The organism is Nitratidesulfovibrio sp. 1201_IL3209, from assembly GCF_036763125.1.
GTDB lineage: Bacteria > Desulfobacterota > Desulfovibrionia > Desulfovibrionales > Desulfovibrionaceae > Cupidesulfovibrio.
Genome location: NZ_JBAIYT010000026.1, coordinates 1 through 55,773 on the forward strand (window position 1 = coordinate 1; position 55,773 = coordinate 55,773).

Annotated in this window: 49 protein-coding genes and 1 pseudogene; 18 read left to right on the top strand and 32 right to left on the bottom strand. The window is 66.8% G+C overall.

The genetic code is table 11. From position 1 onward, the window contains the following. Positions 1 to 57: 57 nt before the first annotated feature. The 10 genes from V6B97_RS12185 to nifH form a co-directional block, all read right to left on the bottom strand. Complete coding sequence (locus V6B97_RS12185; protein WP_333506792.1) at positions 58 to 1,341, bottom strand: radical SAM protein; 1,284 nt, start codon at positions 1,339 to 1,341, stop codon at positions 58 to 60. Between the two features lie 27 nt (positions 1,342 to 1,368). Then, positions 1,369 to 2,970: a nitrogenase component 1 gene (locus V6B97_RS12190; RefSeq protein WP_333506793.1), complete on the bottom strand. Its 1,602-nt coding sequence runs from the start codon at positions 2,968 to 2,970 to the stop codon at positions 1,369 to 1,371. Between the two features lie 10 nt (positions 2,971 to 2,980). After that, positions 2,981 to 4,405: a nitrogenase iron-molybdenum cofactor biosynthesis protein NifE gene (gene nifE / locus V6B97_RS12195; protein ID WP_333506794.1), complete on the bottom strand. Its 1,425-nt coding sequence runs from the start codon at positions 4,403 to 4,405 to the stop codon at positions 2,981 to 2,983. Between the two features lie 186 nt (positions 4,406 to 4,591). After that, the gene (locus V6B97_RS12200) at positions 4,592 to 4,894 is read right to left on the bottom strand and encodes a (2Fe-2S) ferredoxin domain-containing protein (RefSeq protein WP_333506795.1); all 303 of its coding nucleotides are present in this window, start codon (positions 4,892 to 4,894) and stop codon (positions 4,592 to 4,594) included. Positions 4,895 to 4,918: 24 nt separating this feature from the next. Next, positions 4,919 to 6,169 (bottom strand): radical SAM protein, encoded by a 1,251-nt coding sequence (locus V6B97_RS12205; protein ID WP_333506796.1) that lies wholly within the window; start codon positions 6,167 to 6,169, stop codon positions 4,919 to 4,921. 311 nt (positions 6,170 to 6,480) lie between these two features. Beyond that, positions 6,481 to 7,857, bottom strand: a complete 1,377-nt coding sequence (nifK, locus tag V6B97_RS12210; protein WP_333506797.1) for a nitrogenase molybdenum-iron protein subunit beta — start codon at positions 7,855 to 7,857, stop codon at positions 6,481 to 6,483. Positions 7,858 to 7,878: 21 nt separating this feature from the next. Next, positions 7,879 to 9,513, bottom strand: coding sequence for a nitrogenase molybdenum-iron protein alpha chain (gene nifD / locus V6B97_RS12215; RefSeq protein ID WP_333506798.1), 1,635 nt, complete (start codon positions 9,511 to 9,513; stop codon positions 7,879 to 7,881). A 19-nt stretch (positions 9,514 to 9,532) separates the two neighbouring features. Then, positions 9,533 to 9,907 carry a P-II family nitrogen regulator gene (locus V6B97_RS12220; protein ID WP_333506799.1) on the bottom strand — a complete coding sequence of 125 codons (375 nt, stop codon included), beginning with the start codon at positions 9,905 to 9,907 and terminating at the stop codon, positions 9,533 to 9,535. After that, a complete protein-coding gene (locus tag V6B97_RS12225) occupies positions 9,904 to 10,254 on the bottom strand; it encodes a P-II family nitrogen regulator (RefSeq protein ID WP_333506800.1) in 351 nt (116 codons plus the stop codon). Before V6B97_RS12225 ends, V6B97_RS12220 begins: the two co-directional genes overlap by 4 nt. A gap of 48 nt (positions 10,255 to 10,302) precedes the next feature. Next, positions 10,303 to 11,133, bottom strand: coding sequence for a nitrogenase iron protein (gene nifH, locus V6B97_RS12230; protein ID WP_333506801.1), 831 nt, complete (start codon positions 11,131 to 11,133; stop codon positions 10,303 to 10,305). Positions 11,134 to 11,793: 660 nt separating this feature from the next. Here nifH and V6B97_RS12235 point away from each other — a divergent pair. Next, positions 11,794 to 12,975: a LeuA family protein gene (locus tag V6B97_RS12235; RefSeq protein ID WP_333506802.1), complete on the top strand. Its 1,182-nt coding sequence runs from the start codon at positions 11,794 to 11,796 to the stop codon at positions 12,973 to 12,975. A 280-nt stretch (positions 12,976 to 13,255) separates the two neighbouring features. Here V6B97_RS12235 and V6B97_RS12240 read toward each other — a convergent pair whose 3' ends face one another. The 5 genes from V6B97_RS12240 to V6B97_RS12260 all read right to left on the bottom strand — a co-directional run bounded on the left by V6B97_RS12240 (position 13,256) and on the right by V6B97_RS12260 (position 18,330). Beyond that, complete coding sequence (locus V6B97_RS12240; protein WP_333506803.1) at positions 13,256 to 13,960, bottom strand: ABC transporter ATP-binding protein; 705 nt, start codon at positions 13,958 to 13,960, stop codon at positions 13,256 to 13,258. Beyond that, the gene (locus V6B97_RS12245; RefSeq protein WP_333506804.1) at positions 13,953 to 14,792 is read right to left on the bottom strand and encodes an ABC transporter ATP-binding protein; all 840 of its coding nucleotides are present in this window, start codon (positions 14,790 to 14,792) and stop codon (positions 13,953 to 13,955) included. The genes V6B97_RS12240 and V6B97_RS12245 overlap by 8 nt, the downstream gene beginning before the upstream one ends. Further along, positions 14,792 to 16,039 carry an ABC transporter permease subunit gene (locus V6B97_RS12250; protein WP_333506805.1) on the bottom strand — a complete coding sequence of 416 codons (1,248 nt, stop codon included), beginning with the start codon at positions 16,037 to 16,039 and terminating at the stop codon, positions 14,792 to 14,794. Before V6B97_RS12250 ends, V6B97_RS12245 begins: the two co-directional genes overlap by 1 nt. A gap of 159 nt (positions 16,040 to 16,198) precedes the next feature. Beyond that, positions 16,199 to 17,107, bottom strand: coding sequence for a branched-chain amino acid ABC transporter permease (locus V6B97_RS12255; RefSeq protein ID WP_333506807.1), 909 nt, complete (start codon positions 17,105 to 17,107; stop codon positions 16,199 to 16,201). A 104-nt stretch (positions 17,108 to 17,211) separates the two neighbouring features. Then, entirely contained in the window at positions 17,212 to 18,330 is a 1,119-nt protein-coding gene (locus tag V6B97_RS12260; RefSeq protein WP_333506808.1) for a branched-chain amino acid ABC transporter substrate-binding protein, read from the bottom strand. A gap of 772 nt (positions 18,331 to 19,102) precedes the next feature. Between V6B97_RS12260 and mscL the strand changes: the two genes are divergently transcribed. Beyond that, positions 19,103 to 19,555, top strand: coding sequence for a large conductance mechanosensitive channel protein MscL (gene mscL, locus V6B97_RS12265; protein ID WP_333506809.1), 453 nt, complete (start codon positions 19,103 to 19,105; stop codon positions 19,553 to 19,555). A gap of 240 nt (positions 19,556 to 19,795) precedes the next feature. On the opposite strand, the gene V6B97_RS12270 is transcribed toward mscL, so the two are convergent. The 3 genes from V6B97_RS12270 to V6B97_RS12280 all read right to left on the bottom strand — a co-directional run bounded on the left by V6B97_RS12270 (position 19,796) and on the right by V6B97_RS12280 (position 22,109). Then, positions 19,796 to 20,251, bottom strand: coding sequence for a universal stress protein (locus tag V6B97_RS12270; RefSeq protein ID WP_333506810.1), 456 nt, complete (start codon positions 20,249 to 20,251; stop codon positions 19,796 to 19,798). Between the two features lie 328 nt (positions 20,252 to 20,579). Then, positions 20,580 to 20,975, bottom strand: a complete 396-nt coding sequence (locus V6B97_RS12275; RefSeq protein WP_333506811.1) for a biotin/lipoyl-binding protein — start codon at positions 20,973 to 20,975, stop codon at positions 20,580 to 20,582. A 24-nt stretch (positions 20,976 to 20,999) separates the two neighbouring features. Further along, on the bottom strand, positions 21,000 to 22,109 hold the full coding sequence (locus tag V6B97_RS12280; protein WP_333506812.1) for a YeiH family protein: 1,110 nt from the start codon (positions 22,107 to 22,109) through the stop codon (positions 21,000 to 21,002). Between the two features lie 550 nt (positions 22,110 to 22,659). On the opposite strand from V6B97_RS12280, the gene V6B97_RS12285 reads away from it, so the two are divergent. The 3 genes from V6B97_RS12285 (at position 22,660) to V6B97_RS12295 (ending at position 28,290) form a co-directional block, all read left to right on the top strand. After that, the gene (locus tag V6B97_RS12285; protein WP_333506813.1) at positions 22,660 to 25,602 is read left to right on the top strand and encodes a c-type heme family protein; all 2,943 of its coding nucleotides are present in this window, start codon (positions 22,660 to 22,662) and stop codon (positions 25,600 to 25,602) included. Beyond that, positions 25,599 to 26,999 carry a sigma-54-dependent transcriptional regulator gene (locus V6B97_RS12290; protein WP_333506814.1) on the top strand — a complete coding sequence of 467 codons (1,401 nt, stop codon included), beginning with the start codon at positions 25,599 to 25,601 and terminating at the stop codon, positions 26,997 to 26,999. The genes V6B97_RS12285 and V6B97_RS12290 overlap by 4 nt, the downstream gene beginning before the upstream one ends. 247 nt (positions 27,000 to 27,246) lie before the next feature. Further along, complete coding sequence (locus V6B97_RS12295) at positions 27,247 to 28,290, top strand: MBL fold metallo-hydrolase (RefSeq protein WP_333506815.1); 1,044 nt, start codon at positions 27,247 to 27,249, stop codon at positions 28,288 to 28,290. Between the two features lie 150 nt (positions 28,291 to 28,440). Here V6B97_RS12295 and V6B97_RS12300 read toward each other — a convergent pair whose 3' ends face one another. Continuing rightward, on the bottom strand, positions 28,441 to 29,289 hold the full coding sequence (locus V6B97_RS12300; RefSeq protein ID WP_333506816.1) for a sugar phosphate isomerase/epimerase family protein: 849 nt from the start codon (positions 29,287 to 29,289) through the stop codon (positions 28,441 to 28,443). 819 nt (positions 29,290 to 30,108) lie between these two features. Here V6B97_RS12300 and hmcA point away from each other — a divergent pair. The 9 genes from hmcA to V6B97_RS12345 all read left to right on the top strand — a co-directional run bounded on the left by hmcA (position 30,109) and on the right by V6B97_RS12345 (position 38,277). Then, positions 30,109 to 31,782 carry a sulfate respiration complex hexadecaheme cytochrome HmcA gene (gene hmcA, locus V6B97_RS12305; RefSeq protein ID WP_333506817.1) on the top strand — a complete coding sequence of 558 codons (1,674 nt, stop codon included), beginning with the start codon at positions 30,109 to 30,111 and terminating at the stop codon, positions 31,780 to 31,782. A gap of 21 nt (positions 31,783 to 31,803) precedes the next feature. Further along, the gene (gene hmcB, locus V6B97_RS12310) at positions 31,804 to 32,922 is read left to right on the top strand and encodes a sulfate respiration complex iron-sulfur protein HmcB (protein WP_333506818.1); all 1,119 of its coding nucleotides are present in this window, start codon (positions 31,804 to 31,806) and stop codon (positions 32,920 to 32,922) included. A gap of 1 nt (position 32,923) precedes the next feature. Continuing rightward, positions 32,924 to 34,090 carry a sulfate respiration complex protein HmcC gene (gene hmcC / locus V6B97_RS12315; RefSeq protein WP_333506819.1) on the top strand — a complete coding sequence of 389 codons (1,167 nt, stop codon included), beginning with the start codon at positions 32,924 to 32,926 and terminating at the stop codon, positions 34,088 to 34,090. Positions 34,091 to 34,109: 19 nt separating this feature from the next. After that, the gene (hmcD, locus tag V6B97_RS12320; protein WP_015946222.1) at positions 34,110 to 34,247 is read left to right on the top strand and encodes a sulfate respiration complex protein HmcD; all 138 of its coding nucleotides are present in this window, start codon (positions 34,110 to 34,112) and stop codon (positions 34,245 to 34,247) included. Positions 34,248 to 34,418: 171 nt separating this feature from the next. Next, entirely contained in the window at positions 34,419 to 35,099 is a 681-nt protein-coding gene (gene hmcE, locus V6B97_RS12325; RefSeq protein ID WP_333506820.1) for a sulfate respiration complex protein HmcE, read from the top strand. Between the two features lie 51 nt (positions 35,100 to 35,150). Next, on the top strand, positions 35,151 to 36,542 hold the full coding sequence (hmcF, locus tag V6B97_RS12330; RefSeq protein WP_333506821.1) for a sulfate respiration complex iron-sulfur protein HmcF: 1,392 nt from the start codon (positions 35,151 to 35,153) through the stop codon (positions 36,540 to 36,542). A gap of 218 nt (positions 36,543 to 36,760) precedes the next feature. Continuing rightward, the gene (locus tag V6B97_RS12335; RefSeq protein WP_043609752.1) at positions 36,761 to 37,117 is read left to right on the top strand and encodes a response regulator; all 357 of its coding nucleotides are present in this window, start codon (positions 36,761 to 36,763) and stop codon (positions 37,115 to 37,117) included. A 100-nt stretch (positions 37,118 to 37,217) separates the two neighbouring features. After that, positions 37,218 to 37,670: an Rrf2 family transcriptional regulator gene (locus V6B97_RS12340; RefSeq protein ID WP_333506822.1), complete on the top strand. Its 453-nt coding sequence runs from the start codon at positions 37,218 to 37,220 to the stop codon at positions 37,668 to 37,670. A gap of 211 nt (positions 37,671 to 37,881) precedes the next feature. After that, positions 37,882 to 38,277: a response regulator gene (locus V6B97_RS12345; RefSeq protein ID WP_333506823.1), complete on the top strand. Its 396-nt coding sequence runs from the start codon at positions 37,882 to 37,884 to the stop codon at positions 38,275 to 38,277. 82 nt (positions 38,278 to 38,359) lie between these two features. Here V6B97_RS12345 and V6B97_RS12350 read toward each other — a convergent pair whose 3' ends face one another. The 7 genes from V6B97_RS12350 to V6B97_RS12380 all read right to left on the bottom strand — a co-directional run bounded on the left by V6B97_RS12350 (position 38,360) and on the right by V6B97_RS12380 (position 45,450). After that, the gene (locus V6B97_RS12350; RefSeq protein WP_333506824.1) at positions 38,360 to 38,629 is read right to left on the bottom strand and encodes a CBU_0592 family membrane protein; all 270 of its coding nucleotides are present in this window, start codon (positions 38,627 to 38,629) and stop codon (positions 38,360 to 38,362) included. A 196-nt stretch (positions 38,630 to 38,825) separates the two neighbouring features. After that, positions 38,826 to 39,842: an ABC transporter substrate-binding protein gene (locus tag V6B97_RS12355; protein WP_333506825.1), complete on the bottom strand. Its 1,017-nt coding sequence runs from the start codon at positions 39,840 to 39,842 to the stop codon at positions 38,826 to 38,828. Between the two features lie 63 nt (positions 39,843 to 39,905). Continuing rightward, entirely contained in the window at positions 39,906 to 40,760 is an 855-nt protein-coding gene (locus tag V6B97_RS12360; protein ID WP_333506826.1) for an ABC transporter permease, read from the bottom strand. 60 nt (positions 40,761 to 40,820) lie between these two features. After that, entirely contained in the window at positions 40,821 to 41,606 is a 786-nt protein-coding gene (locus V6B97_RS12365) for an ABC transporter ATP-binding protein (RefSeq protein WP_333506827.1), read from the bottom strand. Positions 41,607 to 41,635: 29 nt separating this feature from the next. Further along, complete coding sequence (locus V6B97_RS12370; RefSeq protein WP_333506828.1) at positions 41,636 to 42,463, bottom strand: ABC transporter ATP-binding protein; 828 nt, start codon at positions 42,461 to 42,463, stop codon at positions 41,636 to 41,638. 107 nt (positions 42,464 to 42,570) lie between these two features. Then, complete coding sequence (locus V6B97_RS12375; protein ID WP_333506829.1) at positions 42,571 to 43,365, bottom strand: hypothetical protein; 795 nt, start codon at positions 43,363 to 43,365, stop codon at positions 42,571 to 42,573. Positions 43,366 to 43,587: 222 nt separating this feature from the next. Next, entirely contained in the window at positions 43,588 to 45,450 is a 1,863-nt protein-coding gene (locus V6B97_RS12380; RefSeq protein ID WP_333506830.1) for a sigma 54-interacting transcriptional regulator, read from the bottom strand. A 582-nt stretch (positions 45,451 to 46,032) separates the two neighbouring features. On the opposite strand from V6B97_RS12380, the gene V6B97_RS12385 reads away from it, so the two are divergent. Then, positions 46,033 to 46,773 carry a LysE family translocator gene (locus V6B97_RS12385; protein ID WP_333506831.1) on the top strand — a complete coding sequence of 247 codons (741 nt, stop codon included), beginning with the start codon at positions 46,033 to 46,035 and terminating at the stop codon, positions 46,771 to 46,773. A 196-nt stretch (positions 46,774 to 46,969) separates the two neighbouring features. Here V6B97_RS12385 and V6B97_RS12390 read toward each other — a convergent pair whose 3' ends face one another. Together V6B97_RS12390 and V6B97_RS12395 are read right to left on the bottom strand one after the other, a co-directional pair. Beyond that, positions 46,970 to 47,494 carry a phosphatidylglycerophosphatase A family protein gene (locus V6B97_RS12390; RefSeq protein ID WP_442935488.1) on the bottom strand — a complete coding sequence of 175 codons (525 nt, stop codon included), beginning with the start codon at positions 47,492 to 47,494 and terminating at the stop codon, positions 46,970 to 46,972. A 20-nt stretch (positions 47,495 to 47,514) separates the two neighbouring features. Next, a complete protein-coding gene (locus tag V6B97_RS12395; RefSeq protein WP_333506839.1) occupies positions 47,515 to 48,195 on the bottom strand; it encodes a Maf family nucleotide pyrophosphatase in 681 nt (226 codons plus the stop codon). A gap of 400 nt (positions 48,196 to 48,595) precedes the next feature. On the opposite strand from V6B97_RS12395, the gene V6B97_RS12400 reads away from it, so the two are divergent. Beyond that, positions 48,596 to 49,012: a DVU0524 family FlgM-associated protein gene (locus V6B97_RS12400; protein ID WP_333506832.1), complete on the top strand. Its 417-nt coding sequence runs from the start codon at positions 48,596 to 48,598 to the stop codon at positions 49,010 to 49,012. Between the two features lie 46 nt (positions 49,013 to 49,058). Then, positions 49,059 to 49,370, top strand: coding sequence for a flagellar biosynthesis anti-sigma factor FlgM (gene flgM / locus V6B97_RS12405; protein WP_333506833.1), 312 nt, complete (start codon positions 49,059 to 49,061; stop codon positions 49,368 to 49,370). Positions 49,371 to 49,649: 279 nt separating this feature from the next. Here flgM and ptsP read toward each other — a convergent pair whose 3' ends face one another. The 3 genes from ptsP to dhaK all read right to left on the bottom strand — a co-directional run bounded on the left by ptsP (position 49,650) and on the right by dhaK (position 54,290). Then, positions 49,650 to 52,244 (bottom strand): phosphoenolpyruvate--protein phosphotransferase, encoded by a 2,595-nt coding sequence (gene ptsP / locus V6B97_RS12410; protein ID WP_333506834.1) that lies wholly within the window; start codon positions 52,242 to 52,244, stop codon positions 49,650 to 49,652. Between the two features lie 3 nt (positions 52,245 to 52,247). Then, positions 52,248 to 52,880, bottom strand: a complete 633-nt coding sequence (dhaL, locus tag V6B97_RS12415; protein WP_333506835.1) for a dihydroxyacetone kinase subunit DhaL — start codon at positions 52,878 to 52,880, stop codon at positions 52,248 to 52,250. 345 nt (positions 52,881 to 53,225) lie between these two features. Continuing rightward, positions 53,226 to 54,290 (bottom strand): dihydroxyacetone kinase subunit DhaK, encoded by a 1,065-nt coding sequence (dhaK, locus tag V6B97_RS12420; protein WP_333506836.1) that lies wholly within the window; start codon positions 54,288 to 54,290, stop codon positions 53,226 to 53,228. A gap of 220 nt (positions 54,291 to 54,510) precedes the next feature. Here dhaK and V6B97_RS12425 point away from each other — a divergent pair, with 220 nt between their 5' ends. Continuing rightward, a complete protein-coding gene (locus V6B97_RS12425) occupies positions 54,511 to 55,221 on the top strand; it encodes a Fic family protein (RefSeq protein WP_333506837.1) in 711 nt (236 codons plus the stop codon). A 431-nt stretch (positions 55,222 to 55,652) separates the two neighbouring features. Here V6B97_RS12425 and V6B97_RS12430 read toward each other — a convergent pair. After that, positions 55,653 to 55,773 (bottom strand): annotated as a pseudogene (locus V6B97_RS12430) (IS1595 family transposase); the annotation flags it as partial.

Genomic DNA, 55,773 nt, shown 5'->3' on the forward strand with positions numbered 1-55,773 from the left:
GGGGAGGGGAGGAAACTTTTCCAAAAGTTTCCTCCCCTCCCCCGATTCTCTTCTCTGTCAACAACCCTCGCCAGTCCCGCGACACCCGCCCCCGGCGCACGAGGTCTTGCCCACGCCGCCCTTGCGGCCGCGCAGGGCGGCGGTGTTGCCGTTGCCGAAGACCACGTCCAGCGCGTCGTCAATAAAGCCGGACGCCTCGACGGGCTTCACCCCGGCGGCCACCAGAATCCCCTCCGGATGCGCGCCGAAGGCGGCGCACAGCAGCGCCCGGCAGTCGCGCAGGGTGTGGGCCACCTGCTTCCAGCGTTCGGGACCGCAGCCGGGCTTGGGCGCAAGGCGCTCCTCCACCAAGTAGAAGCCGCTGGCCCCCTGCCCCCAGATCTGGAACCGGGCGGCCTCGCCCAGATGCTGGTTGACCAGCATACCCTCGCGCGTGGCCACGGCCACGTAAGGGCGCTCCGCCTCTTCGGTCCTGGCCGAAGCGCAGGCGCGCAGGGTTTCGGCCATCTCGGCGGACTTGTCCTCGTGCAGCAGGCCCACGGCGTCGGCGCGACAGCGCTTGCAGTGGGTCATCTGGGAAATGTGTTCCCCGGCTCCCTTGCGCGCCGCGTTGACAGCGGCCGCGTCCGGCTCGGGCAGGTGGGCCAGCGGGGTGTCCGCCGTGGGCTTCAGCGGGATGATGTTCTGGATGGTGGCCCCCAGTCCGCCCACCACGCGCGCCACCTCTTCCGCGTGGTGGTCGTTCACGCCGGGCACGAGGATGGTGTTCACCTTCACCACCATGCCGCGCTCCACAAGACCACGCACCGATTCCAACTGGCGCGCAAGCAGCAGTTCCGCCGCCGCGCGGCCGCGCCAGACCACCTTGTCGTCGCGCACCCAGGAATACAGCCTTTCGCCGATGGCCGGGTCCACCGCGTTGATGGTGACGGTGACGTGGGTGACGCCCAGTTCCTTCAGCCGGTCGAGGTGCGGCGGCAGGCCCAGCCCGTTGGACGAGAGACAGAACAGCAGTTCGGGGTGCCTTTCGTGCACCAGGCGCAGTGTTTCCAGCGTTTCCGCAGGGTTGGCCATGGGGTCGCCGGGACCGGCGATGCCGATGACGGTGATGCGCGGGTCGGCCTCCAGGACCTTGTCCACGTAGTCCAGCGCCTGGCGCGGCGAGAGCACCGCACTGGTCACGCCGGGGCGCGATTCGTTGACGCAGTCGTACTTGCGGTTGCAGTACCCGCACTGGATGTTGCACCGGGGGGCCACGGGAACATGGACGCGACCGCAGGACGAGGCGCTGTTGCGATCAAAGCACGGATGGCCGGGGGGAGTGGTGCGCAGCGGCTTCATGGCGGTCTCCTTCGCTCTTCCTGATTCCTACAGATAGCAGTAGCCCACGGGGCTGTCGCTCTGGGTCTTCTCGATGACGGCGTTGACGATGCGGTCCATGAGGGCCTGGGCACCGGCGTAGCCCACGTGCAGCAGGCGGTGGCCGCCGAAGCGGTCGTGGATGGGAAAGCCCGCGCGCACGAGGGGGATGTTCCACTGCCGGGCGTAGCGGTAGCCCTTGCTGTTGCCCACCAGCAGGTCGGGCGACAGACCTTCCGCCGTGTCGGCGATTTCCTCGAAGTCCGCGCCCTCGATGACCGTGGGCATTGCGGGCAGCATGCCTTCGGTGACGGCGGCGACGGATTCGGCCAGATGCGCCCCGCGCGCGCCGGTGGCGGCCAGCACGGTGCGCACGCCGATCTCGGACAGCAGCGACACCAAGCCGACGACCAGGTCCGCCTCGCCGTAGACCACGGCGCGCTTGCCGGACACGTACTTGTGGCCGTCCACCAGGGCATCCACGAACCGCCCGCGCTCCAGTTCGTGCCTGCGGGGCAGGGGCTTGCCGGTGATGGCCTCCAGAGCGGAAACCAGGGCGTCGGTTTCGCGCAGGCCGATGGGCAGGCCCACTCCATGCAGCGGCAGGCCGAAGCGTTCATGCAGCACCCGCCCCGCCGTGGCGGGACCCGAAGAGCCAACCGGAGTCATGGCCAGCGAGCGGCCGCACTCGATGACCGCCGCCGCGCCGGACAGGGCGCGGATGTCGGCCACCGGGGTGCCGCCTTCGGGCAGCGGGGTGTAGTCTTCCAGCGCCGGGCCATCCAGCGGGTCGGACAGGTCGGGCAGGATCACCGCATCGCTACCGAAATCGGCGACGAGGTCGCGCAGATGGCGCAGGTCGGCCGGAGAGATGAAGCCGGGCAGCAAGGCCACCTTGCCGTGGGGCTCCACCCGCTCTTTCGCCAGTTGGTCCACCAGGGCGCGCACGGCGGCGTTCCAGCCTTCCATATGCGTGCCGTTGTAGCTGGGCGTGTGCACGTGGACGATGTCCGGCAGGTCGAGGTCGCCGAATTCGTTGCGGAACTCGCGCAGGTAGCCGCCCACGTCGTCGCCGATGGTCTCGGTGAGACAGGTGGTGGCAACCCCCACCAGCACCGGGTCGTACTTCTTCATGACGTTGAGGATGCCCTTCTTCAGGTTGGGCCCCCCGCCGTACACGGCCTGCTTTTCGCCCAGCGAGGACGAGGCGATGTCCATGGGCTCGCGGTAGTGGCTGATGACGTAGCGCCGCATGTAGGTGGCGCAGCCCTGCGAACCGTGCAGGAAGGGCACCGCGCCCTCCACGCCCCGGAAGGCCAGCATGGCCCCCAGCGGCGTGCACAGCTTGCAGGCGTTGGTGGTGGAGACGAAATCGGGACGCCTGGGGCGGGGGGCCTTGCCGGGCTTGCCGTCTGCTTCCGGGGTCTTGCCCGCCGCTCCTGACAGGGCGGCCTTCAGTTCCACCGGGGCCAGCCCGCAATCCTCCGAACCGGATTCCGGGGCTTCGGAACAACCGCAGCCGTCCGCACCGGTTTCGGAACAGTTTTCGCCACGATCACAGGAACATTCGTCGGCGCAGAGGCCGTCGTTGGCAACGTAGTCGAGCGTCATGACCCACCCCCTATGCATCCGCGTCGGCGGGAGACGCGGCGCGCCTGGCCCGGCGGGGCACGAACCGCCAGACGGGACTCATGACCGAGGCGTGCACCTCGCGAGCGAAGTTGTACATGCCCTCGAACCCGGCCAGGGCAATCTTGCGCTCGTGGTTGTGGTCGCAGAAGCCCACGCCCAACTTGTGGGCGATGGGGCGTTCCTTCACCCCGCCCACGAACACGTCCACGTCCAACTCGCGCACGTAGTGCGAAAGCTCCAGCGGGTTGGCGTCGTCGATGATGACCGTGCCGGGGTCGCACACGGTTTCCAGTTCCTGGTATTCTTCCTGCGTGCCGGTCTGCGAGCCCACCAGCACCACGTTCATGCCGAGGTGCCGGAAGGCCTTGATCAGCGAGAACGCCTTGAACGAGCCGCCCACGTAGATGGCGGCGCGCTTGCCGGAAAGGTCGCGCCGGATGTCGCGCAGGCGCGGCATGAGGGCGGCCAGTTCGTCGCGCACCAGGTCGCGGGTGCGCTCCACGATGGAGGGGTCCACGGATTCGAAATGTTCGGCCACGGCGTAGAGCGAGTCGGCCATGTCCTCGATGCCCAGGTACGACACGCGGAGGTGCGGGGTGCCGTATTTTTCCTTCATCATCCTGGCGAGATCCATGGTGGACCCGCTGCACTGCACCAGGTTCAGGGCCGCGCCGTGGCAGCGGCGGATGTCGTCCACCCGGCCGTCGCCGGTGATGTTGGCCACCACCTGGATGCCCATGCGTTCCAGGTAGCCGCGCACGATCCAGATTTCGCCCGCCAGGTTGAAGTCGCCGAGGATGTTCACCGAAAGAGGCGAAACGTCTTCGGTGGGCGCGGTGCCCACCAGCCGGAACATGGCCTTGCATGCGGCAAGGTACCCTTCGCGCTTGTTGCCCTTGAAGCCTTCCGACTGCACGGGAATGACCGGGATACCCTTCTTTTCGGACATCTTGCGGCACACGGCCCCCAGGTCGTCGCCGATGAGGCCCACGATGCAGGTGGAGTAGACGAAGGCGGCCTTGGGCCGGTGCAGGTCGATGAGTTCGTCCAGCGCGGCGGCCAGCTTTCGTTCGCCGCCGAAGATGACGTCCTTTTCCTGGAGGTCGGTGGAAAAGCTCAGGCGGTGCAGTTCCGGCCCGGACGAGAGCGCCCCCCGGATGTCCCAGGTGTAGGCGGCGCAGCCGATGGGGCCGTGCACCAGGTGCAGCGCGTCGGCGATGGGGTACAGCACCACGCGCGAGCCGCAGAACACGCAGGCGCGCTGGCTGACGGCCCCCGCGAGGCTCTCGCGGTTGCAGGCCATGTCGATGGGACCCTGCCCGGCGCGGTGCACCTGCTTCTTCCGTTCGTCCAGAAGATCCGCGTCGCGGCATTCGGCCGTGGCGGTGACGTTGGGTGCGGTTGCGGTGGTCATGGTCGCCTTCCTTCTTTTTTACGCCTCCGGCGGGCAAGGGGCTTTGCGCGTTGCGATCGCCATCCGTAATGCTCGAAGACTCGCATAACGGCTGCCGTCCCCTGCACCCCCGTTTTGTGGGCTTGATGCCCCAAGTAAAAAGTTTTGGGGGGAGCGTTGAAAAGCTCCCCCTCCCCCGGAAAAGCTTTAGTACATCAGGTAGTCGGCACTGGGTTCGCCGTCCTCGATGCCGTCAAGGATGGCGTCGATGGCGTCGTGGCTGTCCACGCCCTTGAACCACCAGTTCTGCGGCTGCACCACGAGGACGGGGCCCTCCTCGCAGGCCTTGAGACACCCGGTGGCGGTGACCAGGATGTCCAGGCCGCGATCGAGAATTTCCTCTTCGAGGTATTGCAGGAACCCGTCGGTCTGCTTGAAACAGACGCCCTTGGGTTCGCCCTTGTGACGGAAGCTCTGGCACACGAGAATCTGATGCGTCGGCTTGGGCATGGTCCTTCCTCTCCCTTGCAATACCTAGACTGTGCGGCCCGTGCCGCGTTTCCTGCCTTTCTTGCCACCCCCGTAGAGCACGTCCACGAGGCCCTCGATGTTGTCTTCGGTCTGGATGACCCGCAGCCCCTTGGCGGCCAGACAGTCCACAGGCCGCTGGCCCGCGCTGGACACCAGCAGGTAGGCGCAGTCGGACAGGACGGCGGCCAGGGCTTCCCACCGGGCGTCGCCGGAACCGGCGGGCGGGGCCGGGCGTACGCCCAAGAGGCCCACGGGGCCGTCCATGGAAACGTCCGGGGGACCGCCCACTGGCCCGGTCGTGGGGCCGTACACCAGGAACTGGCGGGCGTGCCCAAGGTGCTCGTCCACGTCGAAGCCGTCGCTGCTGGCCACGGCCACGTATGGCCGGTCGCCGCCGGGCACCGGCAGGCCGGAGCCCGAGGTGACGGCCACGGGTTCGCCGCATCCCAGGCCCGCGCGCCGCGCCACGGGCAGCCCGTCGCGGGCGGAGGCGTCGAGCACGGGCAGGTGGACGGCGGCGGCCTGGCGGGCGGCGTCCATGGTGGCCGCGTCTGTAGCGGGTACGGGGCCGGACACGGGGCCTGCGGCGTCCCCGGCCGGAACAAAAGGCAGCACGTAGATGCCCGAAGCGCCCAGCGCCTTGGCGGCGGCGGCGATGTCGCCCACGTGGGCGTCGTTGATGCCGGGGTACACGGTGACGCACACGGCCACCTCGATGCCCGCCCCGACCAGCGCGGCAAGGGCCACGGCCTGCTCGTCCACGAGCAGGGCCGCGCCTTCGCCGGGCCGCAGGGTGCGGGTGCCGGGGCGGATCCAGGCGTACAGGGTGTCCACCAGTTCCGGGTCCACGGCGTCCATGAGCAGGGTGACGTGGCTGACGCCAAGGTCCGCCAGCGCGGCGGCATGGCTGGCCACGCCAAGGCCGTTGGTGGTCACGCACAGGGCGATGTGCGGATAGGCGGCGCGCACCAGATGCAGGGTTTCCAGGGTGCGGTCGGGCACGGCGAACGGGTCGCCGGGACCGGCGATGCCCACCGTGTGGACCACCGCGCCCGATTCCATGACCGTGTGCAGATATTCCAGCGCCTCGTGCGGCAGCAACGCGGGGGACGCGGGCGGCTGCCCGCAGGCGCACGGGGTGCTCACGCCCGGGCCGCCATGGCGGCTGCGGGCGTTGGAACGCGGCGCCACCGGCAGCAGCAGCCAGCCGCCGGGACGTCCGTTCGTGTGCATACAGTGGGGTGCGCCGCTCATGGTGTCTCCGTGGGGTTCTGCGTGGGTTTCTCCGCCCGGCGCCCCAAGCTCCGGGTGACGCCGGATGGCGCCGGGCGGAAAGGATGCGGGTGTCAGGGTGTGTCGTCACGAGCAGGATTTTTGTTCTCTGCCAAGGAAGAACAATTTTTTATGGAGGGAGCGTACTCTTCTCGTACGTGACCGAAATAAAAACTTGTTCTGACCGCTTTGCGCTCGATGTCCGTAGGGCTCGCAAGCTCGCCCAACGGGCACGCTTCGCGCCCTTCGGGTCGGTAAGGCAGAGGGCAAAAGGACGCTCGTGACGACACGCCCTAGTAGACGAGTTCGAACTTCTCCTCGGGCGCATCCCGTTCGGCGCGGTCCAGCAGGACGCCCAGGATCTTCTCCAGCAGCCGGATGCCGCCCTTGTACCCCGTCACCGGAAAGTACTGGTGGCCCACGCGGTCCATGATGGGGAAGCCGAAGCGCACGTAGGGGATGTCCTCGTCACGGGCGATGTACTTGCAGTAGGTGTTGCCCATGACGAGATCGACGGGCTGGTTCTTGATCCACTGGTGGAGCAGGAACATGTCGCCCGCGGCGCGCACGTTCACGTCGAAGCCCCTGCCCGCGCACAATTCCTTGATGCGCGACTCGAACTTCTTGCCCGGCGTGCCGGTGACCACGTGGATGGGCTGCATGTCGAGGGTCAGCAGGAACTCGGTCAGCGCGATGAGCTGGTCCGGGTCGCCCACCAGGGCCACCTTCTTGCCGAAGAAGTACTGGTGGTAGTCGGAGATGACGTCGATGAGCTGGCCGCGCTCGAAGTTCACCGCATCGGGCACCGAGGTGCCGGCCACGATGCGCAGGGCGTCGATGAAGCGGTCGGTGGCCTTGAGCCCGATGGGCATGTCCAGCACCCGGCAGGGCACCTTGCACTGCGCATCCAGGGTGCGGGCCGCGTCGGCCGAGCACCATTCGCCAAGGGCCAGGGTGCCGATGGCGTCGCCGGAGGCGCGGATGTCCGCCGCCGGGGTGCCCGCATCGGGGAACATGTGGTACTCGCCGGTCAGCGGGCCGTTGAGCACGCCCGAGGTGTCGGGGAACATGGTGAAGGACACCCCGATCATGCCCGCGATGCGCTTGATCTCCTCCATGTCCGCAGGCTCGACCCAGCCGGGGATGATATTGACCTTGCCGTTCTTCCTGCCGGAAGCCACGGCCAGGCACTTCACCATGCCCTTGACCATGTTGGAGAAACCGGTGACGTGCGAGCCCACGTAGCTGGGCGTGGAGGCGAAGATCACCTGCTTGCCCTCGGGCACCTTGCCTTCCTTCTCCGCCTTGTCCACGATCTGCTTCAGGTCGTCGCCGATGGTTTCGGACAGGCAGGTGGTGTGCACCGCGATGATTTCGGGCTCGTACACCGAGAAGATGTTCTCGATGGCCTGCAACAGGTTGGCCTGGCCGCCGAACACCGATGCGCCTTCCGTGAACGAGCTGGTGGCCGCCGACACGGGTTCCTTGTAGTGGCGGGTCAGGGTGCTGCGGTGGTAGGCGCAGCAGCCCTGCGAGCCGTGGCTGTGCGGCAGGCAACCCCTGATGCCCAGGCCCGCGTACATGGCGCCGATGGGCTGGCAGGTCTTGGCCGGGTTGATGTTGAGCGCCGAGCGCTCCCTGATTTCCGTCGGGGTATGTCTGAGCAGCATGTCGTTTCCCTTCCTTGCCCGTTATTCCCAGACGTAGGTGGCCGAGAGCTCGGGGTTTTCTTCCCAGGGGGCCTTGAGGTCGGACCAGACCTTGCTGGTGACCAGGCGCTTGATTTCCGTGTAGAAGTTCACCGCGCCCTTGAAGCCCGCGTAGGGTCCGCCATAGTCGTAGCTGTGCAGCTGCTTCATGGGCACGCCCATCTTCTGCACCGAGAACTTTTCCTTGATGCCCGCGCAGAACACGTCGGGCTTCAGCAGTTCGATCAGCTTGTCGGCCTCGTACTGGTTCAGGTCGTCGATGACGAGGGTGTTGGACTCCATCTGGGGCATCATCCCTTCGTAATCCTTGAAGGTGAAGCCTTCCTCGGCGAGGCGCTTCAGTTCTTCGTCGGACTTGCGCGGGGCGAAGCGGGTGGAATCGGGCTCGACCTCGATTTCCTCGATGTTGCGGCTGTCGGCGTCCACCTTGATGGTGGGCATCACCTTGCGGCCTTCGTAGTCGTCGCGGTGGGCGAACTCGTACCCGGCGGCGATGGTCTTCATGCCCATCTCGGTGAACAGGTCCTGGTAGTGGTGGGCGCGCGAGCCGCCCACGAACAGCATGGCCGTCTTGCCTTCGGTGAAGGGCCGCACGTCTTCCAGGGCCGCGTGCACGGCAGGCATTTCCTCGGCGATGACCGCTTCCACCCGGTCGATGAGCTGCTTGTCGCCGAAGTACTGGGCGATCTTGCGCAGCGACTTGGCGGAGGATTCGGCCCCGATGAAGTTCACCTTGATCCACGGGATGCCGTACTTGGTCTCCATCATCTCGGCCACGTAGTTGATGGACCGGTGGCACATGACGGCGTTGAGGTCGGCCTGGTGGGCGGTGGCGAACTGCTCGTAGGTGGAGTTGCCGCTGAAGGTGGACACCAGGGTGATGCCGCACTTTTCCAGCACGCGTTCCAGTTCGAAGGCGTCGCCGCCGATGTTGTACTCGCCCAGCATGTTGATCTTGTAGTCGCCGAGCCTGGGGGTATCGTCCTCGCCCACCACGTGGGTGAAGATCTGGTTGTTGGCGATGTGGTGCCCGGCGGACTGCGAGACGCCCTTGTACCCTTCGCAGCTGAAGGCGAAGATGTTGATGCCGAGCTTCTCCTTCATCTTGCGGGCCACGGCGTGGATGTCGTCGCCGATGAGGCCCACCGGACAGGTGGCGAAGATGGCGATGGCCTTGGGGCGGAAGGTGTCGTAGGCCTCCTGGATGGCCGCCGCCAGCTTCTTTTCGCCGCCGAAGATGATGTCCTCGTCCTGCATGTCCGTGGAAAAGGCGTAGGGCATGAAGTTTTCGGACGAATCGAACGGGGCCTTGGTCTGGTTGCGGCGGGTGAGCCACGAGTAGAACCCGCAGCCGATGGGCCCGTGCGTGATGTTCACGATGTCGCGGGTGGGGCCCAGGATGACGCCCTTGCACCCCGCGTAGGTGCAGCCGCGCATGGTGATGATGCCGGGGGTGGTGCGCACGTTGGCCTGCACCTCGGGCACCACGTCGCCGTCCTTCACGTCGTTGATGACGATCTGCTTGGCGCGCTTGCGGGCGACCTTGGTGGGATACTTCCTGAGCAGTTCTTCCTTGACGGTCGCCACGTCCGGGATGCTCTTGTGCTTCAACGCCATGATGTACCTCTCCTGACCGCTAGAGTATGGCCTTGTCGCCGTGCTCGGCGGTTCTCACACGGTGGGCTTCCGGAACGGCGGTGACGAAGATCTTGCCGTCGCCGGGCTTGCCCGTCTGGTTCACCTTGATGAGGGCCTCGACCACGTCGCTGACCTGGTCGTCGGGCACCACCACGGTGACCACGCGCTTGGAATACAGCCTGCCCTTTTCGCCGAGCAGTTCCACGGCCTCTTCGAACCCTTCCCTGGCGCCTTCCAGCAGGTCGCTGCTGACCAGCCCCTTGCCCCGGCCGAAGGCCTCGTGGGCGTAGAAGCCGTTCACGCCCGCCTCGGTCAGCGCCTTCTTGGTCTGGTTCATCTTGTTCAGGCGCACTACGGCCATGATCTCCTTCATGCGGCGGCCTCCTCGACATCGGGCTCCTTCACGCCGGAGCTGATGGTGTAGACCTCTTCCACCGGGGTGACGAAGATCTTGCCGTCGCCGAAGGCGCCCTTGGCGCCGGTGCGGGCCGCGTGCATGATGGTGTCGATGACGAACTGCTTCTCGCCGGCCTTCACCACGCTGATCAGCAGGGTCTTGGGAATCTCGTCGTAGGTGATCTCGCCGATCTTGATGCCGCGCTGCTTGCCGCGCCCGGCCACGGACATCTTGGTCACGGCCGGGAAACCGGCGGCCATGAGGGCGGCCAGCACGTCGTCGGATTTTTCGGGTCTCACGATGGCACGAACCATGATCATCATCGCCGTTCTCCTTCGAATTGGGTGGGGTGGTGGTGAAATGGCCCGGTGTTAAGCCTCGAAGAGGCCGTAATCCATCAGCAGCTTTTCCAGTTCCGCGATCTGGAGGGGCTTCGGCACCACGAACATCTCGTTTTCGTCGATGGCTTTCGCCAGATTGCGGTAGTGCTGGGCCTGCCCGTGTTCGGGGGAAAACTCGATGACGGTCTGGCGGTGGATTTCGGCGCGCTGCACCTGGTTGTCGCGCGGGACGAAGTAGATCATCTGGGTGCCGATCTTGCGGGCCAGCTCCTCGATCATTTCCTTTTCGTTGTCCACGTTGCGCGAGTTGCAGATGAGGCCGCCAAGGCGCACCGCGCCCGATTCGGCGTACTTCATGATGCCCTTGCAGATGTTGTTGGCCGCATACATGGCCATCATCTCGCCGGAACACACGATGTAGATTTCCTCGGCCTTGCCGTCGCGGATGGGCATGGCGAAGCCGCCGCACACCACGTCGCCGAGCACGTCGTAGAACACGTAGTCCAGCTTCTGGTCCTCCTCGTACGCGCCGAGGGATTCCAGCATGTTGATGGAGGTGATGATGCCGCGCCCCGCACAGCCCACGCCCGGTTCGGGACCGCCCGATTCCACGCAGAGGGTGGTGGAGTAGCCCTGCTTGCGGATATCATCGAGTTCCACGTCCTCGCCCTCGTCACGCAGGGTGTCGAGCACCGATTTCTGGGCCAGGCCGCCCAGCAGCAGGCGGGTGGAGTCGGCCTTGGGGTCGCAGCCGACGACCATGACCTTGCGCCCCAGGGCTTCCGCGAGACCCGCGACGGTGTTCTGCGTGGTCGTGGACTTGCCGATGCCGCCCTTGCCGTAGATGGCCACCTTTCTCATGATATCCTCCTGAAGATTCACGCCCGGCCGGGGTGTTGGAGTGGCCGGGGTGCGTTCGCCGTGACTGGCGTGCCCATGCAACGACACGCATAGGGCAAACCCCGTGCCAGTGTGGGCCATTTGCGCCAACACTCCGGCATGACAGTTGTTTACAGGATGAAGGACCGGGGCTTCGCGCACGGGACGCGACACGCATGCAGCGACCATTTTGTCGCATGCGACAAATGCGTGGTCCGCGACATGACGCGGGAGGGTCGGGGCACGGTCCATCGGTGGCCGTGCGGGGGGCGGAAGGGCCGGACGGGCGTTTTTACGACGCCCACGTACATGGCGGGGCACGACACCGGCACGAAGGGTCACGGCGCCGTGTCAGCGCTTCCAATGCGCCGGGACGCAAGGGAAAGCCCCGGCACGCGATGGGGGGTGGGCAGCGCCGTACAGGGCGAACCGACCGGCACGCCGAAGAAAAAACCCGTGCCGGTCCCCTCGCCGATGCGGGTTGGCACCGGATTGGCCCCGGATTGGCCCCAGATCGCACCGGTTTGGCACTGACAATGCAAAGGAGGAGGCACACCGGTTCACGCGGATGTCCGCCCCGCCCCCTTTCTCCGCCGTCACCCGCGCGGGCGGGGCGGCTCCGCCCTTCCACACGGAGGCCCCATGCTGCTCGACACCACCCTGCGCGAAGGGGAACAGTCCTTCGGCACCTACCTGTCCATGGCGGACCGGGAGCGCATCCTGCGCGGCCTTGCGGCCGTGGGCGTGCCGGAAGCCGAGGTGGGCTGGGCCGGGCGCGAGGACTTGGCGGACATGCTGGACCTGGCGGCCCGCGTGGCCCCCGGCCTTGCCGCCGCCGCATGGTGCCGCTGCCGCCCGGAAGACCTGCGCGCCGCCGTGGCCTGCGGGGCGCGGCGGGTCTGCGTGGGGGCGCCTGTTTCCGACGCGCACCTGGCCCGGCGGCTGGGCGTGGGCAGGCCCGCCCTGCTCGACCTGCTGGCGGCCACCCTGGCCGAGGCGCGTGCCCTGGGCATCGAGCACGTGACCGTGGGCATGGAGGACGCCTCGCGCGCGGACCGCGACTTCGTGTCCGCCGTGGCGCGCCATGCCGCCGCGCACGGGGCGCACCGGGTGCGCCTGAGCGACACGGTGGGGCTGTTCACCCCGCTGGAGGTGGCGGAGGTGGTGCGCGGGCTGCGCGCCGCACTGGACGAAGCCCGCCACGGCGGCACGGCCCCTCGCGCGCGCCGGGTGTCCATCGGCGCCCATTTCCACAACGACTGCGGCATGGCCACGGCCAATGCCCTCACAGCCCTGGAATGCGGGGCCGACTGCGCCGACGTGTCCATACTGGGCCTTGGCGAGCGGGCCGGGGTGGCCCGGCTGGAAGAACTGGCCGCCGCCCTGGTGGTGCGCGGCCGGGCCCGGTTCGACCTTTCTCCCCTGCGCGACCTGTGCGGCCACGTGGCCCAGGCCGCGTCCCTTGCCGTGCCGCGCCACTGGCCCGTGGCAGGGCGCGACATCTTCGCCGTGGAAAGCGGGCTGCACGCTCACGGCGTGCGGCGCGACCCCAGCCTGTTCGAGCCGTTTCCGCCGGACCTGGTGGGCGGCAGCCGCCGGTTGGGCGTGGGGCGCAAGAGCGGCGTGGCCGCCGTGGCCGCCGCCCTGGCCGAGCTGTCCATCCTGCCGCCGCCCCCTGCGCTGCCCGCCATCGTCGAGGCCGTGCGCGAACTTTCCGCCACCCTGCGCCGTCCGCTGACCCCGGCGGAACTGGTTCACGTGGCGGGGGTGGCGGGGGCGGCCGGTCCTCCGGCGGCGCTTCACCCCGGCCCGTTGCCCGCGTAGCCGCGACCGCACGCGGCGCGCCCGCGTCCACCAGGAGCGCGGGCCGCCGTGGCGGACAAGGGCAGCGGGCTTTGCTACGGGGGCCGCCCGGACCGCCTCGCACGGGGGGAACGAGCGGCCCCCGTTCCCGTTGCCCAAGGGCTGTCCCGCGCGTCGCCCCCGCCCGCGCGGCGGCCCGTTCCGCACAAGAAAAGAGCGGCCCTCCCCTTTCGGAAAGGACCGCCCACGCCAGGCACTGCAAACGCCCCGCGCACGGGGCCGAATCTTCCGGCCGCCCCGGCTACATGCCGAGGTAGGCCCTTTTCACGTCTTCGTTCACCAGCAGGTTGGCCGCCGTGTCTTCCAGGGTGATGCGCCCGGTTTCCATGACATACGCGCGATGGGCGATCTTCAGGGCCTGGTTGGCGTTCTGCTCCACCAGGAACACCGTGGTGCCGTCGGCGTTGATCTTGCGGATGATGTCGAAGATCTGCTGGATGATGATGGGCGCGAGGCCCAGCGAGGGTTCGTCCAGCAGCAGCAGGCGCGGCCGCCCCATGATGGCGCGCGAGATGGCCAGCATCTGCTGCTCGCCGCCGGAAAGGGTGCCCCCCGCCTGCTTGCGGCGCTGGGCCAGGATGGGGAACAGGCCGAAGATGTAGTCCAGGTCGCGGGCGATGCCGTCCTTGTCGTTGCGCAGGAACGCGCCAAGGTCCAGGTTTTCCTGCACCGTCAGGTCGGGGAAGATCAGCCGCCCTTCCGGCACCTGGCTGATGCCCAGGCGCACGATCTCGTTGGGCTTCATGGCGTGGATGGGCCTGCCCTCGAAGAGCACCTCGCCGCTGCGCGGGGGCACCGCGCCGCACACGGTCATCAGCGTGGTGGTCTTGCCCGCGCCGTTGGCGCCGATGAGGGTGACGATCTCGCCCTGGCCGATGGTCAGGTTGATGTCGCGCAGGGCCTGGATGTTGCCGTAGAAGGCGTTGACGTTACGCAGCTCAAGCATGGGATTCCTCGCCCAGATATGCCTTGATGACCCTGGGGTTCTTGCTCACTTCCTCCGGGGTGCCCTCGGCGATCTTCGAACCGTACTCCATGACGTAGATGCGGTCCGACAGCGACATGACCATGCTCATGTCGTGCTCGATGAGCAGCACGGAAAGCTGGTGACGCTCGCGGATCTCGATGACGAGTTCCTTGAGTTCGTGGGTTTCCTGCGGGTTCATGCCCGCGGCGGGCTCGTCGAGGCAGAGCAGGAAGGGGTCGGTGGCCAGCGCGCGGGCGATCTCCAGCCTGCGCTGCGCGCCGTAGGGCAGGTTGCGCGCCTGGTCCTTGTAGTGCTGGTGCAGGTTCACGCTTTTCAGTAACGCATAGCTTTCCTCGACGATGCGCTGTTCCTCGGCGCGTGTCCTGGAGTCGCGCAGCAGCGCGCCCAGAATGCCCGCCCTGGTCCGACAGTGGCGGCCGATCATCACGTTTTCCAGCACGCTCATGGTGGGGAACAGCCGGATGTTCTGGAACGTGCGCGACATGCCGAGTTCAGTGACCTGGCTGGCCTTCAGGCCGTTGACGGTGACGGTGCGGCCGTCGCGCGGGGTCACGTGCACCGTGCCCTCGGTGGGCACGTAGATGCCGGTGATGCAGTTGAAGAAGGTGGTCTTGCCCGCCCCGTTGGGGCCGATGAGCGCCACGATCTCACCCAGGCGCACTTGCAGGTCCACCTCGTTCAGGGCGCGCAGGCCCCCGAAGTTCATGGAAATGGAACGGACGTCGAGTACGGCGGCGGTCCCGTTGGCGGGGGTGGCGGGCCTGGCGGCGTTGCCGGTGGTTGCGGACATCAGGCGTTGCCTCCGGCGGCGGGGCGCGCCGCTGCGGCGCCGGCGCCTTCGGCGTCGGGCACGTTGTACTTGGTGCGCCCCGGCGAAACGAGGCCCTGCGGGCGGAAGACCATCATCAGCACCATGGTCGCGCCGAAGATGAGCATGCGGTACTCCGAGAACGCGCGCAGGTATTCGGGCAGCAGGATGAGCACCAGCGCGCCCACCGAAACCCCGATGACCGAGCCCATGCCCCCCAGCACCACCATGGCGAGCACCATGGCCGATTCCAGGAAGGTGAAGCTGGCCGGGTTGATGAAGGTGGTCTTGGCCGCGAAGATGACCCCCGCGAAGCCCGCCCAGCACGCGCCCAGCGCGAACGCGGTGAGCTTGGTGGTGGTGATGTCGATGCCCATGGCCTGGCAGGCGATTTCATCCTCGCGCAGGGCCTGCCACGCGCGGCCGATGCGCGAGTTCTTCAGGCGCGTCACCGCGATGATGGTCACGATGACCGCCGCCAGGATGAGATAGTAGATGTAGGTGGTGGCGTCGCTGACCGAAAGCTGCATGCCGAACAGGCCGGGCCGGTCGATGTTGGCGATGCCGCTGGGGCCCTGCGAGAAGTCGCTCCAGTTTTCCAGCACCAGGCGGATGATTTCGCCGAAGCCCAGGGTGACGATGGCCAGATAGTCGCCGCGCAGGCGCAGCACCGGAAAGCCCAGCAGAATGCCGAACAGGGCGGCCATGGCACCGCCGATGGGCAGCACCGACCAGAAGCCCAGGCCGAAGTTGCTGTTCAGGATGGCGTAGGAATACGCGCCCACGGCGTAGAAGGCCACGTAGCCCAGCACCAGCTGGCCGGAAAGGCCCACCACGATGTTCAGGCCAAGGCCCAGCATGACGTAGAGCAGCGCCGAGATCATGATGTTGGTCTGGTAGGTGGAGACCAGCCACGGCAGGACCAGGAACACGGCCAGGATCACGGCCAGGGCGGGCACGGCGGCCTTGGGGTCGCTGCGCAGGCGTTCGAACCACGCGCCGCGCGCGGACATGACGCCCCCGGCGGCCGCGGCGCGCCCGGCCTCCTTGCGGGCCATCATGAACCGCCACACGAAGGACAGCGCGAACGAGCCCGCGCCCATGCCCAGCATGTTCTCCCACCGCCAGTCGATGGTCCCGTTCAGGCTGTCGATCCTGATGACCATGAGCGGAAAGGTCAGGAACATGAACCACAGGCTGACCAGTATGGATTTCTTGAGACCTTGCATGAAGACTTTCCTCGGAATGCGTCGTTGTGTCCCGCGTGTTCCGGCATCCGGCGGGGCGGCCCCGGTGCCTGCGGGTAACCGCAGGCAGGGGGCGGGGGACCGCGCCGGTCCCACGGGCTGGCGCCCCGGCGTGTTGCCGGGCGCACGGGGGCGGGCTGCCTAGACTTTCTGCGTCTTGGCCTTGCCCAAAATGCCCGAAGGCCGGAAGATGAGGATGAGCACAAGCAGCGCGAAGGCCAGCGCATCCTCGTAGTCGCTCGAGATGTACCCGGTGGCGAAGCTTTCGCACCAGCCGAGCACAAGGCCGCCCAGCATGGCGCCCGGAATGGAGCCGATGCCGCCGAGCACCGCGGCGGTGAACGCCTTGATGCCCGCGATGAACCCGATGGCGAAGTTCACCTGCCCCACGTGCGAGGCGATGAGCACGCCGCCCACGGCAGCCAGCGACGAGCCGATGACGAAGGTGAGCGAGATCACCTTGTCGGCGTCGATGCCGAGCAGCATGGCCATCTTGCGGTTCTGGGCCGTGGCGCGCATGGCCTTGCCCATGCGGGTGTACTTGATGAACAGGGTCAGCGCGGCCATGGCCACGGCCGAGGTGACGATGATCAGCACTTCGCTCGCGCCCATGATGTGCGCGATGGGTTCGAGAAATTCGGGCTGCGGCACCAGATTGGGAAAGGGCATGAAGTCCGAGGTCTGGGCCAGGATGACGTAGTTCTGGAGAAAGATGGACATCCCGATGGCCGAGATGAGTGGCGAGAGGCGCTGCGCGTCGCGCAGCGGCTTGTAGGCGATCTTTTCGAGCGTCAGGCCGTAGGCGGCACAGTAGATGACCGCCACCACCGCGGCGATGATCAGGATGGCCAGGGCCGGAAAGCCGTAGATGCCGAGCGCCCCGGCCACGATCAGCGCCGTGAACGCCCCCAGCATGTACACCTCGCCGTGGGCGAAGTTGATCAGCTCGATGATGCCGTACACCATGGTGTAGCCGAGCGCGATGAGCGCGTAGATGGAGCCGCGCGTCAGCCCGCCGAAGAAGAGTTCCCAGAAATACTGCCAATCCATTGGTGCCTTCCCGTACATGCGCGGGACCTGGCCGCGCCGTCGTCAAAACTCGGGGGACGGGCCTGCGGCCCGCCCCCCTGTCATATCGGATGCTTTTCGTGAACCTACTTGAGTTCCACGTACTTGCCGTTCTTCACCTGGTACATGGAGAAGCCGACGCCTTCGGCATCGCCGCGCGCGTCGAACTTGATCTTGCCCACCGAGGTCTCGACGAATTCGGTGCGCAGGGCGTTCATGATCTTGGCGGAATCGGTGGAACCGGCCTTTTCGACGGCGTTCAGCAGGGCCAGCGAGGCGGCGTAGGCTTCCTTGTAGAACGCGCCGGGCTCGGCGCCGAATTCCTTCACGTGGGCCTCGATGGCTTCCTTGTACAGGGGCAGCGCGCTCACATCCTTGGAGCTGGAGGCGTACACGCCTTCGGCGTCCTTGCCGGCGACCTTGATGAAGGTGTCGTCCTTCACGCCGTCGTCGGACACGAAGGGCAGGTCCATGCGCTTCTTGCGCATCTGCTGCACGATCTTCGAGGCTTCGGGATGGTAGCCGCCGAACATCACGGCTTCGGCGCCGGAGTTGCGGATCTTCTGCACCACGGCGGAGTAGTCCACCGCGCCGGGGGTCACGCCTTCGAAGAGCACCACGGTGCCCTTGCCGCCCTGCTCGATGAACTGCTTGGCGAATTCGGCGTAGCCCTTGCCGTAGTCGCCCTTGTCATGCAGCACGGCGATCTTCTTCTTGCCCAGCTTTTCGATGGTGAAGTCCACGCCCAGCTTGGCCTGCTGGTCGTCGGAGGCGATGGTGCGGAAAAAGTTGGGGTAGTCGCCGCTCTGGGTCAGGGCCGGGTTGGTGGCCGAGGGCGACATCAGGACGATGTTGGCTTCCTTGTAGATGGGCAGCGCGGCCTTGGTGGCGCCGGAGCAGATGTGGCCCAGCACCACGACGGCGCCGTCGGACACCAGCTTGGTGGCCGCGTTGGTGGCCAGTTCGGGCTTGCACTGGTCGTCCTGGGGAATGACTTCCACCTGCTTGCCGAGCACGCCGCCCTTGGCGTTGATCATCTTGGCCACCAGCTTGGCGGCGTTGGCGCTGGGCAGCCCGTAGGAGGCCAGGTCGCCGCTGTGGGCGCCGGCCACGCCGAACTTGATGGTATCCGCCGCAAACGCCGGGCAGGCCATGACGGCCACGGCAAGACCCGCAACAAGGCCTTTGAACCATCCTTTACGCATGCTCGATCCTCCGAAATGTTGACGAAACGAGTGAACAATATTGTAAAGACATTGCCGCAACGGCGACCACCCCGCGCACGCACGGCAATGCAGCGCGTCGGGCAGGAATGCCACCATCGACCAACAATTTTTGATGCCACGGAATCCGGAAAGCTGTCAAATACTACCGGTTACGACAACCATGCGATGTTGCGGCCAAATTCAGGCAGCGCACCGCGTGTTGTCATTTTTGGCATCACTTCGTCACGGAAAACCCCGCGCCGGATTTGCGGCCCGTCCTGATGGCGTCCGGGGCGTCCGCCCGCCGGATTGCATACGCCGTTCCAGTCGCGTGCGGTAAACGCACTCCGGACCTGCCGTACCCGCTCGCGCCGGGCACGGGACGGGGAGGCGGGCCGCCCACTCGTTTCGAACCGGGCGCACTGCCCTACCCTTGCATCGCTTCATCCGTCAAGAGCGCCACGGCAGATTCCCCGTTTCCGCCGTCACGCGAACGCTCCGCCGCCCCCTTGCGTTCCCCGACCTTGTGCGGCGCGTGCCCGCAGGCGTCACCCCGCACGGTCGATGCCGTACGGCATCACTCTAGTACGGCTGATGCCGTACGGCCAGCCCGCACCGCTGGCGACGCCCCATCGCCGTTGCCCCCCTCCCCACGCCACCCCACCGGCCCTACTCCCGCCCGGGGGACCGCCCTCGATATCCACGGGTTGCCGTCGCGCGCCGAAGGGTGCATATCATCAACAACATATCCCCGGCACAGCAGGAGGTAGCCATGCTGAAGGCATTCAAGGAATTCGCGGTCAAGGGCAACGCGCTGGACATGGCCGTGGGCGTCATTCTGGGCGCCTCGTTCGGCACCATCGTCAAGTCGCTGGTGGACGACGTGATCATGCCGCCCATCGGCCTGGTGCTGGGCGGCGTGGACTTCTCGGACCTGTTCGTCACCCTGCGCGACGGAGCCACCCCCGGCCCCTACGCCAGCCTGGCCGCCGCCAAGCATGCGGGCGCGGTGACGCTGAACGCGGGCGTATTCGCCAACACGGTGGTCAGCTTTCTCATCGTGGCCTTTGCCGTGTTCCTGCTGGTGCGCGGCGTGAACACCCTGCGCACGCGCCTGGAAGGCCCGGCCGCGCCCAAGCAGCAGGACTGCCCGTTCTGCTTCAGCAAGATCGACGTGCGCGCCACGCGCTGCCCGCACTGCACCGCGGGCATCGAACAGGCATGAGAACCGGCCGGGCAGCCCTTCCCGTTCCACGGGCGGGCGCTCGGCCGCGAACGCAATGCCGCCGCCGGAGTGGTCTCCGGCGGCGGCAGGCCCGTGGGCAACCGCAGCGGCCGCCCGGCACGTGGGTGCGGCAGGCAGGGGCGGCCGAACGGTGAAATTCCGGCATGAACGGTAAAATTCCGGCATGACGCGGGGGGCTCCGTTCAGGGAGCCCTCCGGGGCGGTCTGTTTGGGGGCGGCCTATTTCGTGTCGGCCCGCACCAGCAGCACGTCGCAGGGGGCGTCGCGGGTCAGCCGGGCCACGGCGTCGCGCATCACCTCAAGCCCGCGCGTGAACGGGTTGGACAGCACCAGCAGGTCGTAGCCCTTGGCGGCCTGCTCGCGGACCACGTCCACCACGTCGCCGGGCGCGGTCAGCAGTTCGCCGGGCATGTCGCCCCGAAGTTCCAGGAAGGCGCGCGCGCTTTCCGCCGCCGCCTTTTCCTCCAGCCCCTGCATGTATTCCAGAAAGCCGATGCGCGAATTGCAGCCGGACAGCCAGTCGTGCCCGGTGAACACATCCCACGTGGCGTCGATGACGAACAGGGCGTCCAGGGTGGCGCCCTTCTCGCGGGCGATGCGGATGGCCTCGTCCACGGCGCGGCGTGCGCCGGGGCCGTCGTCGAGGGCGAGCAGCAGCTTCATGGGTGGCGTCATGGGACATGTTCTCCGTAGGCGTATGGCGGGCGGCGCATGGCCGCCCGCCGGATGTCTGGCGTATGCGATGCTTCGGCCGGGGGCAGGATCATCCTGCCGCCCTCATTGCCTGCGATCTTGGGATATTGCGCTATGCGGATTTTTGTTCTCTGCCAAGGAAGAGAGATTTTTTATGAAGGGAGTATACTCTTATCGTATTCGACCGGAATAAAAAATCTTTCTGACCGCTGTGCGCTCGATGTCCGTAGGGCTCGCGAACTCGCCCAACGGACACGCTCCGCGCCCTTCGGGTCGGTCAGGCAGAGGGCAAAAGGCCCATAGCGCCCCCCTAGGGAAGGGTACCCTTCTCGTGCTCCATGACCACAATGGCCTGCTTGCCCTTCTTCACGGCATCGCCGGGCTTGCCGGAAACCTTCAGCACCTTGCCGTTGGCCTTGGCGGTGAAGCTTTCCACGGCGACCTTCTCTTCCATCACGTTGTTGACCCACTTCTTCTTGACCACTTCCAGCGAATAGAGCGGGTCGCCCTTCTTCACCTCGGAACCTTCGGCCACGAAGATCTCCACCAGCTTGCCGTCCTGCGGGGCCTTGATGCCCACCGAGGGCACGATGAAGGCCATGTAGGTCAGCACCACCACCACGATGAGGGCCGAGGCGATGATGGCGGCCACGTCCTCGTGGCGGTCGCTCTTGAATACGGTAAGGGACTTCTTCTTGTCGGACATGTGCGTGCTCCTCGTGCAGGCGGCCTAGAAGGCGCCTTCCTTCGGAATGAAGGCCAGGATGATGATCAGGGCGAGAACGTACTTGGTGGCGCCCGCGATGAGGCCGATGCGCAGCGGCTTGCCGCCCGCGGCCCTGATCTCGCGCACGTCGATGTACGCCCCGAGGCCCACCAGGCCCACGCCGAACACCCAGGCCATGACGTCGCGCATCAGGTGCAGCGTCTCGGAGCCTTCGGCGCCGAGGATGTGCAGCGAGGACAGCGCGGTCATGCCCACGAAGCCCAGCACGAAGATGGGGAACTTGGAGGCGAGGATGGAACCGAGGCTGACGTGTTCGGCGTCGGCCTCGCCCTTCCAGTACCAGGCGGTGATGAAGAACACCACGAACGGGATGCAGATGACCCGCACCACGTTCCAGATTTCGCCGTAGGCCACGGCGGTGCCGGGGGCGAAGTTGGGGTTGAAGGCAAGGCAGGTGGCCAGCACCTGGCCCGAGTTCAGGATGCCCGTGCCCACCCACGCGCCGAACTGGTAGTCCGACAGGGCCAGCATCTTGCCCACGAACGGGCTGACGAACATGGTCATGATGCCGAAGCCGAGAATGGTGGCGATGGACAGGGCCAGGTCCACCGGCTTCGCGCGCACGCCGGGCGCGGTGGCCACGGCGGCGGAGACGCCGCACACGCCGCAGGCCGCGGCCATGGTGGCGGTGACCGAGCGGTCGGCGTCAAGGCGCTTGCCCAGCCACAGGATGAAGATGGCAGTGCCGAACACGAAGGCCACGATGAGCGTGATGGCAATGCCGCCCACCTTCAGCAGTTTGTCGAAGGTGTACAGCGAACCCAGCATGATGACGCCGGTCTTGATGAACAGGCGCGTGGTGCGGAAGCCTTCCTCCGCCCAGGCGGGAATCTTTCCGCCGAACAGGATGTTGCGGTAGAACATGCCGGTAAGGATGGACAGCAGGATGTAGTTCAGGCTCAGCACCTGCACCAGCCAGCCCTTCCTGCCGAACACCACGGCGTCCTTCATCCACGGTTCCACGTACACGCGCAGCACGTACAGCGTGCCGATCATCACCGCGAGCCCGGGCACGATGGCCAGGATCCTGCCGAAAAGCCCCTTGTCTTCCATTGCGTTGCATCTCCTCGGGGGTTGCGTGATCTCCGGACGATGCCTCGGCGGCGCGGATCGCGGCCCGCCGGAGCATCGTTCCTTTCCCTTTCCCTCGTCTTTCCCGCGTCTTTCCCGCATCCGTGCGCGGCGCCGTTGCCGCCCCCTGCCGGGGGAGACGGCGGGCAGGCTCCATGGCGGCGCCCCTTTGCGCCACCGGGCCATGCCCGCCGCCACGGCCTGCCGCGCGCCGGACATGGCCCCCCCCGAGAGCAAGACGCGGGCCATCCGGGCCGGAAAGGTCAGGATTCAAGCATTGCGCGGTATTGCGCCGCGCCTACCCCGGCCTGCCTGCTAACTCGCGGCAGCACCCGCAGCCGGTGCAACGCAGCTTGCGGTGCGCGGGTTGCCCTTTGTCCCGCCTGTGCTAGACAACGGCCATGCGGTGCCGGGCGCGCGGCCAGACCCGCCGGAATCGACCCGCCGGAAGCAATCCGCCGGAGTCAATCTGCCGGGCAGGCCCGCGGACGCCCCGCCCCTTTATTGTTGACGCACCCGCACAAGGAGCCCCGTGTTTCGACTCACGCCCCATTCGCTCCAGGCCCGCTTCCTGCTGGGCCTTTTGCTCATCCTGGCCTGTCTGGGCGGGTTCTTCGCCCTGTCCCTGTTCATGCACCTGGAACGGCTGGTGGAGAACGAGGCCCGCGACCGCGCGGCGCTCATCCTGGCCCAGGCCGAGGCGGTGCAGAGCTACGTGCGCAACACCCTGCGCCCGGCCATGTATAGTTCGCTGCCCGGCGACACCTTCGTCATCGAGGCCATGTCCACCTCGTTCGTCACCCGCGCGGTGATGAACGACAACAACCTGGCCCACGACCGCTTCACCTACCGCCGGGTGGCCGTGGGCGCGCGCAACCCCGCCTACGAGGCCTCGGAGTTCGAGCGCGGCATCATCGCCCGGTTCCGCGACGACCCGGAACTGACCCGCGTGGAGGACGTCAGCGAGGAGGACGGGGAACGGCTGTTCATCACGGCCAAGCCGGTGCGCTTCGAAACCGCGTGCCTGCGCTGCCACGGCGATCCGGAACAGGCCCCGCCCGTGCTGCTGTCCATGTACGGGGCGGAACGCGGCTTCTGGCGCAAGACCGGCGACCTCGCGGGCATGACCATGGTGGCCCTGCCCATGGACCAGGCGGTCAGCGGCATGACCGAGGCGGTGGTGTCGTTCGGGGTGCTGTTCGCGGGCGGGGCGCTGGCGCTGTTCGCGGTGATCCACGTGTTCTTCAACCGGCTGGTGGTGCACAACCTGCGCCGCATGGGCGGGGTGATGCGCCGCCACTTCCCGGACGAGGCGGACATGACCATGCCCCGGCGCGGCCACCCGGACGTGGGCATCGACGACCTGCTGGGCGACATGGAATCGCTGGCCCGGCATCTCAGCGAGGCGCGGGCCAAGCTGCGCGACTACGCCGCCAACCTGGAAGGCATGGTGCACGAGCGCACCGTGGACCTGGCCACCGAGGCCACGGCCCGGCGCACCGACGTGGAGTTGTTCGTGGGCCTGCTGGACCGCCTGAACCGCAGCAGCGGCAAGGGCGAACTGCTGGCCGCCTCGCTGGCGCTGGTCGCGCGGCGCTTCGGGGCGGACAGGGCGGCCTACGCCTGCGTGCTCTCGGCCAGCGACTTCCACGCCTGGCCGGACCGCGCGGTGCGGCCGGAACTGCCCCCCGACTGGCACGACCTGGCCGCCGAGGGCGCGCCCCGCCTGACCCCGCGCGCCTGGTTCATCCCGGTGCAGACCAGCGACACCACGCGGGGCCTGTTGTGCCTGTACTGGGACGCGGACCACGCCAGCGGCCCCGGCACGGCCGACCTGGCCCAGGCCGTGGGGCGGCAGCTCGGCATCGCCATGGACAACCTGGACGCGCTGGACAACCTGCTGCGCCAGAACGCCCTGCTGGACTCCATCTTCGAGGGCATTTCCGACCCGCTGCTGCTGCTGGGCGGCGATGGCCGGGTGGTGCTGGCCAACAGTTCGGCCCTTCAGCTCACCCGGTCGCTGACCCGGTCGCTGGCGACCTCAAGCGATAGTGGCCGGGACGGGGCGCAAGGCAGGGGCAACGGGGACGGGGGTGACGGCGGTGACGAGAACGCCGCCGGCACGGACGGCGCGGCCCTGGCCGAACTGCTGGACGCCGCGGACATCGCCGCGCGCATGGGCGACGGCCCGGTGTCGCGCGCGGTGACCCTGCGCGACGGGCGGTCCTTCGCGGTGAACGCCTACCCGCTGGGCGGGCGGCTGGAACGCGGCGGGCGCACCGTAGCCTACCTGCGCGAAACCACCGACGAGCGCCGCATGCTGGAACGGGTGCAGCAGCACGAAAAGCTGGTGGCCGTGGGCAAGCTGGCCGCTGGCCTGGCCCACGAGATCAACAACCCCCTGGGGGTCATCCACTGCTATGCCGACCTGCTGCGGGCCGCCGCGCCCGACGGGCAGGCCCAGGCGGACATCGACGTGATCATGCGCCACACCGAGCAGGCCCGGAAGGTGGTGCGCGACCTGCTGGACTTCGCCCGGCCCAAGCAGGCCGAACGCGGCCCCTGCGACGTGGCCGAGGTGCTTTCCGGCCTGGCCGACGTGTTCCGTCCCAGGGCGCGGGCCGCGCGGGCGCGCATCGTGCCCGATCTGCCCGATCTGCCTGATCTGCCCGATACGCCCGGCACGCCCGGCGGGACGGCAGGCGGTGGCAACGAATGCGCCCCCCTGCCGCCGGTGCTGGCCGACCGCAGCGGGCTGGAACAGATTCTCACCAACCTGCTGCTCAACGCGCTGGACGCCGTGGAAACCGACGCCCCGACCCTGCGCGACGGCCCGGACGGGGACGACGCCGAAACCCGTTCCTGCCGTCCGGATACGGCGGGCGGTACCGACGGAAAGGGCGGAAAGGACGGCAAGGACAGCGGGAATGGCGCGGACGACGGGGATGGCGCGGACGCCAACGCGCCGCCCGCATTCCCGCGCCCCCGGCGGCGCGGGGTGGTGGTGCTGTCCGCCCGCAGCCTTCCCGACCCGCACGGGCAGGACGAGGTGGTGGTGCACGTCATCGACAACGGCCCCGGCATCCCGGAAGAACACCTGCCCCGGCTGTTCGACCCGTTCTTCACCACCAAGGCCGCCGGGCGCGGCACCGGGCTGGGGCTGGCCGTGGTCTTCGGGATCATGCGCGACATGGGCGGGCGCATCGAGGCGCGCAACCTGACCCCGGCGGACCTCGCCCCCGCCGCCCAGGGCGGCCTGGCCTGCCGCGTGGACCTGGCTGCCCTTTTCGCGGAATCCTCCCCATCCGCCCAATCCGCCGGGTCCGCCGGGTTTGGCCAATCCGCCGGGTCCGCCGGATCTGGCCCCCACGCTTCCGGCTTCCCGGCCGAACCGGCGCGCGGGGCGGTGTTCACTCTTCACCTGCCTGCGGCGGACCGGGGCCACCCGGCCGCACCCACGGAGCACGACGCATGACCACGCCCCACGAGACCATCCTGGTGGTGGACGACGAGGCGGACTTCGCCAACGGCCTGGCCCGCCAACTGCGCGCGGGCTTTCCGGATGCGGAGGTATTGGTGGCCACCAGCGGCCGGGCCGGGCTGGACCTGCTGGGCCGCAGCGACCCGGCCGTGCTGCTGACCGACCTGCGCATGCCCGACATGGACGGGCTGGAACTGATGGCCCACGCCCAGACCCAGGACGTCACCCCCAGCGTCATCCTGCTCACCGCGCACGGCACCATCGAGACGGCGGTGACCGCGCTCAAGAACGGGGCCTACGACTTCCTGACCAAGCCGGTGCGGCGCGAGGACCTCTACCGCGCCGTGAGCAAGGGGCTGGAACGCTGCCGCCTGCTGCGCGAAAACCGTCGCCTGCGCGAGGAAATGTCGCGCACGGGGCTGGAAAGGACGCTGATCGGCGAAACCCCGGCCATGCGCAGGCTGAAGGAGACCATCGCGGCGGTGGCCGCATCGGACTACACGGTGCTGGTGCGGGGCGAATCGGGCACCGGCAAGGAACTGGTGGCCGCGTCCATCCACGAACTGTCCGGCCGGGCGCAGTGTCCCATCGTCAGCGTGCACTGCCCGGCCATCCCGGACCAGTTGCTGGAAAGCGAACTGTTCGGCCACGTGAAGGGGGCCTTCACCGGGGCGGAGCGCTCGCGCAAGGGGCTGTTCATGTCCGCCGCCGGGGGCACCATCGTGCTGGACGAAATCGGCGACATCTCGCCCGGCATCCAGACCAAGCTGCTGCGGGTGTTGCAGGAACGCGAGATACGCCCCGTGGGCTCCAGCGGCACGGTGAAGGTGGACGTGCGCATCATCGCCTCCACCAACCAGGCGCTGGAGGCGCGCATCAGGAGCGGGGAATTCCGGGAAGACCTGTTCTACCGGCTCAACGTGCTGACCATCCACACCCCGCCCCTGCGCGACCGCGCCGACGACATCCCCCTGCTGGCCGACCACTTTCTGGCCCAGACCTGCCGCGAGATGCAGATAGCCCCCAAGCGCCTTTCGCCCGAGGCCATGGCCTGCCTGTGCGGCCGGGAATGGCCTGGCAACGTGCGGGAATTGCAGAACTTCGTGCGGCGGCTGGCGGTGTTCTGCCCCGGCGACACGGTGGAGATGGCCCACCTGCGGCTGGTGGACGGCCCCGCCGACTGCGCCGCGCCCGCGGCCGAGCCGCCCCTGACCCCGTACAAGGACGCCAAGGCCCACGTGGTGGACGATTTCACCCGGCGCTACGTGGAACGGCTGCTGGAACGCACCGAGGGCAACATCTCGGAGGCGGCGCGCGTCTCGGGGCTGGAACGGGTGTCGCTGCAAAAGATCCTGCGGCGGCTGGGCATCGGCGGCGCGGGCCGGGAATAGGCGGCGGACCGCGCCATCCGGCCCTGTCCGGCCCCATCCGGCCCCGTCCGGTACGATACGGCACGGCACGGTATCGGCCGGTATCCTGCCGATACCCGCTTGCCTGTGCGCCGCCACGTGCTATCTTGGAACAACGGGTACCCGATATCCCCCCCTGCCGTTCCGCCCGCCTGCCCGCATCCCCGTTGCCCGCACACGTTACCGGCGTCCCCGGCATCCGTCGCCCCCAACCATCCCGGAGGCTTGCATGCTTGACCGCAGACGTTTCGTGCAATCGTTGCTGGCCCTCGTCCCCCTGTCCGCAATGACCACCATGGCCCCCATGACCGCCGCCACGGCCGATGCCGCCGCCAGCCAGGCCACAGGCACGGGGGGCGGCGCGCCCGCCGCGCCGCCGGGCGCGCAGGCGCCCGGCTTCTTCCGCCTGCCCGTGGGCGGCGTGACGGTGTTCGCACTGTTCGACGCCCACGGCAAACTCGATCCGGCCATCCTGCACGGCGCGGACCGCAAGGACATCGACGCGCTGCTGGAGGACGCGGGCATTCCCGCCGGGCAGCCCGCCACCAGCAACGTGAACTGCTTCCTGCTGGATGCGGGAACGCGCCGGGTGCTCATGGACACCGGCGCGGGCAGCTTCTTCGGCGCGCGGGGCGGGCATCTGCCCAACAACCTGCGCGCGGCCGGATACGCGCCCGGCGGCGTCGACCACGTGCTGCTTTCGCACCTGCACCCGGACCACGCCCTGGGCCTGGTGGATGCGGCGGGGGCAAGGGTGTTCCCCAACGCCGGCGTGCACGTGAGCGCGCCGGAACTGGACTACTGGACCAGCGACGCCACCCTGGCCGCCGCGCCGGAAGGCCGCAAGGCCGGGCTGCTGGCCCTGCGCAAGGCGCTGGCCCCGTACAGGGACGCCGGACGGCTGCACACCTTCGCGCCGGGGGCCGCGCCGCTGGCTGACCTGCCGCTGGTGACCTCGGTGGACCTGCCCGGCCACACACCGGGGCACTGCGGCTTCCGCGTGACCTCGGGCGGCACGGTGCTGCTGTTCTGGGCGGACATCATCCACAGCACGCCGGTGCAGTTCGCCCGGCCGGAAGTGTCCATCGACTTCGACGTGGACCAGAAGGCCGCCGTGGCCACCCGCCTGCGCCTGTTGCCCCAGGTGGCCGCCGAAGGCTGCTGGGTGGCCGGGTCGCACCTGCCCTTCCCCGGCCTGGGCCGGGTGCGGGCCAGGGACGGAGGAAAGGGAGGCTACGCCTGGCTGCCCGTGAACTACGCCGACGGACTGTAACCGTTGGGCGGGCGCTCCCGCCTTGCCAATCCATGAACTCCGCAACGCAGAACGCGCCGTCCGGCATGTGCCGGGCGGCGCGTTGGCGTTGGAAAAGGGGGTGCGGGCCGAAAAGGGGTGCGCCGCCGCGTCAGGCGACCTCACGCGACCTCACGCGGCAGGGGCGTCGCCTGGCTCGGTGGCAGGCGCGTTCGGGGGCGTCAGCACCTCCGCGTACTGCTTTCGCGCGGCCAGCCAGGCCCGCGACACGGCAAAGGACGCCTCGTCGTGCGGCTCCAGGGTGGCGGTGGGATGCAGCCCGCGCGCGAGCAGTCCGCCGAACAGGTCGTCCAGGGGGATGGACCCGGTACCCAGGCCCAGGTGCTGGTCGTCGCTGCCGTCGTTGTCGTGCAGGTGCAGGTGGGCCAGGCGCGGGGCGAAGGCGTCCAGCCAGCGCCGCAGGTCGCGGCGCTGCACGCCGCGCGCGAAGCTGTGCCAGTGCCCGGCGTCGAAGCAGATGCCCGCGCGGGCGCCGAAATGCAGGGCCAGGGCATCGACCAGCGCGGCCACCGGTTCGGGGTCGCGTTCGTGGGTGTTCTCGATGCGCACGGGCGCGTCGCACGCGGCCAGCACCGCCGTCCACGTGCCGCAAGCCCGCTCCTGCCACGCGTCGAAGGCCCCGTCGTGCTGGCTGTGGTCGAAGGCGGCGTGCCCCACCATGTGGCGCGGCCCGTACAGTGCGGCCAGTTCCGCCGCGCGGAGCAGGGTGTCGCGGCTGGCGGCCAGAACGCTGTCGTTGAAGCTGCCGGGATGCAGGTCGAAGAACGGCAGGTGCACCGCGCAGGGCAGCCCGGCTTCGGCCAGGCGGCGCGCGGTGTCGCGGTGCCAGTCCGGGGACAACTCCTGCACGGCGAAGGTGTCGATGCCCAGTTCCGGGGCCAGCCCGTCGGCCACGAAACGGTCGATCCACGCGGGGTCGCGGGCGACCCAGCTGAGGGGAAGATTCACGAAGGTGCGCATGGAGGGCGTGTAGCACAGAGGCCGTCCGGGGCCAACCATGCAACGTGGGCCGGGGCAACGCGGGATGGGGCAACGCGGGCCGGGACCGGACCGGACGCCCCCCCCCGGTTCCCGCCGGATCGCGCCGTATCCCGTCGGACGCGGCCCCGCAAAAATGGCCCAACCCCCGCTTTCGCCCGCCATCACCCGTTCCACGCGCGTCGTGCCTCCATTTTCGCCCATCCGATGCCCGTTTTCGCGCAGCCACCCCCCTTTTCCGTGTAGTCCGCCTCTTTTCCCGATCTTCTGGGAACAACACCCCGCCGTCACCCCGCGTACCTCCTTAATCCGGACTGAAAAAGACCAGTTTGCAACCGCTTGCAGACCAAATTTTCAACAATTATTCCAGAATGTAACAACACACACCCCGTCCAGCGGAGCAGTCCCGATTTTTCGCAGAATGTGCTTGACGCACCCTTGATTATCGCATACCTCCGCAGTAGGAATTATTCCATACCCTAGAGGTAGGGTATTCGCGCGCCTTCCGGCCGACGCCAACGGCCGGAAACACCCCGGAGAGGGGACCTGATTGTGCCACGCAACCACGCGGTGTCGCTGCACACATCGGAGACACACACCGGGACAGCGCGAACGCCACAGGGAGGAACCACGACCCGGACCAGCGCGGGCGCCCCGGCATGGGGGGCGCCGGCGCAGTTCCGCTTCGTGGCAGGGCTCTGTCCGACCGTGCCGCCGCGCAAGCCGCAGGGAACCGGCTGGCGGCACGACGACTGAGGGTTGTCAGAGGAAGCGTTTCACTCATCTCAAAGGACTGCCACTATGATGAACGCGAAATCACTGCTGCGATGGGCGGGAACTCTGGTCGCCGTGGCCGCGGTCACGGTCTTCGGGCTGGATGCGCGGGGCACGACGAAGCCCCTTCCCGGCTCCACGGGCGAGCAGCGCGCCGACCTGGTGGAGATCGGCGTCATGGCGAAATTCGGCGACCTGGAGTTGCCGAAGGTCACCTTCCCGCACGATCGGCATTCCGAGGCCGTGGCCAAGGTCGCCGCGCCCGGCAAGGAATGCGCCACCTGCCACAAGAACGACGACAAGGGCAAGATGTCGCTCAAGTTCATGCGCCTTGAGGACACCACCGCCGCCGACCTCAAGAATATCTACCACGCCAACTGTATCGGCTGTCACACCGAGCAGGCCAAGGCGGGCAAGAAGACCGGGCCGCAGGACGGCGAATGCCGCTCGTGCCACAACCCGAAGCCCGTGGCTTCCTCGTGGAAGCAGATCGGCCTCGACAAGTCGCTGCACTACCGCCACGTGGCCGCCAAGGCCATCGCGCCGGTGAACGACCCGCAGAAGAACTGCGGCGCCTGCCACCACGTGTACGACGAGACCGCCAAGAAACTCGCGTGGGTCAAGAACAAGGAAGACTCCTGCCGCGCCTGCCACGGCGACGCGCGCGTGGAGAAGAAGCCCTCGCTGCGCGAGGCCGCGCACACCCAGTGCATCACCTGCCACCGCGGCGTGGCCGCCGCCCCGGCCAAGGCCGATTCCGGCCCGGTGTCCTGCGCGGGCTGCCATGACCCGGCCATGCAGGCCAAGTTCAAGGTGGTGCGCGACGTGCCCCGCCTGGAACGCGGCCAGCCCGACGCCGCCATGGTCCTGCCCGAGGTGGGCAAGACCGCTCCCAAGGGCATGAAGGGCACCATGAAGCCCGTGGCCTTCAACCACAAGGTGCACGAGGCGGCCAGCAACACCTGCCGCGCCTGCCACCACGTGAAGATCGACAACTGCACCACCTGCCACACGCTGGAAGGCGTGAAGGACGGCAGCTTCGTGCAGATCGAGAAGGCCATGCACCAGCCCGACTCCATGAAGAGCTGCGTGGGCTGCCACAACCAGAAGGTGCAGGCCCCGTCCTGCGCCGGCTGCCACGGCTTCATGAAGACCGGCGCCAGGCCCCAGCCGGAAAGCGCCTGCGCGGTGTGCCACGCCGATCCCGTCGGCCCCTCCGGCCCGCTGGACGCCAAGACCGTGGCCGACGGCGCCCTGCTGAAGGCCCCCAAGGAGCAGCGCGCCGAAGTGGCCGCCGCCACCCTGGCCGTCCGCCGCACCACCAAGGGCACCCTGCCCGCCGACGACATCCCCGAGTTCGTGACCATCGGCGTCCTGTCCGACAAGTACGAACCCTCGAAGCTGCCGCACCGCAAGATCGTCAACACCCTGATGGCCGCCATCGGCGACGACAAGCTGGCCGCCACGTTCCACACCGACAAGGCCACCGTGTGCGCGGGCTGCCATCACAACAGCCCCGTCAGCAAGACGCCGCCCAAGTGCGCCAGCTGTCACGGCAAGCCCTTCGACCCGGCCAAGGGAGACCGCCCCGGCCTGAAGGCTGCCTACCACCAGCAGTGCATGGGCTGCCACAACCGCATGAAGCTGGAAAAGCCCGCGGATACGGCCTGCGCCGAGTGTCACAAGGAACGCGCGAAATAGGAAACCGGTAAGGAGTTATCCATGAACAGGAGAAGATTCCTGACCCTGCTGGGCACCGCCGGTGTTTCCACGGCCATGAGCGCTGTTGGCGCGAAAAAGGCCGTCGCGGCGGGCAACCAGAGCTTCAAGGGCTACAAGGACAGTTACGGGGTGCTGCACGACACCACCCGCTGCATCGGCTGCCGCAAGTGCGAGCAGGGCTGCAACGAGGTGAACGACCTGCCCGCGCCCAAGGTGAAGTTCGACGACCTCACCGTGCTGGAGAAATCCCGCCGTACCGACCCGGACAACTGGACGGTGGTCAACAAGTACAACGTGGCCGGGCTGGACCATCCGGTGTTCCGCAAGCAGCAGTGCAACCACTGCCTGGAACCCGCCTGCGCCTCGGCCTGCTTCGTCAAGGCGTTCACCAAGAACCCCGACGGCTCCGTCACCTACGACGGCAGCCTGTGCGTGGGCTGTCGCTACTGCATGGTCGCGTGCCCGTTCAACGTGCCCACCTTCCAGTACGATGAGCCCTTCGACCCGCTGATCCGCAAGTGCACCATGTGTCACCCGCGCATCCAGGAGGGCAAGCTGCCCGGCTGTGTCGAGGCCTGCCCCAAGGAGGCCCTGACCTTCGGCAAGCGCGAGGACCTCTTGCGCATCGCGCGCGACCGCATCCGCACCAACCCCGGCCGCTACCAGGACCACATCTACGGTGAGCTGGAAATGGGCGGCACGGCGTGGATGTACCTGGCGGGCGTGCCCTTCGAGGCCGTGGGCCAGCAGGAGATGGGCACCAAGTCCGCGCCGGAGTACACGGCCGGGGCCCTGGGCTCCGTGCCCATGGTGGTGGGCATCTGGCCGGTGCTGCTGACCGGCGCCTACGCCATCTCCAAGCGCAAGGAAAAGGTGGCGGCCGAAGAACGCGAGGAAGCCGTGCAGGCGGCGCTGGCCAAGGCCAAGGCCGACGCCGAGAACGCCATGAACTCCGCCCTGGCCAAGGCGGCCAAGGAAAAGGACGCCGCAGTGGCCCGCGAGGTCAAGAAGGCCATGGAACAGGCGGAGCAGGCGTTCGAAGAGAAGTTCGCCGCCCTGCGCGCCGAAGGCCAGAGCGCCGAAACCGGCGACGACGGCGAAGGCAAGGAGGATGCATAACATGCATGACGCCAACACCAAGAGCGGCCTGTTCACGCCCGGCAACATCATCACGGGCATCATCCTTGCCGTGGGCGCGGTGATCACCTTCATCCGCTTCACCCAGGGCATCGGGGCCGTCACCAACCTGTCCGACAACAACCCGTGGGGCATCTGGATCGGGTTCGACCTGCTGTGCGGCGTGGCCCTGGCCGCCGGCGGCTACGTCACCTCGGCCTCGTGCTACCTGTTCGGGATGAAGCGCTACCACTCGGCGGTGCGCCCGGCCATCACCACGGCGTTCCTCGGCTACTTCTTCGTGGTCGTGGCGCTGCACTACGACCTGGGCCACCCGCTGCGCCTGCCCTACCCGCTGGTGTACTCGCAGGGCACCACCTCGCTGCTGTTCGAAGTGGGCCTGTGCGTGGCCACCTACCTTACCGTGCTGTTCGTGGAATGGTCCCCGGCGGCGCTGGAATGGCTGGGCCTGCGCAAGATCCGCAACGTGGTCGTCAAGCTGACCCTGGTGCTGACCATCTTCGGGGTGGTGCTGTCCACCCTGCACCAGTCGTCGCTGGGCGCGCTGTTCCTGATCGCCCCCGGCAAGCTGCACCCCCTGTGGTATTCCAGCTTCCTGCCGGTGTTCTTCTTCATCTCGTCCATGGTGGCGGGCCTTTCCATGGTCATCTTCGAAGGCACGCTGGCCCACAGGGGCCTGCACCACAAGATGGACGAAACCCACCTGAAGGAGGCCGAGGGCGTGGTCTTCGGCTTCGGCAAGGCCGCCTCGTTCGTGCTGGCCGGGTACTTCTTCATCAAGACCATGGACATCGCCATGGACAACGACTGGGCCTACCTCGCCACCGGCTACGGGGCGTGGTTCCTGGTCGAGATGTTCGGCTTCGTGGCGCTGCCCTCGTTCCTGTACGCCCTCGGCGTGCGCGAGAAGAACATCATCCTGGTGCGCGTGGCGTCGATCTTCGCGGTGCTCGGCATCGTGATCAACCGCTTCAACGTCTCGCTCATCGCCTTCAACTGGAACCTGCCCGCCGCCGACCGCTACTTCCCGCACTGGATGGAGATCGGCGTTTCGGTGTTCATCGTGACGCTCATCATCACGGTCTACCGGTTCATCGCCACGCGCATGCCGGTGCTGTACGAGCATCCCGAATACAAGGACGCCCACTAGGGCCGCCAAGGAGCACGCTATGGAAATCCATACCCTGCACGAGTTCATGCTGCACACCAAGAACATCACCTATCTGCTGATGGGTGCCACCCTGGTGGGCTTCGTGTGCTACTGGCTGTTCCTTACCGGGCGCGACAAGAAGATCCGCAAATACTAAGCAGTGACCAGGGCGTGTTTACAGTGAGAGATTTCGTTCGTTGGCAAGGAAGGCGAGTCTGCCATGAGGGAGTATACTCTTATGGTATTTGACCGAAATGGCTGGCGAAGCCTGACGCCGCCAACGGGCGAAAGATCCACCTGTAAACATGGCCTGCCATAGGAGCAAACCATGTACGCATTCCTCACCGGTCCCATGCTGTGGGTGGCGCTGCTGGTCTTCTTCGGCGGCCTCGCGGCGCGCGTGGTCTGGTACGTGCGCGGCCTGAGCTGGCAGCTCGACCGCGTGGCCTACGGCCCGCACCTGGCGCACGGCCTCAAGGGCGGCATCCATTCCGCCCTGAAGTGGATGGTGCCCTTCGGCACCTGCAGCTGGCGCGAACAGCCCTACTTCGCCGTGGCGTTCTTCCTGTTCCACATCGGCGCGGTGCTGGTGCCGCTGTTCCTCGCCGGGCACAACATCATCCTGGCCGAGCGGTTCGGCTTCAGCCTGCCGGTGCTGCCCATGGGCATCGCCGACGCGCTGACGGTGGCCGCCATCATCGGCCTGGTCATGATCGCGCTGCGGCGCATCGCCCTGACCGAGGTGCGCATCCTCACCACCGCCTACGACTGGTTCATCCTCGCCGTTTCGGCGGCGCCGTTCGTCACCGGTTTCGTGGCCCGGCTGCACGTGGGCAACTACGAGGCGTGGCTGCTCGCCCACATCATCACGGGCGAACTGCTGCTCATCGTGGCCCCGTTCACCAAGCTGTCCCACATCGTGCTGTTCTTCATGTCGCGCGGCCAGATCGGCATGGACTACGCCATCAAGCGCGGCGGCTACAGCCGCGGGGCGGCCTTCCCCTGGTAGCGGCCCGGCCGTTCCATGATCTGCGTGTGACGGACACGAAAGGAGCATCCCATGCCTGAAGGAACGTTCTGCAACAGACGCCCGGTCAACACCGAAGAGGACCTCAAGGCCCTGCTCGGCGACAAGGGCGGCGCGCAATACTACAAGGAAATGACGGAGCTGGAGGTCGACGTCGAGGCGTTGAAGACCTCGCTGCAGAAGACCCTGCAATCGCGCACCAAGACGTGGCTGGAAATCTGTGCCCACTGCGGCATGTGCGCCGACAGCTGCTTCCTGTACCGGGTCAACGACCGCGACCCCAAGCAGGTGCCCGCCTACAAGATCCAGTCCACCCTCGGCGAGATCGTGCGCAGGAAGGGCGAGGTGGACACCGCGTTCATGATGCACGCCATGGAAGTGGCGTGGTCGCAGTGCACCTGCTGCAACCGCTGCGGCATGTACTGCCCCCACGGCATCGACATGGGCGTCATGTTCAGCTACCTGCGCGGCCTGCTCTTCTCGCAGGGCTTCGTGCCGTGGGAACTGAAGATCGGCTCCGGCATGCACCGCGTGTACGGGGCGCAGATGGACGTGACCACCGAAGACTGGGTGGAAACCTGCGAATGGATGGCCGAGGAACAGCAGGAGGAATGGCCGGGCCTGGAAATCCCCGTCGACAAGGAAGACGCGGACACCATGTACGTGCTGAACGCCCGCGAGCCCAAGCACTACCCCGAAGACCTGGCCGAGGCCGCCATCCTGTTCCACCTGGCGGGCGAGAACTGGACCGTGCCCAGCGAAGGCTGGGAACAGACCTCGCTGACCATGTTCGCCGGCGACTGGGCGGGCTGCAAGATGCAGGTGGAGCGGGTGTATTCGGCCGTGGACAAGCTGCGGCCCAAGCGCGTGGTGGGCACCGAGTGCGGCCACGCCCATCGCGCCACGGTCATCGAAGGCCCCTACTGGGCGGGCCGCCCCGACGGCCGGACCCCGGTGCCCTTCCTGCACTACGTGGAATGGGTGTCCGAAGCGCTGACCACCGGCAAGCTGAAGATCGACCCGGAAAAGCGCATCAAGGAACCCGTGACCTTGCAGGATTCCTGCAACTACGTGCGCAACCACGGCCTTGCCAAGCATACCCGCATCATCATGAGCTACATCGCGGAAGACTTCCACGAAATGGCGCCCAACCGCGAGCACAACTACTGCTGCGGCGGCGGGGGCGGGTTCAACGGCATCGGCCGCTACCGGCACCAGCGCAACGTGGCCCTGAAGACCAAGCGCGACCAGATCCTGGCCACCGGCTGCAAGCTGGTGGTGGCGCCCTGCCACAACTGCTGGGACGCCATCCGCGACCTTGAGGAAGAATACGAGATCGGCATCCGCTGGTCGTTCCTGAAGCCGCTGCTCATCAGCATGGTCATCGTGCCCGAGCACCTGAAGCCGCAGGAAGAAGACGAATAGAACGCGCCGGGGCGCGCGGGCCTTGCACGACAAGGCCCGCGCCCCGCACGCGACTGCATGGCCGCCGGCCGGGGAGAGCCACCCCCCGCCCGGCCCGCCGAACGCCGCCCGTCCACCCCAAGGTGCAACCGGCGGCCCCGGCCCGGCCCGCAAACGGAGGCCCGGAGCGACGCATGGCCAACGCCACCCAGGCCCGGAACACCCCGGCCCGGAACACTCTGGCTAAGTCCATCCTGGTGGTAGAGGACGACCCGGACATAGCCGCCTACCTCGTCTCGCTGTTCAGAACCAACGGTTACCGGGCCGACGCGGCCACCGAAGGCCCCGACGCCGTGGAAATGGCCCGCGCCCGGCGGCCCGACCTGGTCACCCTGGACCTGGAGATGCCCCGCCAGTGGGGACCGCGCGTGTACCGCGAACTGATGGACCTGCCCGGCGGCGCGCACATCCCCGTGGTGCTGGTGACCGGGCTTGGCGGGCTGCACCTGATGGTGCCCAACGCCGTGGGCACCGTGGACAAGCCGTTCGACCCGGACCTGATGCTGGGCATCGTGCGGCGGGCCCTCGGCGAGTGATCGGACGAATGACGGGACGAATGACGGGACGAACGGCCACGGCAACGGAACGCAACGCGACCCGGCGGAAGGGCACCGCCGCAAACCACACCCTACGCGCATGAAACTGACCACCCGCAGCCGTTACGGCACCCGCATGCTGCTCGACATCGCCATGCACGGCACGGAAGCCCCCGTGTCCATCCGCGACATTGCCAAGCGGCAGGGCATTTCCGTCAAGTACCTGGAAAAGCTCATCCGGGTGCTGCGCAAGGCCGGCTACATCCGCAGCACGCTGGGGGCGCACGGCGGCTACCAGCTTACCCAGCCCGCCTCGGAGATTCCCGTGGGCGACGTGGTCTTCGCGCTGGAGGAATCGCTGGCCCCCTACACCTGCGACGAGGAAAACCCCTGCTGCCCGCGCATGGCCGTGTGCCTGACGCGCACCATCTGGGACGAGGCCTCGCGCGCCATGTACAAGAAGCTCAACAGCTTCACCCTGGCCGACCTGATGCGCGACGCCAGCCTCTGCCCCAAGAACGCCTGCCACATCTCGCCCCACGCCCAGGACTGAGCCGGGGCGGCCGTTCCTCCCCCCTCTCCCCCCTGGCACGGACGGTCCGCGCCCGCTTTCCCCGCCTGCAGTGACCCCTCGCTTCCATCGCGGCAAAATCACCCTTCCTTTTTCCGGGCATTCCACGCTACATTGCGCGGGTTATCCGCGACGTTCGCGCGCACGGCGCGCACGGCGCGGGAACGACGACAGCGCGCCGCCCGGAGGCCACATGCGAGCTCTCATTGTCGAAGACGACACCCTCAGCGCCCGCGTCCTGAACCTGACGCTGGGCCAGCATTTCGAAGCCGTCGTCGCCGACGACGCGGAACGCGCGTTCGCGGCCTACCTGCGGGCGCTGGAAGACGGCAATACCTTCGACGTGGTGCTGCTGGACCTGATGCTGCCCGGCGAGAGCGGCCTGACCGTGCTGGAGCGCATCCGCGCCGTGGAAACGGAACGCGGCCTGCCCCGCGTGCCCGTGCTGGTCACCACCGCCGTCACCGACATCAATATCGCCCTGCGCGCCTTCGAGCAGGGGCACATCTCCGCCTACCTGGTGAAACCGCTGGACTTCGACCGCCTGCTGGCCGAACTGCGCACCCTGGGGCTGATCGCCGCCGAGTAGGGGCCATCCGCAGTCACAGGGATGCGGCTTCCGGCGGCGGAAGCGGCATGAGCGCTCCGGCCACCGGGTGCGCCTTTTTGCGTCAGGCGTCGGTGGGCGTCGTCTTGCGCCGCAGGTAACACCACTTGCCGATGCCGAAAAGGCTGATGGCCAGCCAGAACACTTCCACCAGAAACGCCGAAAGGTTGAAGTCCACAAGCAGGGAGATGCCGATGAGCGTGGAGGCGGCGGCGTTGGAAAGGGAATAGAGCACCGACCGGCTTTCGATCTTGTTCAGGAGCAGCAGAAAGTAGGTGCCCAGCAGCAGAAACAGCCCGATGTTGCCGATGAAATCGTAGATGGTGTAGGTCATTGTCTTCGTCTCTGTCTGCGGGATTGCCCGTTTTTTGGGACAAAAAGAGGGCACGCGCCACCCGACCGGTGTTTCGACATGAAGACCGGGTATCGACAGGATTCGCGCGTGCCCGTCATGCGGGGCCGTTGCAGACGGCCCCGCCCGCTTTTTGTGGAGGTATGCCGGTCTTCAGCCGCGAAGCGGCCGTTCCCTGTTATGGCGCCTCGGCCTTGACGGCTTCCAGGAATTCGGGATGCAGGAACTTCTCGGCCATTTCCAGCGTCACCGGGTTCTTGATGCGGCCCTGGTCCTGCAGGAACTTGGCGACGGCCACGATGTCCCTGGCCGTGCTGCCCTTTTTCGCCGAGGTGCCCAGGTAGGCGTCGCTCAACTGTTCGTCCAGCTTGACGAGCACGGTGCCGCGCATCATGCGCCTGGCGTCGTCAACCGAAATGCCGCCCAATTCCTCGGTGATGATCTCCGCCGACTTTTCGGGATCGGCTTCCCAGTACTCCATGGCGGCCAGTTCGCTCTTGATGAATTTCTTGACCAGTTCCGGGTACTTCTTGGCGAATTCCGGCTGTACGGAGATGAGATCCCAGGTCAGGTAGCCCTGCCGGGCCATGTCCGCGCTGGTAAGCAGGATCTTGCCGCCGTTGGCCACCACATGGCCCAGGGAGGGCTCCCAGATGTAGGCGGCGTCGATATCGCCCCGGATGAAGGGGGCCAGGGCTTCGCCTGGGGCCATGTCCATGAGCTTGACCTTGCCGATGTCCACGCCCGCGTCGATCATGGCCTGCATGATGAGGTAGTGGGTGGTGGACCCGAAGGGAGCCACGACGGTCTTGCCTTCCAGGTCCTTGAGGCTGTTGATGTTGCCGCGCACCACCAGGGCTTCCACGGCCCCCAGCACGTTGGCGTTCAGGATGCCCCAGTAGGTAAGGTTGCCGGAAATGCCGATGGCCACCGGCGGCAGGCCCACGTTGCCGAAGTCCAGGCTGCCCGACGCCATGGCCGTGTTGACGTCGCGGCCGGAATTGAAGCGGTACCACTCGATTTCGACGCCCATTTCCTTTTCGTGCAGCTTGAGATTCTTGGCTATGAGCTGGGCGTTCACCAGGGAAAGATAGCCGATGCGCACCTTCCTGGGTTTTTCCGCCGAAAGGGCGTACGCGGGGCCGATGAGCAGGGCAATTGCCAGCAACGCACATATGAGGCTGATTTTGCGCATGGTTTTCTCCTTTCCGCAAATTCAGGTCAGGCGTGGGCTTACGATGTCAGTTCATTTGCCGCGTCAATTGTACTTCCACTTCAAAAGCCGCCTGGCGGCGATCCTGAGGCAGGCGTCAAGGCCGATGCCGGTGGCGCCCATGGTGATGATGCCGACGAAGATGATGTCCGAGCGCATGAACTTGCTGGCGTCCCAGACCATCCAGCCTATGCCCTCGGTGGCCGCCACGATCTCGGCCGCCACCAGCACGGTGTAGGTGAAGCCGAGGCTGATGCGCATGGAGGTGATGATGGCCGGAGTGGTTGCGGGCAGAATGATCCTGTAGAAAACCTGGCGCGAATTGGCGCCGAGGGAACGCGCCGCCTGGATGACCGACGGGCTGATCTCCCTGACGCCTTCCACGGCGCCGATGGTCAGCGGGGGAATGGCCGCGAGGAACAGCAACAAGACCTTGGAAAGTTCACCGATGCCGAACCACAGGACCAGCAGCGTGTAATAGGCCAGCGGCGGGAGGGGGCGGTAGAATTCGATCAGATAGTCGAACACGGCCCGTACCTTGGAACTCAGGCCCATGGCCAGGCCCAGGGGGACGGCGAGGAAGCAGGCCACCACCCAGCCGAGCAGCACGCGGCCGAGGCTCACCAGGCAGTGGTACGCGAGCCCCTTGCCGTGATAGCCGGTGAAGATGGTTTCGTTGAAGCCCATCAGGACGTCATGGGGCGAGGGGATGAAGATCTTGGGTACGACCTGTCTGCGCGTCACCTCGAACCAGACCAGGAAGATGATGGCCAGGGTGGTGCAGGTGATCAGACTTTCAACCTTGGGCCGGTATCTGGAGAAAAACCCCTTGGGCTTTCCGGCGGAACCGGTGGGGGCCGTGCCTGGGGCGTGAGCCGGTTGCGCTATGGTCTGGGTCATGGGCCACCTCGTTGTCGCAGCCGGTCAGGACGCGGCGATGCAACGCCGCTCTGCCGGGGCTTATGTTCTGGTTGACGGTATGTGCTCGAACGCCTTGAGCGCCTCGCTTTCCATGATGGCGAACGCCTCGGTCTGGATGTTCGCGAACTCCTGCGAAGCCTGATGCTCCAGAAGGCGCGGACGCCTGATGGCGACCGGCATCCGCTTCTTGATGGTCGCCGGCATGGTGGAGAGCAGGTACACGGTGTCGCTCATGAACACGGCCTCGTCCAATTCCGAGGTGATGAGCAGCATGGTTATGCCCGTGCTTTCGAACACGCGCAGGAAATACTCCTGCATCATCGCCCTGGTCATGGCGTCGAGGCCGCGAAACGGTTCGTCCATGAGCAGTATCCGCGGGTCGTTGATCAGGGCGCGGATAAGCTCCGCCCTGCGCTGCATGCCGCCAGAGAGCTGCCCCGGATACTTGCCCTCGAAGCCTTCCAGGCCGGTCAGGGCAATAAGCTCCCGCGCCTTTTCCGCCGCGGCCTTCATGTCCTTGCCCTGGATTTTCGGCCCGAAGAGGGTGTTTTCCCAAAGGGTCATCCACTGGAACAGCGTGTTTTCCTGAAACACGGCAAGCCGGTCGGGGCTGGGGCCGGTGACGGGCCTGCCCATGAAGGTGCAACTGCCGCTGTCCGGCATGAGGTAGCCGGCGAGGATGGACATGATGGTGGTCTTGCCGCATCCGGAAGGGCCGCAAATGCAGGAAAAGGATCCTTCCTCTATGGCGAGCGAGATGTTGTCGAGAATCTGCTTGTTCCCGAAGGAGACGCAGACGTTTTCCATCCGCATTGCGTCAGCCATGGTCTGTCTCCGGTATGTTGCGTAACCGGCTACGCGCCTTCGCGCTCACCGCGTTCAAAGGATTTTTTCGCCTCTTCGTGCACGGCTTCCAGAGTCGCCCGTTTGTATTCCAGGAATTCGGGCGTCTTTTTGATGGTGAAGTCGCGTGGCCGGGGCAGGTCCACATTGATCCAGGTCTTGAACTTGCCCGGCCGCGTGGTCATGATGCCCACCCGGTCCGACAGGTAGATGGCCTCGTCCAGGTCATGGGTGATGAACATGACCGTCTTGTGCACCCGGTCGAAGACGTCGAGAAGGAACTTGTGCATGACGGCCTTGGTGATGGCGTCCATGGCCCGGTACGGCTCGTCCAGAAGCAGTGTCTTGGGTTCGTTGATCAGCGCCCGGAGAATTTCCACCCGCCGCTTCATGCCGGAAGAAATGCGGATGGGATATTCGTTTTCGTACCCGGCAAGCCCCGCGCCCCGGATGAGGTCCAGCGCCTTGGCCCTGGCGTCCCTTGCCGTCATGGCCCCGGTGCTCACGGGGCCGAAAACGATGTTTTCCAGCACCGTCATCCAGTCGAAGAGCGCCCCGGCCTGAAAGACCACCACCCTGTCCGGCCCCGGCACGGGCACCTTGCCGGGAGCGGCGATGACCTTGCCGTCCATCAGGATTTCTCCCGCCGTGGTGTTCTCGAAACCGGCGGTCATGTTCAGGAGGGTGGTCTTGCCGCAGCCCGAAGGGCCGACAATGGCCACGAATTCGCCGGCCTTGATCTCGAAGCTGCAATCGTCCACCGCGCAGACGTTGGCCCCGCCGGGATCGTAGATCTTTACGGCGTTGACGACCTTGAGATGGCCTTCCTGGGTTTGCATGCGATGTTCCCCCTAATTCCCCGCGCGCCCGCCGTGTGGCGCGGCAGAGCGCGCGGGGAGCCCGTATTCTTTTGAATGACTGCCTGGGGCGGCCTTGAACCCGTTCCCTACTTGAGCTTCTTCGGCTTGAGCCTGTAGGGATACAGTTCTTCGTAGTAGGGCAGGCAGTGCTCGTAGAGCATCTTGAGCATGGGCAGGTCTTCGAAGAGGGCGTTCACGACCTTTTCGTCGTACATGAAGGCTTCGACATTCTTCTGCACGCCCGTGCTCTGGCTTACGTCGCCGTAGAAGCCCTCGCAGTGGTTGTACTCGGGCCGCCATTCCGGCGCCCACTTCATGCTTTCGGGCTTGTAGTCCACGCCGACGGCGTCGCACCAGGCGGCCATGATGCCTTCGGGATCGTTCTGGAAGTCGTCGCCGTCGATGACCAGGGGGGTCTTGCCGCCGTCAAGGGCGTGCAGGCCGAGTTCGGTCAGGCGGTGGAACATCCTGGACGAGGCCACCGGGCCGATGTCCTCGATGCGCAGCGCCCGCTGGGAGCCGATGACCTTCCAGAAGGACAGGATCACGTACTTGGGGTTGCGGATCTGGAACGTGTGCGTGACGCGGTGCATGAACTCGTCGTCGTTGATGTAATGATCGATGGCGTGGTAGGTGCACTCCTTCACGAACGTCGGCTTGGTTTCCGCGATCTGGTAGACCTTCGCCTTGATGCCCTCGTAGTCCACGGGCCAGCCCGCATAGTCCTGGTGGGACTGGACGCCCTTTTCGTTGCGTTCCCTCCAGTAAAGAGGAAGCGTGGGCTCGAAGATGGTGTTGAAGTCTCCCCTGTTGGTGATCGCTCTCATAAACACCGTTGTCAGGGAACGCGGATACATCCAGTTATAGATTATCCTGTTCATGCTGCTCTCCTGTGTAAGGTTGTTGCAAAATGACGTGCCAAACCTTTCCGATGCGTTACCGGAGGGAGAGCAAGGCGTATGCCAAGGGGGCAAAGGACTGGGGTGAACTTTTTTTCTTGAATTTCCGGATTGTTGTCACGACGGGAAACCGCATTGGCAAACCTGTTGCGAGCTGTGCCCTGTAGCATGCTACACCTTTGCCTGCCACAGAGGCGTAGCATGCTACAGTTGCTCGACGGGGCGCTCGACAGCGAACTCCTGCATCCTGCGGTACAGGGTCCAGCGGCTGGTGCCGAGAAGACGGGCGGCCCTGGACACATTCCAGCCGCTTTTGGCGAGGGCGTTGACGATGCTCGCCCGGTCTTCCGCGGCCCTGCCCGCCAACGGGCCGGGCCGTCTGCGCTGGGCGTGTTCCCTGATTTCGGCCGGGATGTGCGCAAGGCCGATGATTCTGTCCTGGCACACCACGAACGCATGTTCGATGGCGTGTTCCAGCTCGCGCACGTTGCCGGGCCAGTCGTACTCGTGCAGCACCCGTAAGACCTCCGGAGACACGCCGTCGATGGCTTTCCGGTAGCTTGCGGAAAACAGCATGCAGAAGTGGTCCACCAGGGCGGGGATATCTTCCTTCCTGTGCCGCAAGGGCGGCACGTCCACATTGACCACGTTGAGCCGGTAAAACAGATCCTCGCGGAACTGCCCCGCGGCAATGGCCTTTTTCAGGTCCTTGTTGGTGGAGGCGATGACCCGCACGTTGACCTTGCGCGGCTTGTGCTCGCCCACCCGTTCAAATTCCCTCTCTTGCAGCACCCTGAGCAGCTTGAGCTGGATCTTCGCGGAAATATCGCCGATTTCATCGAGCAGGATGGTGCCGCCGTCCGCCGCTTCAAACCGACCCTTGCTTTCTTTTTCCGCGCCGGTGAACGCGCCTTTGGCGTGGCCGAAAAGCTCGCTTTCCAGCAGCGTTTCCGCCAGGGCGCCGCAGTTGACCTTGATGAACGGCTTGTCCGCGCGCTGGCCCCCGTAATGCAGGGCATGGGCGATCTTCTCCTTGCCCGTGCCGGATTCGCCGGAGATGAGCACCGTGGCGTTGACATCCACCAGGGACCGGAGCAGACGGTAAAGCTCCTGCATCTTTTCGCTTTTCCCCACGATGCCCTGATAGTACTGCCGGTCCCGGAGCACCGTCTCGAGGCGCGTCAGGCGGGTGATGTCCCGGATCACCAGCACCGCCCCCACAAAGTTGCTGTTGCCGCTGACAAGGGGCGAGCAGTTCACCGTGGCGATCTTGCCCTCGGTGGCGTCCGGGCAGCAGAGTATCTGCTGGTCGTGAACCAGGTATTTTTCTTTCAGCGTTTTTTGCAGGGCTTCAATGCATCTGCCGGAACAGGAACCGATGCACTCGGCAAAATGTCTGCCCTGTGCATCGGCAATGCCGCAAATGCGTCCCGCAGCCTTGTTGGATTCCAGGATGCGCAAAGAGGGGTCAACGGTTATGATGGCGTCCTGCACGCTTGAAAAGATCGACGCAAGAATATTGCGGTGTTCTTCAAGTTTTTCTTCGTATTTTTTGTTTTCAATGGTGCGGACGATAATCTGGGCGGCTGTCGTCAGGATATACAAGTCCTCGTTTTGCCAGGCACGGTGATAGCGATGCTCGTCAAAGCCCACGAAACCGTACAGTTCCCCCTTGATGAACAAGGGTACGTTGAGCGTGGATTTTATGCCTTCCTGTAAAAGATGCTTCCTGTAGCAGGGACCGGGCATTTCACGAATATCGCGGTAGTTGATGATGTTGCCGGTTTCAAGCTGCCGCGTGGCCCAGGGGATGGAGAGGACGAAGCCGTCTTTCTTCCGTTCCCCGGCCGCATCCGGCTCATCCCATCCGCACAGGCAGCGGAACACGTCGTCAGGGGCGTTGTACTGAAAGACAAACACCCGGCTTACGTTCAGAATTTCCCCCATCTTGCGGATGGAGTTCATGAGAAAGTCCTTGATATCGTGCACCAGTACGGCGTCCTCCGATATCTCGGCCAGCATCTTTTCATAGGCTATGCGCTTTTCCAGAACTTCAAGGGGCAGCATACTTCACCTCGCTTGACGACAATGTCCGGCAGGGCGGCAAACGCCATCGACAGGGCAACGCCGGGGGCGCGGAACCCTGACGGCCCCCCGGCTCCCAGGCCCCCGGACCCCCTAACCCAAGGATAACTCACCTTGGGAAAGAGCAAGTTCCGTACCCGTGTCCGGGCCGGAACGCGTCACGCGCCTCCCGCACCTCCCGCCTATGTACCGGGCGCAACCCGCCCGCGCCCCACGGTCTCCCTCCGCCTTGACTTCCTCTTTCATCCGAATGTCTTGAATTCCTTTTGATATCATCATGATATCGAAGATATGCACACCATTGCGCACACTGCGTGCACAAGGCGGCCGCGCGCGTCCCCCATGCGCCTTTCCAAAAGTCATGACCTGTGCCGGGCGCACATGTCACGTGTAAAAAATCTCGTTTCTTTCAAAGGTAGTAAAAAAGAAATACACATTTTCCACAGGGGCGCGGCGCACCTCGCCGGCCACCCGCCCGGCATGCGCCGGGCATGCTCCGGGCATGCTCCGGGTTGACGCCCGGCGGACCGGGGAGCATGAGGGCGAAAACATCGGAGGGTTCCCATGCACGGCGTGCACGACATCTGGCTGTTCGTGGCCTCGGGCCTGCTGCTGAACGTCACCCCCGGCCCGGACATGCTGTACATCATCGCCCGGTCTACCACATGCGGCAGGCGCGGCCTGCGCGCGGGGGTGGCGGCGGCGCTCGGCATCGGCGCGGGCTGCTCGGTGCACATCGCGGCGGCGGCCTTGGGCCTGTCCGCCGTGCTGGCCACCTCGGCCACGGCCTTCACCGTGGTGAAGCTGCTGGGCGCGGCCTACCTGCTGTACATGGGGGCCACCCTGCTGCTGGCCCGCAGGAAACCGGGGGACGCGGCCGGGGCACCCGGCCGGAGCGCGCGCGACGGGGACGCGCCCGGCCACGGCGCACACGGCAACGACCCCGCGCGGCAGGCCAGCCTGCGGGCGGTGTTCGCGCAGGGATTTCTGACCAACGCCCTGAACCCCAAGGTGGCGCTGTTCTTCCTGGCCTTCCTGCCGCAGTTCGTGGACGGCGGGGCCGGCGGAACAGGGGCGGGCGCGATGCCGTCCGCCTCCATGGCCGGGGCCTTCCTGCTGCTGGGGTGCATCTTCACCGTCAACGGCACGCTGGTGAACCTGCTGGTGGCCTGGGGCGCGGCCCGGCTGGGCAGCCTCTTCCAGGCCGGGGCGCATGCGGGACGGTTCGCGCGCTGGGGCGACCGCTGCCTTGGCGCGCTGTTCCTGTTCCTGGGCATCCGGCTGGCGCTGGCCGAACGGGGCTGATCCGCCATCCGCCTGGCAGTCTGCGTCGCCCGGCCTCGGCCGCGCACGCGACATCTCCTTGCAGCCAACGCACGACGGCCCGCGTACCCGATCTTCCGGGTACGCGGGCCGTCGTGCCACCAGGCAACGCCCATCAAAATCCTTCACGATCCGGCGGACAATCCCGCCGGGCCTCCGCGACGTCCCCTCCTTGCCGTCAGACCGGCAGGCCCAGCCACGACAACACGGCCAGCACCACCGCCGCGCACGCCCCGGCCACCACGTCGTCGATCATGATGCCCGGACCGCCGTCCAGCCACGATTCCGAGGCGCCCACCGGGCCGGGCTTCAGGATGTCGAACACCCGGAACAGCACGAAGGCGGCCAGCACGCCCAACGGCGACAGCGTGGCGAAAGGCAGCATGGCCGTCCACTGCCCGGCCACCTCGTCGATGACCACGCTGCCGGGGTCGCACCGGCCCAGCACCCGCGCCGCGCGCCCGGCCGCCCAGGCACCGCCGCAGAACACCACCAGCAGCACCGCCACGCGCCAGCCCAACGGCAGGGGCAGGAACAGCCACGGCGCCAGCAGGGCCGCCACGGCGGACCCCACGGTGCCGGGAGCCACGGGGCTGCGTCCGGCGTACCATACACGGGCCACTTCCAGCGCCAGCCGGTCCAGACCTTGTGGGCTCTGCGGCGGGACGCAACGCTCCGGCCCATTGTCGCGCATCGTGTTCATGCCTGTGCTCCGTATCCCGCCTATCCGTCTGTTGGTTGCTGGACCGCCGGTTCGATGACCCCGTGACGCAGCAGCAGCCGGACCAGTTCCGCCACGGGCAGCCCCACCACGTTGCTCCACGAACCGTCGATGGATTCCACCAGAAACGCGCCCACGCCCTGGATGCCGTAGGCCCCGGCCTTGTCGTCGGGCTCGCCCGTGGCGGCATAGGCGGCCAGCGCGGCAGGGGGCGCGTTCCACATGGTCACGCGGGTGGCGGCGTGGAAGGTTTCGCGGGCGCCGTCCGGCAGGGCCACGCAGCAGGCGCTGACCACCTCGTGGGTGTGCCCGGCCAGGCGGGCGAGCATGCGCAGCGCATCGGCGCGGTCCACAGGCTTGCCCATGATCTCTCCGTGCAGGGCCACCACCGTGTCCGCCGCGATGACAACGGAACCGGGGCACCCGGCGCGTGACGCGGCCACCGAGGCGGCCTTGGCCGTCGCCGCGCGGCGGGCGTAGTCCGCCGGGGGCTCGCCGGGACGGGGATCGGGCTCGGCCGCGCCGTTGCCATGCACCTCGAACGACAGCCCGAGGGAGTGCAGGAATTCGCGGCGGCGGGGCGAGCCGGAGGCCAGCAGCACGGGCAGCAGCGCCCGGAAAGGGCCTGCGGGGGAGGGGGAGGCGGAGGTGGCGGCGGAATCCGCCGGGCAGCCTTGCGGCATCGTGAAAGCATCGGTCATGCGGTCATGGCTCCGGGAAAAAATGCGACGCGGCGCGTTTCGCGTGTCATGCCCCATGGCGAGGCCGGGCGCAAGCACGCCATCCCCCACAGCCGTATCCCATGCATGTGCCCACTCCACCATGCCACAGTGCATCCATATCCCCCCATGGGCATGCGAAACACCCAATGCACACCGGGGGATATCCCTACCTGCTCCAAAAGAATGCAGTCGCACCCCAACATCACCTAATGTTCCGACGCCAGCCGCCGATAGGAGGGGTGAGTGCATGGGCGGGTCTTCCCTCGCCGCATTGGCCGAAAATTTTTTTCGGAAAAAATGCGTCCGCCCCCCTAAAGTTTCCCCCTAGGGCAGCCGATAGGCGATACGAGGGGAGACTACCGTGACCACGAACTCGTTTTACCTTCGCAACATGCTGCTGCACTATGACAAGCAGCTTGTGACCGCGCGCAGGCTGGCCCGCTACCGGCAGGCCATGCGACTGGCGGCGGGCGAGGAGGAAAGCGCCATTCCTCCAGAGGTGAAGCGCAGGTTCATGGTGGAACGCGTGGCTCGCGAGATCATGGAGAATCTTCTGCTTGCGGGAAGCGACAACCCCGTCGTACGAGAGATTCGGCAGAAGCTGGAACAGGAACTGGGAGAAACGCTCACCTTCACGTATCCTCCGACGCAGCTGGACATCCAGGTGTTTCGCACCGGACCGGACGGCCCCGTCGAGGTAGCGCCAGCGGAGAAGGCGAGAATCCTGGACCGGCTATGGCACATCGCTCTCGAAACGGTGGACGAAACCATGCTCTAGGCGGTTCGAGTTCCGGTAAACGGTATGCTCCCCCGGGGAGGTAACCATGGAAATCAAGAATTATCTCAAGAACCTGGATCCGTACAGGACCAAGCTGGAACAGTCCGAGCTTCAGCCCAGGCGCACCGCCGCGCGCAAGGAAAGCGACGCCGCGTCTTCCCCCCAGGGAGACCGGGTGAGCCTTTCCGACGAGGCCAAGCTGCGCACCGAGGCGTATTCCGCCGCCCTTGCCGCGCCCGACGTGCGGCAGGAAAAGGTGGACGCGCTGAAGAGCAAGGTGGAATCCGGCGAATACCAGGTGGACTCGCGCGCCGTGGCCGAAAAGCTGCTCAAGGAAGAGCAGGACCTGTTCGGCTAGCGATTGCGGGCGCCCCTGCCCCCCCCGTTTCTGCCCCGCGTTTCGCGGGGCGCGGTCGGCGCTGGCCGATTGCCGGCGAATTGCGGGGCAGGGATGCATGCGCCCGTGGCGCGTCCGGCCTTTCGGCCGTGCGATGCTGCACGGCCTTTGCATGCAACGGCAAGGCGGAACCCTCCGAAGACGGTTCCGCCTTGCCGCGTCGTGCGTCCGTACAGGGCCTGCGCGGTGTTGCGCCGCGCAGGCCCTGTTTCATGCGCCGCCATGTTCGTCGGCCCGGCGCTACCCGCCTTCCTTCAACAGACGCCGCACGGCGGCGGCATCGGGCAGGTCCAGCGCCCGTTCCGCAAGCCTGGCGCAGGCCGCCATGTCGCAGCCGCGCACCACGTCCTTGGCCCGCGGAATGGCCGGGCCGTTCATGCTCAGTTCATCCAGTCCCAAGCCCACCAGCAGCGGGATGGCCTCGGCGCTGCCCGCCAGTTCGCCGCACATGGCCACGGGTATGCCCGCCGCATTGCCCGCCGCAACGGTGTCGCGCACCATGCGCAGCACGGCCGGGTGCAGCGCGTCCGACAGGTCGGCCACGGCGGCGTTGCCCCGGTCGGCGGCCATGACGTACTGGGCCAGGTCGTTGGTGCCGATACTGAAGAAGGCCGCCTCGCGCGCCAGTTGATCGGCCAGGGCCACGGCGGCGGGCACCTCGACCATGATGCCCACCTCCACCGGGCCGTGGGGCAGCCCTTCGGCGTTCAGCGCGTGGCGGGCCTCGTCCAGCAGGGCCTTTGCGGCGGCCAGTTCGCCGGGGTGGGCCACCATGGGGAACATGACCCGCAGGGGATGCTCGGCGGCGGCGCGCAGCAGGGCGCGCAACTGGGTCAGGAACAGTTCGCGCCGGGCCAGGCAGAAGCGGATGCCGCGCACGCCCAGGAAGGGGTTGTCCTCTCCCGCCGCGAAGTCGCCCAGATACGGCACCGGCTTGTCGCCGCCGATGTCCAGGGTGCGCACCACCACCGGCAGGCCGGGCATGGCGGCGGCCGCGGCGGCGTAGGCGGCGCGCTGCTCCTCCTCGTCCGGGGCGGTGGCCCGGTCCAGGAACAGGAACTCGGTGCGGAACAGGCCCACGCCCTCCGCGCCGCTCTGCAGGGCGACGGGTGCGTCGGCCGGGGCGCCGATGTTGGCGTGCACGTGCACCTGGCGGCCGTCGGTGGTCACGGCGGGCCGGGAGGCCCCGGCCAGTGCGGCCTGCCGGGCGGCCAGCCATGCGGCCCGGCGGGATTCGATGGATGCCAGCACGCCGGGGGCGGGGGATATCCAGATCTCGCCGGTGGCGCCGTCGAGGCCCACGGTGATCCCGTCGGCCACGTTGGCGGCCAGCGCGCCAGCGCCCACCACGGCCGGAATGCCCATGGACCGGGCCAGGATGGCCGCGTGCGAGGTGGCCCCGCCCTGCATGGTCACGATGCCCAGCACCAGCGCGGGGTCCAGGTGGGCCATGTCCGAGGGGCCAAGGTCCGTGGCCAGCAGCACCGAGGGCCGGTCCAGGCGCGGGCCGGTGGGCGGCGCACCGGTGAGCAGGCGCAGCACGCGCGCGCCCACGTCCACCAGGTCGGCGGCGCGTTCGCGCATGTAGCCTTCCGGCAGTTGCCGGAAACTTTCCGCCGCCTCGTCGATCACTACGTACCAGGCCGCCTCGGCGGGCTCGCGCCGCTCTGCGATGCGCTGGCGGGCGTCCCCGGCGATGGTGGCGTCGTCCAGCAGCAGGCGGTGCATGACGAAGATTTCCGCCTCCTGCCTGCCCGCCACGGCGGCGGTGCGCCGTTCCAGCGCGGCCAGTTCGCGGCGGGCCGCGTCCAGCGCGGCCTCCAGCCGGGCGGTTTCCTCTGCGGGAGTGCCCGCCGCGAGGTCCGGCGGGGGTGCGTCGAAGGCCGGATGATGCCACGCGACAGGCCCCACGGCGACGCCCGGCGAGGCGGGCACGCCGCCTTTTGCGGCGGGGGCGGCCGTGGCTCCGGCCTTCCCGCGCGCCGCCGTGCCCGGCATGCCCGTTACAGCGGACGAACCGGCCGCGTCGGGCGCATCGCCGAAGTTCTCCGCCGCAAGATCGGCCAGCGCCCTCAGGGCCTGCGCGGCGTCCGCCCCGGTGGCCCGGAAGGTTATGGTCTCGCCGCCCCGCACGGCCAGCGTGGCGATGCGGTTCACCGAGCGGGCGGACACCATCCGCTCGCCGCGCACCAGTTGCACGTCGGCCATGAACGGGCCAAGGGCGGTGACGATGCGTGCGGCGGGGCGGGCGTGCAGCCCCAGGCGGTTGGGCACCATCAGGGTCAGTTCATGGCTGGCTTCCGGGGCGGCTGTCGCCGCCGGGGGGGCCGCGTCATCCGCCTCACCCGCCTCACGGGGCGCGCCGGGCACGTCCCCGCCCGTCCCGCCGCTGTCTCGGGTCAGGGGGATGCCCTCTCGGGACAGGGGCATGCCCAGCAGTTCCGCCTTCACGGCCAGGGCGGACTGCGCCTCGCGCAGCACGGTGTCGAGGTCGGCCCCGATGGAGGCCTGCACGGCGGCGGCCATCACCCCTTCCACCAGCGGGGCCGGGCACAGCCGCACCTGCGCCGCCACCTCGGGCGGCAGCAGGTCCAGCGCGGTTTCCGCGCTCATCAGCGCGCTGCCGAGGTCCATCAGCACCAGCACGCCGTCGCCCTGCTGCACTTCCTCTATGGCGGCCATGACCCGCACGGGGTCGGTACCGATGGGGTGGTCCGGGTCGTCGATGCCGCCCGCCACGGCCAGCGGCACGCGGCCCTGCGTCATCTGTTCCGCCAGTTCCTTCACGCCCTGCCCCAGCACGGCGCTGTGCGTGACGACGACGATGCCGACCATGGGCTACCCCCGCACCACGTCGCGCAGGGCGCTCAACAGCAGCACCGTGGAGGTGGCGCCGGGGTCCTGGTGGCCGATGCTGCGCTCGCCAAGGTAGCTGGCGCGGCCCTTGCGGGCCTGCAACGGAATGGTGGCGCGCATGCCTTCTTCCGCCGCCGCAACGGCCGCGTCCAGCGCGGCGAGCAGGTCGCCGCCGCCCGCCACGGCATCGCGGTAGGCGTCGATGGCGGGCTTCCAGGCGTCGAACATGGTCTTGTCGTGCAGCACGGGCCGCCCGCGCGAGACCACGCCCTCCACCCCGGCGTCCAGCAGGGCCTGCACGTCGGGGGCGTCCAGCGCGTCCTTGCCCGCCACGGCAAGGCCCGCCTTCATGAAGAAGGTGCCGTACAGGGGGCCGCTGGCCCCGCCCACGCTGGACAGCAGCACCATGCCGGTATCCTTGAGGATGGCGCCGATGTCCTTGTCCGCGAAGGCGGGCAGCTTTTCCTGCACCTTGGTGAAGCCCCGGTCCATGTTGATGCCGTGATCGGCGTCGCCGATGGCGGCGTCGAGATCGGTGAGGTAGGTGCGGTTGTCGCGCATGATCTCGCCCAGCCTGGCGAGCCATGTGAGGATGTGGTCGCGGGTGATCTGCATGGGAGCGTCCTTGTGGGAAATATGGTGGACGAAGGCTGTGGTGAATCGGTGCGGTGGAGTGGACGGATTCCGGTCCGGCGGGCGACGTGCATGTCATCCGCCGGACCGGGATTCATGGTCGGAAAGGGAAGCTGCTCTGGTGCGGACTACGCGAGTTCTGCGATTGACTGGTGCGCGCCGCGCTTCAATGTGCGCTGCGCTACCGCAATCTGCGCGGGTTGTGAGGATTTTTGTTCGCTGCCAAGGAAGCAGGTATTTTTTATGAAGGGAGCGTACTCTTATTGTACGTGACCGGAATAAAAAATCTTGCTGACGCAGGCAGCGGACAAAAAGACCACAACCCGCCTAGCCCATGCGCAGGCCGGGGGTAATGGATTTAGCATCCCAGAACTTCAGGATTTCGTCGTCCGCCTTCAGCAGGGTGATGGAAAAGCCCTGCATTTCCAGGGAGGTGATGTACGGGCCGATCAGGTTGCGCACGATGGAGATGCCGCGCGCCGCGCACACTTCGGCCAGCTTGCGGTACACGGCGTACAGTTCGCTGACCGGGGTGCCGCCCATGCTGTTGACGAAGGCGATGACCTTGTCGCCCTTGGCGAAGGGCGCGTCGGTCAGGGTCTTGTCCACCCACTGGCCGCTGGCGCGGTCCAGTTCGCGCACGGTGCGGGTGTAGGCCGGGTCGTCGATGATGGCGGTGGCCATGATCTGCACCAGTTCGTCCACCGGCTTCATGGCGGCGCGCCGGGTGCCCGGCTCGCCGTGGATGCCGATGCCGATCTCGATCTCGTTCTCGGCCAGTTCGAAGGTGGGCTTGCCCGCGGCGGGCACGGTGCACGGGGTGAGCGCCATGCCCATGGAGCGGCCGTACTGGTTCACCTTGCGGCACAGGTCCGCGCACTTGTCGAGGTCGTAGCCGGCTTCCGCCGCCGCGCCCACGATCTTTTCCGCCAGCACGGTGGTGCCCACCCCGCGCCGTCCTGCCGTGTACAGGCTGTCCTTCACGGCCACGTCGTCGTCGATGAGGATGTTCTGCACCTTCAGCCCGTCGGCGTGGCACAGTTCTGCGGCGGTTTCGAAGTTCATCACGTCGCCGGTGTAGTTCTTGACGATGAACAACACGCCCGCGCCGCGATCCACGGCCTTTGCGCACTCGTACATCTGGTCGGGGGTGGGCGAGGTGAACACCTCGCCGGGGCAGGCGCCGTCCAGCATGCCGTGGCCGACGAAGCCGCCGTGCATGGGTTCGTGCCCGCTGCCGCCGCCCGAGACGATGGCCACCTTGCCCTGCGGTATTTCCTTGCGGCAGACGAAGTGCGGGTCGATGTTCACCCGCAGTTCCGGATGCGCCGCCGCCATGCCCTGCAACTGTTCGCGAACCACGTTTTCCACTGCATTGATCAATTTCTTCATGGTCATGCCTCGTGGGGTTTGCTCGTTAGGGACAGTCACGCCGGACAATACGCCATTTCCGAAGCGGTGGGAACGGGGCGGCGCGAAGAAGGTAGCGTCAGGGCATGGATGCAAAGACAGGGTGGGACCGTGTGGGGCGGGAGAAGCCTCAGAAAAGCAGGACAGGCCGGGGCGCGCGAACCATCTTGCCGGGTGCGGGCGGATTGGCTAGGTGAAGGATATGAACCGCGTACTCGACATCACGTGGCCGCCGGGCGACTACGAGACCACACGCGCCGCCGACGTGCGCGAGGCCGTCTTCTACCTGAAGAAATTCCGGCCCGATTTCGTGTGGTCCAGCCTGAAGACCTTTGAGAACACCCCCTGCACCCTGCCGCAGACCCAGACCATTTTGCAGGGGCAGAGCGTGGGCGGGGTGAGCCTGGAAGCGCTGGACCAGGTGCGGCGCATGGGCCGCGCGGTGGACGTGCTGCTGGGCATGCTGGGCGACGGCAGCTTCGCCATCACCCGCGAGGTGGCCTGCCGCCTGCACGCGGAAGTGGCGCGTGACGAGGCGCTGGAATGGGGCGTGTTCCGCGCCAGGCAGGTCTACGTGGGCGGCGTTGCCCATGTGCCCCCGCCGGCGGAAACACTGGCCCAGCGCTGGGACGACGGCGTGCGCGCGCTGCACGCGCTGACATCGCACAGCGAACGGGCGCTGGCCCTGTTCCTGTTCATGGCCCGCAGCCAGTTCTTCTACGACGGCAACAAGCGCACCGCCTGGCTGATGATGGCGGGCACGCTGGTGGCCAACGGCTACCTGGCCTTCGCCATCCCCGCCAACGACGCGGAGCGGTTCAACGAACGGCTGGCCGCGTTCTACGATTCCGGGGATGCGGGGGGGATAATGAGGCTACTAATGGGGTATGTGAGAAAACCACTCAACATGTAGAAAACAAAATACATATCATAATTATTACTAAAATTAGTTATCCTTAACTGGTGTCCATCCATTTTGATAAAAGCAGCTTTTAATCTCTTGCTCACGCGCATTCATATTGTCATCAACAGTCATAAATCTTGGCGGAACATACTGCCCACCTATCTGATAGCAGTTCACAGAATATCCATATCCCGTACATTGCGTTGTTGCAGGAGTAACGTACCCCTGCGATATCTGCACCTGACGTGTTATCACTGGAAACTTTGAACTCGCAGCGGACATACAGGAAGCCTTCATAGCTTCAAATTCATCCTCTGTAGCTCCATATTTCTGCCACTTAGTTGCACATCCAGCCAAAAAACACAGCCCCAAAAGTAAGCCGAATGTCACGATACGCTCTGCTCGAATGCGCATTGCACCCTCTCAATATTTTCAAGGCTCTAGACCATCAGGTCTTTGTTTTTTGCTACCAGCCGTTTCATTTCGGCAATGAGTTGGGGCAGGGGCTTGTTGTAGCGCCATTCACATTCTTTGAGGTGTAATTCGAAGTTCCTCTTCACC

Excerpts from the sequence above, each read along its gene's own strand:
- V6B97_RS12185 (WP_333506792.1), bottom strand. The coding sequence starts at position 1,341 with ATGAAGCCGCTGCGCACCACTCCCCCCGGCCATCCGTGCTTTGATCGC.
- V6B97_RS12190 (WP_333506793.1), bottom strand. The coding sequence starts at position 2,970 with ATGACGCTCGACTACGTTGCCAACGACGGCCTCTGCGCCGACGAATGT.
- nifE (WP_333506794.1), bottom strand. The coding sequence starts at position 4,405 with ATGACCACCGCAACCGCACCCAACGTCACCGCCACGGCCGAATGCCGC.
- V6B97_RS12200 (WP_333506795.1), bottom strand. The coding sequence starts at position 4,894 with ATGCCCAAGCCGACGCATCAGATTCTCGTGTGCCAGAGCTTCCGTCAC.
- V6B97_RS12205 (WP_333506796.1), bottom strand. The coding sequence starts at position 6,169 with ATGAGCGGCGCACCCCACTGTATGCACACGAACGGACGTCCCGGCGGC.
- nifK (WP_333506797.1), bottom strand. The coding sequence starts at position 7,857 with ATGCTGCTCAGACATACCCCGACGGAAATCAGGGAGCGCTCGGCGCTC.
- nifD (WP_333506798.1), bottom strand. The coding sequence starts at position 9,513 with ATGGCGTTGAAGCACAAGAGCATCCCGGACGTGGCGACCGTCAAGGAA.
- V6B97_RS12220 (WP_333506799.1), bottom strand. The coding sequence starts at position 9,907 with ATGAAGGAGATCATGGCCGTAGTGCGCCTGAACAAGATGAACCAGACC.
- V6B97_RS12225 (WP_333506800.1), bottom strand. The coding sequence starts at position 10,254 with ATGATGATCATGGTTCGTGCCATCGTGAGACCCGAAAAATCCGACGAC.
- nifH (WP_333506801.1), bottom strand. The coding sequence starts at position 11,133 with ATGAGAAAGGTGGCCATCTACGGCAAGGGCGGCATCGGCAAGTCCACG.
- V6B97_RS12235 (WP_333506802.1), top strand. The coding sequence starts at position 11,794 with ATGCTGCTCGACACCACCCTGCGCGAAGGGGAACAGTCCTTCGGCACC.
- V6B97_RS12240 (WP_333506803.1), bottom strand. The coding sequence starts at position 13,960 with ATGCTTGAGCTGCGTAACGTCAACGCCTTCTACGGCAACATCCAGGCC.
- V6B97_RS12245 (WP_333506804.1), bottom strand. The coding sequence starts at position 14,792 with ATGTCCGCAACCACCGGCAACGCCGCCAGGCCCGCCACCCCCGCCAAC.
- V6B97_RS12250 (WP_333506805.1), bottom strand. The coding sequence starts at position 16,039 with ATGCAAGGTCTCAAGAAATCCATACTGGTCAGCCTGTGGTTCATGTTC.
- V6B97_RS12255 (WP_333506807.1), bottom strand. The coding sequence starts at position 17,107 with ATGGATTGGCAGTATTTCTGGGAACTCTTCTTCGGCGGGCTGACGCGC.
- V6B97_RS12260 (WP_333506808.1), bottom strand. The coding sequence starts at position 18,330 with ATGCGTAAAGGATGGTTCAAAGGCCTTGTTGCGGGTCTTGCCGTGGCC.
- mscL (WP_333506809.1), top strand. The coding sequence starts at position 19,103 with ATGCTGAAGGCATTCAAGGAATTCGCGGTCAAGGGCAACGCGCTGGAC.
- V6B97_RS12270 (WP_333506810.1), bottom strand. The coding sequence starts at position 20,251 with ATGACGCCACCCATGAAGCTGCTGCTCGCCCTCGACGACGGCCCCGGC.
- V6B97_RS12275 (WP_333506811.1), bottom strand. The coding sequence starts at position 20,975 with ATGTCCGACAAGAAGAAGTCCCTTACCGTATTCAAGAGCGACCGCCAC.
- V6B97_RS12280 (WP_333506812.1), bottom strand. The coding sequence starts at position 22,109 with ATGGAAGACAAGGGGCTTTTCGGCAGGATCCTGGCCATCGTGCCCGGG.
- V6B97_RS12290 (WP_333506814.1), top strand. The coding sequence starts at position 25,599 with ATGACCACGCCCCACGAGACCATCCTGGTGGTGGACGACGAGGCGGAC.
- V6B97_RS12295 (WP_333506815.1), top strand. The coding sequence starts at position 27,247 with ATGCTTGACCGCAGACGTTTCGTGCAATCGTTGCTGGCCCTCGTCCCC.
- V6B97_RS12300 (WP_333506816.1), bottom strand. The coding sequence starts at position 29,289 with ATGCGCACCTTCGTGAATCTTCCCCTCAGCTGGGTCGCCCGCGACCCC.
- hmcA (WP_333506817.1), top strand. The coding sequence starts at position 30,109 with ATGATGAACGCGAAATCACTGCTGCGATGGGCGGGAACTCTGGTCGCC.
- hmcB (WP_333506818.1), top strand. The coding sequence starts at position 31,804 with ATGAACAGGAGAAGATTCCTGACCCTGCTGGGCACCGCCGGTGTTTCC.
- hmcC (WP_333506819.1), top strand. The coding sequence starts at position 32,924 with ATGCATGACGCCAACACCAAGAGCGGCCTGTTCACGCCCGGCAACATC.
- hmcD (WP_015946222.1), top strand. The coding sequence starts at position 34,110 with ATGGAAATCCATACCCTGCACGAGTTCATGCTGCACACCAAGAACATC.
- hmcE (WP_333506820.1), top strand. The coding sequence starts at position 34,419 with ATGTACGCATTCCTCACCGGTCCCATGCTGTGGGTGGCGCTGCTGGTC.
- hmcF (WP_333506821.1), top strand. The coding sequence starts at position 35,151 with ATGCCTGAAGGAACGTTCTGCAACAGACGCCCGGTCAACACCGAAGAG.
- V6B97_RS12340 (WP_333506822.1), top strand. The coding sequence starts at position 37,218 with ATGAAACTGACCACCCGCAGCCGTTACGGCACCCGCATGCTGCTCGAC.
- V6B97_RS12345 (WP_333506823.1), top strand. The coding sequence starts at position 37,882 with ATGCGAGCTCTCATTGTCGAAGACGACACCCTCAGCGCCCGCGTCCTG.
- V6B97_RS12350 (WP_333506824.1), bottom strand. The coding sequence starts at position 38,629 with ATGACCTACACCATCTACGATTTCATCGGCAACATCGGGCTGTTTCTG.
- V6B97_RS12355 (WP_333506825.1), bottom strand. The coding sequence starts at position 39,842 with ATGCGCAAAATCAGCCTCATATGTGCGTTGCTGGCAATTGCCCTGCTC.
- V6B97_RS12360 (WP_333506826.1), bottom strand. The coding sequence starts at position 40,760 with ATGACCCAGACCATAGCGCAACCGGCTCACGCCCCAGGCACGGCCCCC.
- V6B97_RS12365 (WP_333506827.1), bottom strand. The coding sequence starts at position 41,606 with ATGGCTGACGCAATGCGGATGGAAAACGTCTGCGTCTCCTTCGGGAAC.
- V6B97_RS12370 (WP_333506828.1), bottom strand. The coding sequence starts at position 42,463 with ATGCAAACCCAGGAAGGCCATCTCAAGGTCGTCAACGCCGTAAAGATC.
- V6B97_RS12375 (WP_333506829.1), bottom strand. The coding sequence starts at position 43,365 with ATGAACAGGATAATCTATAACTGGATGTATCCGCGTTCCCTGACAACG.
- V6B97_RS12380 (WP_333506830.1), bottom strand. The coding sequence starts at position 45,450 with ATGCTGCCCCTTGAAGTTCTGGAAAAGCGCATAGCCTATGAAAAGATG.
- V6B97_RS12385 (WP_333506831.1), top strand. The coding sequence starts at position 46,033 with ATGCACGGCGTGCACGACATCTGGCTGTTCGTGGCCTCGGGCCTGCTG.
- V6B97_RS12390 (WP_442935488.1), bottom strand. The coding sequence starts at position 47,494 with ATGAACACGATGCGCGACAATGGGCCGGAGCGTTGCGTCCCGCCGCAG.
- V6B97_RS12395 (WP_333506839.1), bottom strand. The coding sequence starts at position 48,195 with ATGCCGCAAGGCTGCCCGGCGGATTCCGCCGCCACCTCCGCCTCCCCC.
- flgM (WP_333506833.1), top strand. The coding sequence starts at position 49,059 with ATGGAAATCAAGAATTATCTCAAGAACCTGGATCCGTACAGGACCAAG.
- ptsP (WP_333506834.1), bottom strand. The coding sequence starts at position 52,244 with ATGGTCGGCATCGTCGTCGTCACGCACAGCGCCGTGCTGGGGCAGGGC.
- dhaL (WP_333506835.1), bottom strand. The coding sequence starts at position 52,880 with ATGCAGATCACCCGCGACCACATCCTCACATGGCTCGCCAGGCTGGGC.
- dhaK (WP_333506836.1), bottom strand. The coding sequence starts at position 54,290 with ATGAAGAAATTGATCAATGCAGTGGAAAACGTGGTTCGCGAACAGTTG.
- V6B97_RS12425 (WP_333506837.1), top strand. The coding sequence starts at position 54,511 with ATGAACCGCGTACTCGACATCACGTGGCCGCCGGGCGACTACGAGACC.